The sequence below is a fragment of the Ruegeria sp. PrR005 genome, from assembly GCF_010500245.1.
Taxonomy (GTDB): Bacteria; Pseudomonadota; Alphaproteobacteria; order Rhodobacterales; family Rhodobacteraceae; genus Ruegeria_B; species Ruegeria_B marisflavi.
This window is the reverse complement of record NZ_JAAGOX010000013.1, coordinates 1-55,256: the sequence shown is the minus strand read 5'-3', so window position 1 is coordinate 55,256 and position 55,256 is coordinate 1. Positions and strand designations below refer to the sequence as shown.

59 protein-coding genes (1 of these 59 running past the window's edge) are annotated in these 55,256 nt (G+C 64.4%); 42 read left to right on the top strand and 17 right to left on the bottom strand.

Annotated elements, in window-relative coordinates; translation table 11 throughout:
- Together G0P99_RS10600 and G0P99_RS10595 are read right to left on the bottom strand one after the other, a co-directional pair.
- On the bottom strand, positions 1-47 hold the start of the coding sequence (locus G0P99_RS10600; protein ID WP_164129565.1) for an ImmA/IrrE family metallo-endopeptidase. 886 nt of this gene lie to the left of the window's left edge; the window shows 47 of its 933 coding nt (coding positions 1-47); it begins with the start codon at positions 45-47; the stop codon falls past the left edge of the window.
- Entirely contained in the window at positions 47-367 is a 321-nt protein-coding gene (locus G0P99_RS10595; protein ID WP_074743390.1) for a helix-turn-helix domain-containing protein, read from the bottom strand. Before G0P99_RS10595 ends, G0P99_RS10600 begins: the two co-directional genes overlap by 1 nt.
- A 136-nt stretch (positions 368-503) precedes the next feature.
- Between G0P99_RS10595 and G0P99_RS10590 the strand changes: the two genes are divergently transcribed.
- The 3 genes from G0P99_RS10590 to G0P99_RS10580 are packed head-to-tail and all read left to right on the top strand — an operon-like array spanning position 504 to position 2,902.
- Positions 504-743 carry a DUF2188 domain-containing protein gene (locus tag G0P99_RS10590; protein WP_164129563.1) on the top strand — a complete coding sequence of 80 codons (240 nt, stop codon included), beginning with the start codon at positions 504-506 and terminating at the stop codon, positions 741-743.
- A gap of 13 nt (positions 744-756) precedes the next feature.
- A complete protein-coding gene (locus tag G0P99_RS10585; protein WP_164129561.1) occupies positions 757-1,941 on the top strand; it encodes a hypothetical protein in 1,185 nt (394 codons plus the stop codon).
- Positions 1,916-2,902, top strand: a complete 987-nt coding sequence (locus tag G0P99_RS10580) for a hypothetical protein (protein WP_164129559.1) — start codon at positions 1,916-1,918, stop codon at positions 2,900-2,902. The genes G0P99_RS10585 and G0P99_RS10580 overlap by 26 nt, the downstream gene beginning before the upstream one ends.
- Positions 2,903-2,942: 40 nt before the next feature.
- Here G0P99_RS10580 and G0P99_RS10575 read toward each other — a convergent pair whose 3' ends face one another.
- Positions 2,943-3,530, bottom strand: a complete 588-nt coding sequence (locus G0P99_RS10575; protein ID WP_203583069.1) for a DUF6088 family protein — start codon at positions 3,528-3,530, stop codon at positions 2,943-2,945.
- A gap of 184 nt (positions 3,531-3,714) precedes the next feature.
- On the opposite strand from G0P99_RS10575, the gene G0P99_RS10570 reads away from it, so the two are divergent.
- The 16 genes from G0P99_RS10570 to G0P99_RS10495 all read left to right on the top strand — a co-directional run bounded on the left by G0P99_RS10570 (position 3,715) and on the right by G0P99_RS10495 (position 16,123).
- Entirely contained in the window at positions 3,715-3,924 is a 210-nt protein-coding gene (locus tag G0P99_RS10570; RefSeq protein ID WP_043869387.1) for an AlpA family transcriptional regulator, read from the top strand.
- Between the two features lie 11 nt (positions 3,925-3,935).
- Entirely contained in the window at positions 3,936-4,421 is a 486-nt protein-coding gene (locus tag G0P99_RS10565) for a hypothetical protein (protein ID WP_164129555.1), read from the top strand.
- Positions 4,421-5,167: an ATP-binding protein gene (locus tag G0P99_RS10560; RefSeq protein ID WP_164129552.1), complete on the top strand. Its 747-nt coding sequence runs from the start codon at positions 4,421-4,423 to the stop codon at positions 5,165-5,167. The genes G0P99_RS10565 and G0P99_RS10560 overlap by 1 nt, the downstream gene beginning before the upstream one ends.
- 19 nt (positions 5,168-5,186) lie before the next feature.
- On the top strand, positions 5,187-5,687 hold the full coding sequence (locus G0P99_RS10555) for a DUF669 domain-containing protein (protein WP_164129550.1): 501 nt from the start codon (positions 5,187-5,189) through the stop codon (positions 5,685-5,687).
- 64 nt (positions 5,688-5,751) lie between these two features.
- Positions 5,752-6,114 carry a hypothetical protein gene (locus tag G0P99_RS10550; RefSeq protein ID WP_203583068.1) on the top strand — a complete coding sequence of 121 codons (363 nt, stop codon included), beginning with the start codon at positions 5,752-5,754 and terminating at the stop codon, positions 6,112-6,114.
- Complete coding sequence (locus G0P99_RS10545; protein WP_164129548.1) at positions 6,114-7,058, top strand: PD-(D/E)XK nuclease family protein; 945 nt, start codon at positions 6,114-6,116, stop codon at positions 7,056-7,058. Before G0P99_RS10550 ends, G0P99_RS10545 begins: the two co-directional genes overlap by 1 nt.
- Positions 7,052-8,788: a DEAD/DEAH box helicase gene (locus tag G0P99_RS10540; protein WP_164129546.1), complete on the top strand. Its 1,737-nt coding sequence runs from the start codon at positions 7,052-7,054 to the stop codon at positions 8,786-8,788. Before G0P99_RS10545 ends, G0P99_RS10540 begins: the two co-directional genes overlap by 7 nt.
- The gene (locus G0P99_RS10535; protein WP_119896261.1) at positions 8,785-9,009 is read left to right on the top strand and encodes a DUF6511 domain-containing protein; all 225 of its coding nucleotides are present in this window, start codon (positions 8,785-8,787) and stop codon (positions 9,007-9,009) included. Before G0P99_RS10540 ends, G0P99_RS10535 begins: the two co-directional genes overlap by 4 nt.
- Entirely contained in the window at positions 9,009-11,282 is a 2,274-nt protein-coding gene (locus tag G0P99_RS10530) for a PriCT-2 domain-containing protein (RefSeq protein WP_164129544.1), read from the top strand. The genes G0P99_RS10535 and G0P99_RS10530 overlap by 1 nt, the downstream gene beginning before the upstream one ends.
- Before the next feature lie 390 nt (positions 11,283-11,672).
- Entirely contained in the window at positions 11,673-12,161 is a 489-nt protein-coding gene (locus tag G0P99_RS10525; protein WP_164129542.1) for a crossover junction endodeoxyribonuclease RuvC, read from the top strand.
- Positions 12,158-12,355: a hypothetical protein gene (locus tag G0P99_RS10520; protein WP_164129540.1), complete on the top strand. Its 198-nt coding sequence runs from the start codon at positions 12,158-12,160 to the stop codon at positions 12,353-12,355. Before G0P99_RS10525 ends, G0P99_RS10520 begins: the two co-directional genes overlap by 4 nt.
- A complete protein-coding gene (locus G0P99_RS10515; protein WP_164129538.1) occupies positions 12,348-12,734 on the top strand; it encodes a DUF6362 family protein in 387 nt (128 codons plus the stop codon). The genes G0P99_RS10520 and G0P99_RS10515 overlap by 8 nt, the downstream gene beginning before the upstream one ends.
- A 371-nt stretch (positions 12,735-13,105) precedes the next feature.
- On the top strand, positions 13,106-14,332 hold the full coding sequence (locus G0P99_RS10510) for a DNA modification methylase (protein WP_164129536.1): 1,227 nt from the start codon (positions 13,106-13,108) through the stop codon (positions 14,330-14,332).
- 3 nt (positions 14,333-14,335) lie between these two features.
- Entirely contained in the window at positions 14,336-15,517 is a 1,182-nt protein-coding gene (locus G0P99_RS10505) for a DNA cytosine methyltransferase (protein ID WP_164129534.1), read from the top strand.
- A gap of 9 nt (positions 15,518-15,526) precedes the next feature.
- Positions 15,527-15,742 carry a hypothetical protein gene (locus G0P99_RS10500; RefSeq protein WP_164129532.1) on the top strand — a complete coding sequence of 72 codons (216 nt, stop codon included), beginning with the start codon at positions 15,527-15,529 and terminating at the stop codon, positions 15,740-15,742.
- Between the two features lie 30 nt (positions 15,743-15,772).
- Positions 15,773-16,123: a hypothetical protein gene (locus tag G0P99_RS10495; RefSeq protein WP_164129530.1), complete on the top strand. Its 351-nt coding sequence runs from the start codon at positions 15,773-15,775 to the stop codon at positions 16,121-16,123.
- A 53-nt stretch (positions 16,124-16,176) separates the two neighbouring features.
- Here the strand turns inward: G0P99_RS10495 and G0P99_RS10490 are convergent, their stop codons facing one another.
- The 3 genes from G0P99_RS10490 to G0P99_RS10480 form a co-directional block, all read right to left on the bottom strand.
- Entirely contained in the window at positions 16,177-16,710 is a 534-nt protein-coding gene (locus tag G0P99_RS10490; protein ID WP_164129528.1) for a DUF3489 domain-containing protein, read from the bottom strand.
- 94 nt (positions 16,711-16,804) lie between these two features.
- Positions 16,805-17,056 (bottom strand): hypothetical protein, encoded by a 252-nt coding sequence (locus G0P99_RS10485; protein WP_164129526.1) that lies wholly within the window; start codon positions 17,054-17,056, stop codon positions 16,805-16,807.
- Positions 17,057-17,065: 9 nt separating this feature from the next.
- The gene (locus G0P99_RS10480; RefSeq protein WP_164129523.1) at positions 17,066-17,248 is read right to left on the bottom strand and encodes a hypothetical protein; all 183 of its coding nucleotides are present in this window, start codon (positions 17,246-17,248) and stop codon (positions 17,066-17,068) included.
- Positions 17,249-17,363: 115 nt separating this feature from the next.
- On the opposite strand from G0P99_RS10480, the gene G0P99_RS24735 reads away from it, so the two are divergent.
- The 8 genes from G0P99_RS24735 (at position 17,364) to G0P99_RS10445 (ending at position 24,910) form a co-directional block, all read left to right on the top strand.
- Positions 17,364-17,960, top strand: coding sequence for a terminase small subunit, Nu1 (locus G0P99_RS24735; RefSeq protein WP_239059765.1), 597 nt, complete (start codon positions 17,364-17,366; stop codon positions 17,958-17,960).
- A complete protein-coding gene (locus G0P99_RS10475) occupies positions 17,875-19,788 on the top strand; it encodes a phage terminase large subunit family protein (RefSeq protein ID WP_370462752.1) in 1,914 nt (637 codons plus the stop codon). The genes G0P99_RS24735 and G0P99_RS10475 overlap by 86 nt, the downstream gene beginning before the upstream one ends.
- A gap of 2 nt (positions 19,789-19,790) precedes the next feature.
- Positions 19,791-20,000 (top strand): phage head-tail joining protein, encoded by a 210-nt coding sequence (locus tag G0P99_RS10470; protein WP_146301978.1) that lies wholly within the window; start codon positions 19,791-19,793, stop codon positions 19,998-20,000.
- The gene (locus G0P99_RS10465; protein ID WP_164129521.1) at positions 20,000-21,520 is read left to right on the top strand and encodes a phage portal protein; all 1,521 of its coding nucleotides are present in this window, start codon (positions 20,000-20,002) and stop codon (positions 21,518-21,520) included. Before G0P99_RS10470 ends, G0P99_RS10465 begins: the two co-directional genes overlap by 1 nt.
- 4 nt (positions 21,521-21,524) lie before the next feature.
- A complete protein-coding gene (locus G0P99_RS10460) occupies positions 21,525-23,561 on the top strand; it encodes a prohead protease/major capsid protein fusion protein (RefSeq protein ID WP_164129519.1) in 2,037 nt (678 codons plus the stop codon).
- A 76-nt stretch (positions 23,562-23,637) separates the two neighbouring features.
- Positions 23,638-23,973: a DUF2190 family protein gene (locus G0P99_RS10455; protein ID WP_164129517.1), complete on the top strand. Its 336-nt coding sequence runs from the start codon at positions 23,638-23,640 to the stop codon at positions 23,971-23,973.
- Positions 23,973-24,284 (top strand): hypothetical protein, encoded by a 312-nt coding sequence (locus tag G0P99_RS10450; protein WP_164129515.1) that lies wholly within the window; start codon positions 23,973-23,975, stop codon positions 24,282-24,284. Before G0P99_RS10455 ends, G0P99_RS10450 begins: the two co-directional genes overlap by 1 nt.
- The gene (locus G0P99_RS10445; protein ID WP_164129514.1) at positions 24,281-24,910 is read left to right on the top strand and encodes a DUF6441 family protein; all 630 of its coding nucleotides are present in this window, start codon (positions 24,281-24,283) and stop codon (positions 24,908-24,910) included. The genes G0P99_RS10450 and G0P99_RS10445 overlap by 4 nt, the downstream gene beginning before the upstream one ends.
- Here G0P99_RS10445 and G0P99_RS10440 read toward each other — a convergent pair.
- Positions 24,907-25,389 carry a hypothetical protein gene (locus tag G0P99_RS10440; protein WP_164129512.1) on the bottom strand — a complete coding sequence of 161 codons (483 nt, stop codon included), beginning with the start codon at positions 25,387-25,389 and terminating at the stop codon, positions 24,907-24,909. The genes G0P99_RS10445 and G0P99_RS10440 overlap by 4 nt on opposite strands.
- 84 nt (positions 25,390-25,473) lie before the next feature.
- On the opposite strand from G0P99_RS10440, the gene G0P99_RS10435 reads away from it, so the two are divergent.
- The 15 genes from G0P99_RS10435 (at position 25,474) to G0P99_RS10370 (ending at position 39,618) form a co-directional block, all read left to right on the top strand.
- A complete protein-coding gene (locus tag G0P99_RS10435) occupies positions 25,474-25,893 on the top strand; it encodes an acyl-CoA transferase (protein ID WP_164129510.1) in 420 nt (139 codons plus the stop codon).
- A 24-nt stretch (positions 25,894-25,917) separates the two neighbouring features.
- Positions 25,918-26,856 carry a phage tail tube protein gene (locus G0P99_RS10430; protein WP_164129508.1) on the top strand — a complete coding sequence of 313 codons (939 nt, stop codon included), beginning with the start codon at positions 25,918-25,920 and terminating at the stop codon, positions 26,854-26,856.
- Positions 26,856-27,293: a hypothetical protein gene (locus G0P99_RS10425; protein ID WP_164129506.1), complete on the top strand. Its 438-nt coding sequence runs from the start codon at positions 26,856-26,858 to the stop codon at positions 27,291-27,293. Before G0P99_RS10430 ends, G0P99_RS10425 begins: the two co-directional genes overlap by 1 nt.
- A gap of 68 nt (positions 27,294-27,361) precedes the next feature.
- Entirely contained in the window at positions 27,362-27,520 is a 159-nt protein-coding gene (locus tag G0P99_RS10420; RefSeq protein WP_239059769.1) for a hypothetical protein, read from the top strand.
- Entirely contained in the window at positions 27,513-29,948 is a 2,436-nt protein-coding gene (locus G0P99_RS10415; RefSeq protein WP_164129504.1) for a phage tail tape measure C-terminal domain-containing protein, read from the top strand. Before G0P99_RS10420 ends, G0P99_RS10415 begins: the two co-directional genes overlap by 8 nt.
- Positions 29,949-29,951: 3 nt before the next feature.
- Positions 29,952-30,578 carry a DUF2460 domain-containing protein gene (locus G0P99_RS10410; protein ID WP_164129502.1) on the top strand — a complete coding sequence of 209 codons (627 nt, stop codon included), beginning with the start codon at positions 29,952-29,954 and terminating at the stop codon, positions 30,576-30,578.
- Positions 30,575-30,925 carry a hypothetical protein gene (locus tag G0P99_RS10405; RefSeq protein WP_164129500.1) on the top strand — a complete coding sequence of 117 codons (351 nt, stop codon included), beginning with the start codon at positions 30,575-30,577 and terminating at the stop codon, positions 30,923-30,925. Before G0P99_RS10410 ends, G0P99_RS10405 begins: the two co-directional genes overlap by 4 nt.
- The gene (locus tag G0P99_RS24940) at positions 30,918-31,049 is read left to right on the top strand and encodes a hypothetical protein (RefSeq protein ID WP_255453271.1); all 132 of its coding nucleotides are present in this window, start codon (positions 30,918-30,920) and stop codon (positions 31,047-31,049) included. Before G0P99_RS10405 ends, G0P99_RS24940 begins: the two co-directional genes overlap by 8 nt.
- A 5-nt stretch (positions 31,050-31,054) precedes the next feature.
- Complete coding sequence (locus G0P99_RS10400) at positions 31,055-31,714, top strand: lysozyme (RefSeq protein ID WP_164129498.1); 660 nt, start codon at positions 31,055-31,057, stop codon at positions 31,712-31,714.
- Positions 31,715-31,717: 3 nt separating this feature from the next.
- On the top strand, positions 31,718-31,948 hold the full coding sequence (locus tag G0P99_RS10395; RefSeq protein ID WP_164129497.1) for a hypothetical protein: 231 nt from the start codon (positions 31,718-31,720) through the stop codon (positions 31,946-31,948).
- Positions 31,949-32,034: 86 nt separating this feature from the next.
- Positions 32,035-32,265: a hypothetical protein gene (locus G0P99_RS10390; protein ID WP_164129495.1), complete on the top strand. Its 231-nt coding sequence runs from the start codon at positions 32,035-32,037 to the stop codon at positions 32,263-32,265.
- Between the two features lie 126 nt (positions 32,266-32,391).
- Complete coding sequence (locus G0P99_RS10385; RefSeq protein WP_164129492.1) at positions 32,392-33,276, top strand: DUF2163 domain-containing protein; 885 nt, start codon at positions 32,392-32,394, stop codon at positions 33,274-33,276.
- Complete coding sequence (locus tag G0P99_RS10380; RefSeq protein WP_164129490.1) at positions 33,273-33,707, top strand: NlpC/P60 family protein; 435 nt, start codon at positions 33,273-33,275, stop codon at positions 33,705-33,707. Before G0P99_RS10385 ends, G0P99_RS10380 begins: the two co-directional genes overlap by 4 nt.
- Before the next feature lie 9 nt (positions 33,708-33,716).
- Positions 33,717-37,682, top strand: a complete 3,966-nt coding sequence (locus G0P99_RS10375) for a glycoside hydrolase TIM-barrel-like domain-containing protein (RefSeq protein ID WP_164129489.1) — start codon at positions 33,717-33,719, stop codon at positions 37,680-37,682.
- A gap of 10 nt (positions 37,683-37,692) precedes the next feature.
- Complete coding sequence (locus tag G0P99_RS10370; RefSeq protein ID WP_164129487.1) at positions 37,693-39,618, top strand: DUF2793 domain-containing protein; 1,926 nt, start codon at positions 37,693-37,695, stop codon at positions 39,616-39,618.
- Positions 39,619-39,749: 131 nt separating this feature from the next.
- On the opposite strand, the gene mcrC is transcribed toward G0P99_RS10370, so the two are convergent.
- From mcrC to G0P99_RS24935, 10 genes are all read right to left on the bottom strand, one after another.
- Positions 39,750-40,856 (bottom strand): 5-methylcytosine-specific restriction endonuclease system specificity protein McrC, encoded by a 1,107-nt coding sequence (mcrC, locus tag G0P99_RS10365; protein WP_164129485.1) that lies wholly within the window; start codon positions 40,854-40,856, stop codon positions 39,750-39,752.
- Complete coding sequence (locus G0P99_RS10360) at positions 40,850-43,054, bottom strand: McrB family protein (RefSeq protein ID WP_164129483.1); 2,205 nt, start codon at positions 43,052-43,054, stop codon at positions 40,850-40,852. The genes mcrC and G0P99_RS10360 overlap by 7 nt, the downstream gene beginning before the upstream one ends.
- Before the next feature lie 46 nt (positions 43,055-43,100).
- Positions 43,101-44,078 carry a GIY-YIG nuclease family protein gene (locus G0P99_RS10355; RefSeq protein ID WP_164129481.1) on the bottom strand — a complete coding sequence of 326 codons (978 nt, stop codon included), beginning with the start codon at positions 44,076-44,078 and terminating at the stop codon, positions 43,101-43,103.
- Entirely contained in the window at positions 44,075-47,170 is a 3,096-nt protein-coding gene (locus G0P99_RS10350; protein ID WP_164129479.1) for a type III restriction-modification system endonuclease, read from the bottom strand. Before G0P99_RS10350 ends, G0P99_RS10355 begins: the two co-directional genes overlap by 4 nt.
- Before the next feature lie 8 nt (positions 47,171-47,178).
- The gene (locus G0P99_RS10345; protein ID WP_164129477.1) at positions 47,179-49,044 is read right to left on the bottom strand and encodes a site-specific DNA-methyltransferase; all 1,866 of its coding nucleotides are present in this window, start codon (positions 49,042-49,044) and stop codon (positions 47,179-47,181) included.
- Between the two features lie 10 nt (positions 49,045-49,054).
- On the bottom strand, positions 49,055-49,816 hold the full coding sequence (locus tag G0P99_RS10340) for a DUF4391 domain-containing protein (protein ID WP_164129475.1): 762 nt from the start codon (positions 49,814-49,816) through the stop codon (positions 49,055-49,057).
- Positions 49,813-53,085, bottom strand: coding sequence for a helicase-related protein (locus tag G0P99_RS10335; RefSeq protein WP_164129473.1), 3,273 nt, complete (start codon positions 53,083-53,085; stop codon positions 49,813-49,815). Before G0P99_RS10335 ends, G0P99_RS10340 begins: the two co-directional genes overlap by 4 nt.
- Complete coding sequence (locus G0P99_RS10330; RefSeq protein ID WP_164129471.1) at positions 53,072-53,929, bottom strand: WYL domain-containing protein; 858 nt, start codon at positions 53,927-53,929, stop codon at positions 53,072-53,074. Before G0P99_RS10330 ends, G0P99_RS10335 begins: the two co-directional genes overlap by 14 nt.
- Positions 53,930-54,181: 252 nt before the next feature.
- Positions 54,182-54,382: an AlpA family transcriptional regulator gene (locus G0P99_RS10325; protein WP_164129469.1), complete on the bottom strand. Its 201-nt coding sequence runs from the start codon at positions 54,380-54,382 to the stop codon at positions 54,182-54,184.
- Between the two features lie 103 nt (positions 54,383-54,485).
- Positions 54,486-54,686 carry an AlpA family transcriptional regulator gene (locus G0P99_RS24935; RefSeq protein ID WP_164129467.1) on the bottom strand — a complete coding sequence of 67 codons (201 nt, stop codon included), beginning with the start codon at positions 54,684-54,686 and terminating at the stop codon, positions 54,486-54,488.
- Positions 54,687-55,256 lie beyond the last annotated feature (570 nt).

Here is a 55,256-nt window from a genome sequence, read left to right as displayed (position 1 = left end):
AGCCGATTTGCCTCCTGCTGGGGCGATTTCTGCTTTCCGTTGGTCATCAATCGTCGTCCAAAGCATCCAGGATACGTCGCAGGCGTTCTTTCTCCGGCGCCGCCATCTTCTTGTATTTCCGGAAGAAAGCTATGTCCTCGGCGTTTTCCTCTTCTTTTTCACCGTCACCGGCCAATAAGTACTCGACTGTGGTATCGAGCGCGGTGGCGATCATGGCCAGCTTCTCGGCCGAGGGGCGAACGACTTCCTTGTTCTCTATTTCCCACATGTAGCTCTTGCTGGAGCCGACCCGCTCAGCGAGTCCCTCCAGGGTCAATCCGCGCTTTCGCCGCTGCTCGCGAACGCGCTCCCCTAGTGGTGTTGGCACGGCAATACCCTTTTCGTTGGCGGTTCGTTTTTACGAACTTCTAGTCCTTGACACGCCATACGCGCAATCCCTATCTTCTGCGCAGGTTCGCTATTACGAACTTAGATTCCCGTTAAAACAAGACCAGGAGGCCAGAATGGCTGTTGGAAAAAACCCGGGCACGCATCATGTCGTGCCGAATGCAGAAGGCGGCTGGGATGTCCGCCGCGGTGGTGCAGCGCGCTCGAGCGGGCACTTCGACACCAAGCAGGACGCCGTCCAGCGTGCGCGCGAAATCAGCCGCAATGCGGATACCGAACTGAAGATCCACAATCGTGACGGACGGATCGCGCAGTCGGATTCGCACGGCAACGACCCCCGCAAGATCAAGGGCTGAGGAGATGTAAGACATGGCGTCGGTGACCAACTTCATCCGCAATACCCCGCTCGCGTCGCTGCGCGACTATTTCACTGCGGCCGGGATCGAGTTTCCGACGCCCGTCAACTGGGATGCGCCTGAGCCGGAAGTCGTCCGGCCGCTGCTTCAGGCGGTCGATCAGATGGATGACGAAGCGCGCGGCCGCGTCATCAACGATGGTGAGCGCGTTGGCGCCATGGCCGATGTCGCGGGGCAGACGGCGCTCTACAGTGTTGTCGACGACCGGGAGGTCCTTGACGAGCTCGAAAATGGCCATGCCCGCGCCATGTGGCTGTTCATCAACGATCTGAACCGGTTTCGCCATGCGGAAGAGGTCCGTTTCACTGATGAGCGCCGCCGCGGGCGGAGCTGGGACGGCTTCATCTGCGAAGCGAACCTGAACCTCCGTCGCGACGAGATTGCGCTCAACGCGTTCAAGGCGGCCCTGCGCCAGAGGTTCGCGTCGCGGAATGTGCATGTGGACATTTTCGAACGCGTCCGTCCGACCTTCGAAGGTGAGGACTGCGATCTGGTTCAGATCACGGTTTACCGCGAGGGCCTGCCGGACGATCAGTTCGCTTTCGACGAGGGCGAACTGGTGCGCCGCGCCTATCGGCCCGTCTTCGAGGCCGCGATGACCTATGAGCCCGCCTCAGGCGTCATCGAAGTCGTTGCCAATGATCGGGAGAGCCGCGCCGAGATGGCGCAGTATCTGGCCCGTGACTTGCTCGGCGTGGAATTCCGGGACGAGAAGGTGCCCATGCGGCGCTATGATCTCACGGTGCTGCTTGCGCCCCATACGTTCCCGACTGACATCGAGGACGGGATCGAGCGGGTGGAAGTCCGGCAGCTCAGGCTCATGCCGATCGATGCCGTCGGCGAGCGCGTGACGCTGGAGGCGATGAGCAAAGCTGAACGCGACATCTGGACGATGGCGGAGGCTCGGCTTGGCCCCGACAACCCCCTCACCGGCGGCTGGGTGGCGACGCAGGCGAAGCTCGTGATCAAGTTCCAGCCCAAGCCCGGGGCTCGGCGTGGTCGCACGCTGCCCCTGACCATCACCATGCCGCATGGCTGCAATCTGAAGGATCAGACGGAAGAAGAGCAGCTGATCGGCGAAAAGTATCTGCGCCGGTGGGGAGTTGTGGTCGATGACCCGATCCTCATCGACGATTGACGAGCGGTCTGCTCGGCTTTTCGTCAGCATCGTCGAGACGAAAGGCGCGCGCATCGCCGGGGCCGTTCTTCATGACTATCACGCGGCCAGCGCCACTCCTTTGATCGGCGCTGGTCTCTTGGTGCCCGACGCTCCGGTCCCGGTTGCCACCTCTCTGGTTGACCATGGGGATGAGCCAGTAAATCTGGAATGGTCGCCAGAGCAGCGCGCCTACGGGTATTTCAGCCCGGCAGCGGGATGGGTAACCGTCGACAGCGAACGCCTTCAGGTTTTCCGCTTCGATGCCAACGCGTTCCTCGGTCGGCTGACATCTCGCCTTGACCTGCCGCGCTCTGCCCGCCCGGCAGAACGCATTCCGGGCCATCTATGGGAGTTGGGCGACGTCAGACTGCCCGGGCGTGGTGCCCGTGTCCCAATCTGGTATGCGAGACGGCTGACGGATCGCGAGACCTGGCAGCAGGTCGTCAACTACCTCGGGGGGCGTCCGCCCGCAGATTTCAGGGTGGTGGTGACCACCTCGGCGACCCGTGGTCTCGCTGAGGCTGACCTGTCCCGGCATCAGTTCATCGCGTTGGGGGATCTGGAAACTGGCGGTGCGGCGCTGGTCATCGAGCCAACCTATCTAGCCGCCCAGCTAAAGGCCGGCGCGGCGACCCATGCAGGCGATCCCGTGCGCCACGCCGCGGGGTTCCGTCATCTCTGGGTGGGAGAACGAGAATTCAAGTTTGGCGGCGACAAACAACGTCAGATCATCGAGTACCTCTTCAATGCCTGGGAATACGGTGAGAAAAACGTCAGCTCTCAGGTTATGCTCGCAGAGCTCGAGTTCGGCTTGAAAAGCAGGATCAGGGACATTTTCAAAGGCCACAAGGACTGGCAGGACTTGATCGAGGTGGCAGGCGGATCCTGTCGGTTGCGCATCAGGGAACTTCTGGAGGCCGATAGTCCTAACGCCGATTGATTGCGCTGTTCCCGATCTGCCCGAAAACGGCATCCTTCGTCTATTGCGCCTCCATAATGCTTTGCACGATAGGCACTGCCCAGCTCGGGAGGCCACTGCTGTTGTGAAGGAGATCCCTTTTCACTGCATCTGGCAGCTTGTGCTTCAGCGTGGTCACAACCCGAGTGTCCGACGCTGCTTTCGATCCGAGACAGAGCAGTGCCTGCGCGACGGGTGCAGAGGTCTTGCCTGTCCAAGCCATCACACTCGGACTCGCATGCCGCAGATGGATGGTGCGACTGCCAATTTTCACGTCTCGCGTCGGCCCGTCCGTCACATAGCTTGTCTTCGCTGGAACCGCGTTGGTCAGGCCCAGCTGGTTCGCTGCGACAATGCCATCGGGCATGATGCGGACACCGTCACGCCTCGCGATGGCGGCGACCGCCTTTTCAATATCGACTGGTGCAGGCCGCTTAAGGACGCCGCTGGTGCGGGGCAGATCATAAAGCCCTCGGCCGAGGCGACGGAGGTCACCGTTCTTTGTCAATCGCGACAACGCCTGATCGATGGCCGCACGGCTACCGAGGTCAAGAAAGTCCTTGGGGGTGCAAACCCATTTCCCGCGTCCCTTCGAAAGAAGGCGCTTCATGATTCTATCAGAAATACCAGTCATCTGAGCGGTCGCTTCAGGCCTTTTCTTGTCAGAAGAATGGAGGATTTTTCTGACAAACTCAATTCCTCCCCAAACGCCCCCTTTTCGCCTCCCTCAGCCCTCCCACGCCCTCCGCCATGTTGAACCCGCAAGTGTTCGCAGAAATCCCAAGGAGGTTCACATGGCGACCAGGCACCTTTCCCAGATCGAGCTGGCGGCTCGCTGGAACATTTCGCACCGCACGCTGGAGCGCTGGCGGTGGACTGGCGAAGGCCCGAAATTCATCAAGCTCGGCGGCCGGGTGATCTACCGGCTCGAGGATGTCGAGGCCTTCGAGGCCGAGCAGATCCGCGGCGTGGATCACGAACCCCATCGTCCGATGTCGGCGTGAGGGGGCGGAACATGACGATCTCCAACCACATCACCCTTGCCGATATCCACCGCATGTCGGTGGGCCGGATCGCGGCGCTGCCCGCCGATCAGCTCGCGCTGCTGAAAGGCGCAGCGGAGGAGCAGCTGACGCAGGCGAAGTCGGTCGCGGACTGGCTCGACGGTGCCATCTCCCTGAAATACGCGGACCGCGCCCAGGACACCCGCCAGGAGGCGGGTAAGGACACCGGCACGATCCGGTTCGAGGATGACGGCGTCACCGTGATCGCCGAACTGCCCAAGCGCATCGACTGGGATCAGGCGTTGCTGACGCAGATCGCCGAGAACATCGCCTCGGCGGGTGAGGACCCGGCGGAATTCATCGAGACCAAGCTCTCGGTCTCCGAGCGCAAATACAGCGCGCTGCCGGAAAGCTGGCGCAAGGGCTTCGAGCCCGCGCGCACGGTCCGCACCGGCAAGCCCAAGTTCCGCCTCGTGCTGAACGAGGAGGTGCGCTGATGGCCATTTCGCTCGCGTCCCTGCGCACGACCTCGGTGCTGACCCCGCCGCGCATCCTGATCCACGGCGTGGCCGGGGTGGGCAAATCGACCTTCGCGGCCGACGCTGACCGGCCCGTCTTCCTCATGACCGAGGATGGTCTGGGCAAGCTGCAGGTGCCGCATTTCCCGCTCGCGACCAGCTATGCGGAGGTGGCCGAGGCGCTTGATGCGCTGCTGAACGAGGACCACGATTTCGGCACGGTGGTCGTCGACAGCGTTGACTGGCTGGAACCGCTGATCTGGGCCGAGGCCTGCAAGCGCAACGGCTGGGCCTCGATCGAGGCGCCGGGGTTTGGCAAGGGCTATGCCGAGGCGCTGACCATATGGCGCGAATATCTCGACCGGCTCAACGCGCTGCGCGACCGCAAAGGCATGGTGGTCATCCAGATCGCCCATACCGACATCAAGCGTTTCGACAGCCCCGAGCACGAGCCCTACGACCGCTATGTGATCAAGCTGCAGACCCGCGCTTCGGCGCTGCTGCAGGAGCATTCGGATGTGGTGCTCTTCGCCAACTATCAGATCTCGGTCGCGAAATCCGATGTCGGCTTCAACAAGAAGGTGACCCGGGCGCTCGGGTCCGGTGCGCGCGTCATGCACACCGAAGAGCGCCCCGCCTTCCTTGCCAAGAACCGTTACGGCCTGCCGGACACCCTGGCGCTGATGTGGTCGGAGTTCCTCGCGGCCATGCCCCAATCCCAATGAACTGAACAAGGACAAGACCATGGCACGTTTCGACACGTCCTTCGACGCCACCAGCGTCGAGCCCACCACCGCCTACGAGCTGCTGCCCGCAGGCAAATACCGCGCCCAGATCGTCGAGAGCGAGATGCGCGTCACGAAGAACGGCATGGGCCAGTTCCTCTGGTTGATGCTCGACATCCTCGAGGGCGAACACAAGGGCCGGAAGATCTTCGACCAGCTGAACCTGGTGAACCCGAACCCGACCACGGTGGAGATCGCGCAGCGCACGCTCTCGGCGATCTGCCACGCCACGGGCCGGATGCATGTCAGCGACAGCGAAGAGCTGCACCTGATTCCGATGACGATCCAGGTGAAGATCCGGCCGCCGAAGAACGGCTACGGCGAGAGCAACGCGATTGCCTACCTGCCGCCCGAGCAGGGTTCGGCCCCCGCCGCCCGTCCTTTGAGGCCCGCGCCCGATCCGGCCGGCTCTTCGGTGCCGCCGAAAATGGCCTCCGCGCCCTGGAACAAGAAGGGCTGAGCCTTCGCGCTGCCCCGCGCCCTGACTGACGGGGCAGCGCACAACCCCATCCGAGGATACTCCCATGACTGACATGACCAACGCGGCCCCCGTGGCCGTGAACAGCCCCGGCTTGCCTGATGATCAGCGCCGATTGATCGAGCTCGACGATGCCATCGCCAAGATCCGCACGCAGATCGCGACGGCCGATCTGGCCCGCCAGCGCGGCCAGAAGCCGATCGATCCGGACTGGTTCCACCGGGCCCGCACGGCACTGCGCCACCTGTGCCGCGAGCGCGCGGAACTCTTGGCCCAAGGTACGGGCCGTCGTCGCCGCGAAAAGCTCAAGGACGCGCTGATCGGCATCCTGCGCGAACGCCATGATCCCGAGACCTGGGACGGCATTCTTGCCGAGGCGCAGGCCCGCAGCGAACGGGAGGGTCTGTGATGGCAGAACTTCCCGAAGCCCCCACGCCGACGCTGACGGCAATCTATGCGGACTATGAGGCCCGGCAGGGTGATGGATTCCGCGATCACCTCGGGGCGTCGATCATCGGCAAATCCTGTGCCCGGGCGCTATGGTATGATTTCCGCTGGATCACGCCCGCGCGCCATTCCGGCCGCCTGCTGCGCCTTTTTGAGACGGGCCAGCTGGAGGAGGACCGGCTCGTGCGCAACCTGCGCGCCACCGGAGCGACCGTGCTCGAAGTCGATCCCGAGACCGGCCGCCAGTTCCGGGTCGAGGCCCATGGCGGCCATTTCGGCGGCTCGCTCGACGGCGTAGCCCTCGGGCTTCTGGAGGCGCCGAAGACCTGGCATGTGCTGGAGTTCAAGACCCACTCAGTCAAGAGCTTCAATGAGTTGACCGCCAAGGGCGTCGTTCTGGCCAAGCCCCAGCACGCCGCGCAGATGCAGATCTACATGCACCTGACCGGCATCACGCGCGCCCTTTACGTAGCGGTCTGCAAGGACACCGACGCGCTGCATGTCGAGCGCATCGAGGCGGACCGCGCCATGGCCGAGCGCCTCTCGGAAAAGGCGGGGCGCATCATCTTCGCCCAGCATCCGCCCGCGCGGATCAGCGAGGACCCGGCCTGGTTCGAATGCCGGTTCTGCGATCACCATGCGGCCTGCCATGACGGCGGTGGGGGCGCGGTGACCTGCCGGTCCTGCCTGCATGCGACGCCGGTCGACGGTGGTTGGCATTGTGCCCGCCACGACCGGATGCTGGCCCCGGCAGAGCAACGCGCCGCCTGCGGCCGCCATCTCTTCATCCCCGATCTCATCCCCGGCGAGGTCATCGATGCGGGCGACGATCTCGTCACCTACCGCATGGCCGATGGCACGACCTGGACCAACGACGCCCGTTCCCCGGAGGCCGCGCCATGCTGACCCTGCGCCCCTATCAACAGGCCGCGATTACCGCGATCTACGGCTACTTCCACACCCACACCGGCAATCCGCTGGTGGTCATTCCGACCGCGGGCGGCAAGTCGCTCGTCATGGCCTCCTTCATCGAAGGCGTGCTGAAGGCCTGGCCCGATCAGCGCATCCTGATCGTGACCCATGTCCGCGAGCTGATCGCGCAGAACCACGCCGAGATGATCGGCATCTGGCCAGACGCCCCGGCGGGCATCTATTCGGCGGGCCTCGGCAAGCGCGAGGCGCAGGCGCGGATCCTTTTCGCGGGCATCCAGTCGATCCACCGCCGCGCGGCCGAGATCGGCCACACCGATCTGGTGTTGATCGACGAGGCGCATCTGATCCCCGGCAAGTCGAGCACCATGTATCGGCGCTTCCTCGATGCGCTGAAGGCGATCAACCCGGCGCTCAAGGTGATCGGGCTGACTGCCACGCCGTTCCGGCTCGACTGCGGGATGCTGCACGAGGGGCAGAACGCGCTCTTCACCGACATCGCCTATGAGGCCCCGGTCCGCGAGCTGATCGATGCGGGGTATCTGAGCCCTCTGGTCTCGAAACAGCCCGCAACCCGGCTCGATGTTTCGAAGGTGGGCACCCGCGCGGGCGACTTCATCGCGCGCGATCTGGCGGCGGCGGTCGATCAGGACGCCATCACCCGCGCGGCCGTCGCCGAGATCATCGCGCATGGCCGCGACCGGAAGTCCTGGCTGGCCTTCTGCTCGGGCGTCGAGCACGCGCGTCATGTGGCCGAGGAATTCGGCCGCCAGGGCATCAGTTGCCGCACGATCTTCGGTGACACGCCGAAGGACGAGCGCGATGCGATCCTTGCCGCCTTCAAGCGCGGCGAAATCCGGGCGCTCGCCTCGATGGGCGTGCTGACCACCGGCTTCAACGCGCCCGGAGTCGACCTGATCGCGCTGCTGCGCCCGACGCAATCGGCCGGGCTCTATGTGCAGATGGTCGGGCGCGGCACCCGTCTCGCGCCGGGCAAGGAAAACTGCCTGGTGCTGGACTTCGCCGGCAATGTCCGCCGCCACGGTCCGATCGACCTTGTGCGGCCAAAGCGCCCCGGTGATGGCGGCGGTGGCGAGGCGCCAACCAAGGTCTGCCCGGATTGCGACAGCATCGTCGCGCTCTCGGCTACGGAATGCCCGGATTGCGGCTATGTCTTCCCGGCGCGCGAGGTGAAGATCGCCCCCACGGCCGCCACGCTGCCGGTGCTTTCGCCAAAGCAGCAATGGCTCCCGGTCACGGGCGTTTCCTTCAGCCGCCACGACAAGGCGGGCGGCCGTCCGTCGCTCAAGGTGACCTATAGCTGCGGCCTCGCCACCTACAGCGAATGGGTCTGCCTCGAGCATCAGGGCTATGCCCGCCAGAAGGCGGCCGAGTGGTGGCGCAAGCGTGCGCCCGGCTGCCCCGTGCCGCTGAGCGTGGCCGAGGCTCTCGCGCAGACGAGCCGCCTTGCGCGCCCCAGCGAAATTTCGGTCCGCCCCTCGGGCCGCTATCTTGAGATCTCCGGCTACAGGTTCGCCCCATGCGCCCATCCGACCCCGGCCTCTGCGCCGTCTGCCACCGGGAACCTCGCGGCTTTGGCTGGTTCGAACCGGGGTTCCGCCGCACCGACCCGCGGCGTGACGCCAGCCGCAAGCGGCTCTGCAGCCGCGCCTGTCAGGACATCTGCCATGGGAGGAAGGGCATGATCGATCCGACCCCGAATGAGACCGAGGCCATGGCCAAGGGCGGCCAGATGGGCGGCGAATATCTGGAAGCCATCGGCAAGTCCGACCTCGCGACCCTGTCCGAGGAGGAATGGGCCCGGTTCCTCGATGCGGTCGTCACCGGCTATTGCGACCACCTGCGCGCGCTGGCGGCGAAGGATCGCAACCGGCTCGACGCGATGGCGCCGGAGGTGCCGTTCTGATGGCCGACACGTCCTGGATGGCGCGCTTCGGCGCGCGGCTCGTCACCAATGGCTATGCCATCCTGCCGATCGGCCCGGGCACCAAGAAACCCGGCCGGTTCCAGCGCGGCGGCTGGGCCGATTACCCGGAATGGAATCGCCATGCCGAACGCCCGACCACGGAGGTCGAGGTCGCGACCTGGGCTGCCTGGCCGGATTGCGGTATCGGCATCGTCGGAGGTGCGGTGGCGGCGGTCGATATCGACATCGCGGCGGACGCCGAACTGGCGTTGCAGATCGAGGCGCTGGCTCGGGCGCGCCTCGGCGACACGCCCGCATTGCGCATTGGCCGCGCCCCGAAGCGCATGCTGGTCTATCGCACAGCCGCACCGTTTCGGGGCATCAAACGCCATCCGCTCGAGGTGCTCTGCCTCGGGCAGCAGTTTCTGGCCTATGCCGACCATCCCGACACCGGTGCGCCCTATGTCTGGCCCGACGAGGGGTTGGCCGATCTCGATATCAGCGACCTTCCGGAAATCACGGCGGAAGCGGCGGCGGCCTTTCTCGACGAGGCCTATGCGATACTGCCCGAGGCCCTGCGTCAGCGTGGACTGGGTTCGGCATCACCGGCCACATACCTGCGAAACCACGGGCAGATCGGCACCTTGCCGGCTATCCGGTCGGCGCTTGACTGGCTGCCGAATGACGAGCTCGATTACGACAGCTGGATGCGCATTGGCATGGCGCTAAAAGGCGCGCTTGGCGATGCGGGCGGCGAGGTCTTTGCCACCTGGTCGGCCCAGGCGGCCAAGGATGTGCCCGCGACCACGGCCCGCGCCTGGGCGAGCTTCAGGCCCGACCGGATCGGCGCGGGCACGATCTACCACCTCGCCATGGAGCGTGGTTGGCAGCCCGACGCCGCCTTGCGCCTTGATGGCAGCCTCGATCCGGACGGCCCGCATCCGGCCGCCGATCTGCTGGCCCGGCTGGAGGGGAGCGCGCCGACCGTCGCCGATCCGGAAAACCCGATCTTCAGCCTGACCATCCCCGACGGTCTCGTCGGCGAGCTGACCGGCTATATGCTGGCCACCGCGCGCCGCCCGCAGCCGCTTCTGTCGCTCGGGGCCAGCCTCTGCGCCATCGGCGCGCTGATGGGGCGGCGGTATCGCACGACCAGCAACCTGCGCTCGAACCTCTATGTCGTGGGGATCGCGGACAGCGGATCGGGCAAGAACCACGCCCGCGAAATCATCAACGAGGTCTTCTTCGAGGCGGGGCTCGCCCACCATCTCGGCGGCAACAAGATCGCCTCCGGCGCGGGGCTACTGACGGCGCTTCATCGGCAGCCCGCGATCCTGTTCCAGATCGACGAATTTGGGATGTTCCTGTCGGCCGCTGCCGACCGCAAGCGCAGCCCGCGCCACATCACCGAGATCCTTGACAACATGACCGAGCTCTTCACGGCCGCAGGCGGGATCTTCCTCGGGGCAGAATACGCAAACCGCGACGGCACGAATGAGCGGCGCGACATCAACCAGCCCTGCCTTTGCGTCTATGGCACCACGACGCCGTTGCATTTCTGGGGCGCGCTGCAGGGGGCAAACGTGGTCGATGGCTCGCTGGCCCGTTTCCTGATCCTGCCGAGTGATGAGGACTATCCCGACGAAAACCTCGCCGTAGGCATCCGGCAGGCCCCGCCCGCGCTGATCCATGCGCTCCAGCTGGTCGCCAAAGGCGGCGGGGCCGTGAAGGGCAATCTGACCGGCAAGACCGCCGATCAGAACACCGCCGTGAACCCGATGAGCGTGCCGATGTCGGATGCAGCAAGGGTCCGGTTCGCCGATCTCAGCGACGCCCTGACCGAGGAGCTGCGAGCAGCGGCCGGGACGGCCTTCACTGCCATTCTCGCCCGGATCGGAGAGAACGCGCTGAAACTGGCGCTGATCGTGGCTGTCGGGCGCGACCCGGTGCGCCCCGAGATCGACATCACCGCAGCGGACTGGGCCATCGGCTTCGTGCGCCATTACGCGCGGCGCACCATGGAGGCGGTCGAGCGCCATGTGGCGGATACCGAGACCGAGGCGCATCTGAAGCGGCTCAAGGAGATCGTCCGCGCGGCCGGGCCCAAGGGTATCACCAAATCCGAGATCACCCGCGCCTCCCAATGGCTGAAATCGCGCGACCGCGACGAAATTCTGCTCACCCTGATCGAGAGCGGCGACATCACGACGGGCATGCGCGGCTCCTCGACCAAGCAGGCCATGGTCTACCGGATGGCGCGATGGGGCGGGTGACCGGAGATCCTTCAATCCGCCTGAAGTGGCCCTTGAAGCCGAAATGCCGACAAGCAGCAGAAACGAAAGGGAAAAACCGAATCCTTCAAATCCTTCAATCTTTCAAGAGGACCCCTTTCCCTTATACGCGTGCACGCGCGTTCTAAAAGAGAGAGACAGGTACCTATTGAAATATTGAATAATTGAAAGATTATATATTACACATACAGGACAACCACTTAGGGGCGGAAATCTTTCACGACGCCCCTCTGAAGGTTCTGAAGGATTTGCCGGGCGGCACACCCGCCCAGCCCATGAACTGACCAGACCACCCTTCGGGGCCTGGCGAGACCGCAGCCTTCACCGGCCAGCCCGCTCGCCTCGCTCACAAACACGAAGAGGAGGTCTCTCATGACCCAATCCCACGAACACCCGCGCTGCATCCTTGCGCTTGATCTCGGCACCAACACCGGCTGGGCCTTGCGCAGCCACGAGGGGCTCATCACCAGCGGCACCGCCAGCTTCCGGCCCGGGCGCTATGATGGCGGTGGCATGCGCTATCTGCGCCTCACCAACTGGCTTACCGAACTGGACCGGCTGTCTGGGCCCATCGCGGCTATCTGGTTCGAGGAGGTCCGCCGCCACGCCGGAACCGACGCGGCCCATGTCTATGGCGGGCTGATGGCCTCGCTCACCAGCTGGGGCGAGCTGCGGGGCGTCCCCTACGAGGGGGTGCCGGTGGGCACGATCAAGCGCCACGCCACCGGCAAGGGCAACGCGCCCAAGCAGGCCATGATCGAAGCGGCCCGCGCGAAGGGCTTCAGCCCCGAGGACGACAACGAGGCCGATGCCATCGCCATCCTGCTCTGGGCCCTCGACGCCCGTGGAGGTGCAGCATGAGGTTCCATCCCAAGGGCTATGGCGGCCAGCGCCGGTCGCCTGATGAGGTAAAGCGCGACGGCTGGCGCGAACAGGGCGTGCTGGCTGTCAGCGTTGACGATCAGCGCCTGACCTGGCCCGAGCGTGAACTCGTCGAGCAGCTGGGTACGCGGCTCTATGGTCCGCGTCCGGCCGAGGATCTGCGCCATGGCTGAGCACATCTGGACCGCCGAGGACGTCGCCGATCATTTCGAGGAGGCGTTCCGCACCCTCCGCAAGCTGCCGCCCGTGAAGGTGCAGGGCTATTTCAACGCCTGGCCGCAGGTCATCCGCACCGAGCGCGAGATCCTCGCCATGGAACCCGAACCGATGCGGGTCTGGCCCTCGGCCGCCGCGATCTCGCGGCTCGAGCAGACCTTTGATTGGGTGCTCTGGCTCGGCGAGAGTGAACGCCGCCTGATCTGGTGGCGTGCCGCCCGACGGCCGTGGAAGCAAATCACCTATGATCTGGGCGTCGACCGCAGCACCGCATGGCGCCAGCACAAGCTCGCGCTCACCAAGATCGCCGCGCGGCTCAATGCTGCGGCTGCATGAAGTGTTGCAACACTTTGATTTTCGACAGCTGCAACAGATCCATGCTATCTGAAGGATATGATGGGGAGAGTGCGTCGGAAGACGGCTCTCCCCGTTTCCATTCGCGCGGACCCGCGACAGCGGGGCCGCAGCGGAGCGCATTTCCCTGAAATAGGCGGGTCCTTCCCGGCGTCCAACCTATGCGGGCGGGCGAAGCGCGAGGGTTTCCCAGTGACACCCCTAAAAACACCCGTTTCGTTTCGCTTGGGCCCACGCGGCAACACGCGAAGGGCCTGACGGCCCGACACCCCATGCCTGAACCGAAACGGCCCTGCGGGGGCATTTCGGTTCACGCCCCTCATTTCGCCGCCCGGCACCCCAAGGACATTCCCATGGACGTCGTCGACCTGCCGCTCGAGCAGATCATTCCCTATGCGCGCAATCCCCGGCGCAACGAGCAGGCCATCGCCACGGTCGCGGCCTCGATCCAGGAGTTTGGCTGGCGTCAGCCCATCGTCGTGGACGAGGCGATGGTCGTGCTGGCCGGACACACCCGGCTGGAGGCGGCGCGCAAGCTCGGCTTCAAGACCGCGCCGGTGCATGTCGCCAAGGGGCTGACCGCGTCCCAGGCCCGCGCCTTCCGGATCATGGACAACCGTTCCGGCGAGAATGCCGAATGGGACAAGGACCTCTTGAACCTCGAACTGGCGGACCTGCTGGAGGCGGATTTCGACCTCGGCCTGACGGGCTTCACCGAGGACGAGGTGAACGCGCTGATGTCGAGCCTCGATGCGGGCACCGGTCCGCAGGAGGGCGAAGACGAGATCCCGGAAACCCCGGAAGATCCCGTCAGCCGCCCCGGCGATCTCTGGCTTCTGGGGCACCACCGGCTTCTCTGTGGTGACAGCACGGTCGCCACCGATGTCGAGCGGCTGCTCGGCCCGGTGAAGCCGCTGCTGATGGTCACCGATCCGCCTTACGGCGTGGAATACGACCCGGGCTGGCGCAACCAGGTCGGGGCGGCCAAAACCAAACGCACCGGCAAGGTGCTGAACGATGATCGGGCCGACTGGCGCGAGGCCTGGGCGCTGTTCCCGGGCGATGTCGCCTATGTTTGGCACGGCGCGCTGCACGCGGCGACCGTGGCCGAAAGCCTCGAGGTCGCGGGCTTCACGATCCGGTCCCAGATCATCTGGGCCAAGGAACGGCTGGTTCTGAGCCGGGGCGATTATCACTGGCAGCACGAGCCTGCCTGGTACGCGGTGCGCAAGTCCGGCAAGGGCCATTGGGCGGGCGACCGCAAACAGACGACGCTCTGGCACATCTCGGGCAAGGATCAGGACGAAAAGACCGTCCACGGCACCCAGAAGCCCGTGGAATGCATGCGCCGGCCGATCCTCAACAATTCGAGCCCGGGTCAGGCGATCTACGAGCCCTTCATGGGTTCGGGCACCACGCTGATCGCAGCCGAGACCACGGGCCGTGTCTGCCTCGGCATCGAACTTAACCCGGCTTACGTCGATGTAGCCGTCCAGCGCTGGCAGAAATTCACCGGGCAACAGGCCGTCCTCGACGGGGATGGAACGCCCTACGACGACCTCAAGACCGAAGACCGCTGAGGGATGGATGACCTGGCTTTACCTTCCGCAGGCCTGCCTGACGGAACAGGCGACGCATGCCTCTGCGGCCTCTCGCTCTGCTCCGGCGCCGGTGGCATCGACCTCGGGCTCACCATCGCCATCCCCGGATATCGAACTGTGGGCCATGTCGAACGGGAAACCTTCGCTGCAGCCACTCTCGTGGCGCGGATGGAAGACACGTCCTTGGATCACGCGCCTGTCTGGGACGACGTTGCCAGCTTCGATGGCCTCCCGTGGCGCGGCGCTGTGGACATCGTCACTGCGGGCTATCCGTGCCAGCCGTTTTCCGTTGCGGGCAAGCGCCGGGGCGCGGACGACCCGCGCCACCTCTGGCCGCATGTCGCCCGCATCATCGGCGAAATCAAACCGCCCTTCGTCTTTCTCGAGAATGTCGCCCATCATCTCCGCCTCGGCTTCCCCGAAGTCGCCAGCGGACTGGTCGGCATGGGCTACCGCCTTGCGGCAGGCCTCTTCACGGCGGCGGAAGTCGGCGCGCCCCACAAGCGCGAACGGCTCTTCATCCTCGCCATCCGCGAGGGTGACGAGCTGGCCGACCCCGCGCGCCTGCTCTGGAACCCGCTCGAGTGGCGGGAACCGGACGGAACTGCTGCGGCTCTGGCCGACGCCCCGGGCCAGCGCGAACGAGAACAGGCAGACGAAGCCCTCGCCGTCACAAGTGGCGGGTCAGCACGGGATGAATCTTGCGACGACGGCCGCGATGTGGCCGACGCCGCAGACCGACAGCTTTCGGAGCCGGGGCGGCGACCGGCGCGACGAGAAGGGTCTGGACCGGATGGCGCGGGACTGGCCGACGCCGATGGCGAACGACGGATGCAAGCCGAGCGCGGGCAACCGGCGGACTGCGGACCTGACCCACGCGGCCGGGATGTGGATGACGCCGACGGCGCGGGATCACAAGGACGGGGCGACGACGCTGGCGAACACGCCGGTGAACGGCCTGCTTGGCCGCCAGGTCCTGGTGACGCCGATGGCTGGGCGCGATACCTCCGAGCCGCGCCGGACCTTGAACCCGCTGTTCGTCGAGGCGCTGATGGGCTGGCCCACCGGGTGGACCGGCTTCGCCTCTGTGGCAACGGCGTGGTCCCCTTGGTTGCGGCGCATGCGCTGCGAACTCTGGCGGCTGAATTGTTGGCCCATGGATGAGGCAGCTGCATGAAACAGTCCCGCCTGATGTCGCTGGTCGAGTCCGTCGCCAACGTGTTCGTCGGCTACGGCGTTGCGGTCGTCACACAGATCCTGATCTTCCCGATCTTCGGGATGTACACGACGCTGGCGCAGAACCTGAAGATGGGCGTGGTGTTCACCGTGGTGAGCATAGCGCGGTCCTACGTCCTCCGGCGGTTGTTCGAGGCGATCCGATCAGTCTAATGTCCGTGTGTTCATGCTCGAAAGGCGAGCATGTCGCAGATAACGCACGAGGGCATATCGATAATGAATTTTGACAAGGCGATCATCGAGGGTCTTAAGAACCAGTTGGAGCTTGAAGGTTACGCGAACGATGGGCAGGAGTTCGGCGTAGGACATGGAAGCCTGGGTTCAACTGCCTTTGAGCATCGAGAAGCCGATATTTTGGCAGACCTTCGGGCGATTGGATACAACGGTAGCCTTGAAAGTGCCGGGCGATATTTTGATGGCTACGGAGCGATCTATTGGATTTTTGATCCTGAGATCATGGATCGGGAGGAGGCTGAGGCGCAGTCCAAATTGTGGGTGCAGAGCTCGTTGAAACAGTCGGAAAGTCAACTGTAAGCTTAGTGCAGAACCCAAGTTGCTGACCGCCGCCCCCGAAGGACGGCGGTCATTCATTTCTTGGGTAGGTGGCCACAAGCGGCGGGGAGTTTGTAAACGCGTCCGCGCCCCTCGACCTTCTCCGAGGTAACTTCGAGTCCGAGCCTCTTCTTCAGCGCCCCTGCCATCGCGCCGCGCACCGTGTGCGACTGCCAGCCCGTCGCGGCCATGATCTCCTCGATAGTCGCGCCGCCCGGCGCGCGCAGCATGGCGATCAGCGTGGCCTGCTTGGTGCCCTCGCGCGGCGTGCGCGTCTTGGGCGCGGGTTCGGGGGCAGCGGCGGTGTCCGGTTCGATGCCGATGGCGGCAAGGCCTGCGTCGGTGGCAACCAGCGTGACGCCGTGCCCGTCGCCAGTCTCGCGCCAGACGAGCTCGCCCTTGCGCATGTCCGCCTCGACCTCTTCGAGGAAGCCCTTGGCAAGCATCGCACCGACCACCTTGGCGGCGGCGCCGCCCCGCAGGCTCTCGGGCAGCGGCAGGGCGATGTGCTCGGGCCGCTGGGCGGCGGCGCTCAGGATCAAGGCTTGGGTATCAGAAAGCTGGGTCATGGGCTCGTCTCCGGATCTGGGTCGCGGTCGTCGCGATCCCTTCTACGACCCCAAGCCGCGCCCGCGCGCGGCAGAGGTCCGGAGATGCCGAAGGTCAGTCTGCGAATTCGCCTTCGCCGAACGCGCTGTCGGTGATGCGCTTCATCAGGCTCGCGTAGTGTTCGAGGGTGCCGACGTGGCCCCAATTGATCTCGTCGGGGTGGGCGTCGAAGTGGTCATCGCTCAGCCCCTGCAGGCGGGCGAGCATCGCGTCGATCTCGGCCTTCTTTTCAATGAAGGCCGCCAGTGCGGCTTCTTGGTTCCGGCGGGCCTTTTCGGCGCGGAGTTGGTGGCGTTCGGTCATCATCCTGCACCCTCAGTTCTTCTGCGCGATCATCGCGAGGATCGCGCAGGCCATGCCGCCCAGAAACTCGCCGCGCCGGAAGACGATCTCGTCGATCTCGGTCGCGCGGGTGATTGCGGGATCGACCTGAAGGTCGGCGGCCATGTGCGGAAGCAGGCGGGCGGCTTCGAGGTTGTAGCGTTCGGCGAGGGTCATGGCAGGATCCGTGGGGTGCATCGTTTTCGTAGGATCATCTTCGCTCTGCCGGGGCACATCATCCAGTATAATCGCAGCAATTACATGGCTTTAATCGGAGCGCGCGGATCATCTCATGTCGTCAGCCACGCAACCCATCGGCGTGATCGCGCGGCTCCTCGATCTCTCTGAACGCCGGGTTCAGCAGCTGAGCCGCGAGGGCGTGATCCCGAAGGCCGAGCGCGGCCAATACGACCTGATCGGCTCGGTGCGCGGCTATGTCCGCTACCTGCGCGAACAGGCATCGAAGGCGCAGGCCGGTGCGCCAGATTACGCGGCCGAGCGGGCGCGCTTCATTCGGGCGCGGGCTGATCTCGCCGAGATGGAGGCCGAGGAAAAGCGTGGCGCGCTGATTGCGGCCGAAGAGATCGAAGCCGCCTGGATCGCCGTTCTGGCGCTTCTGCGCACTCGCTTGCTCGCGCTGCCGGACCGGCTGGCGCCGCAGGTTTTTGAACAATCAACCGTCGGAGACACCCGGAACCTGATCCGAATGACCATCCGCGAGGTGCTCGATGATCTCGCGCAGCCAGATGTCCAACTCGAAGCCAGCGCTGACATTGACGGGCTCGCCGATCCTGAAGCGGAAGGTGGAGACAGCGCTGAAGGTGCTGCGCCCGCCGCCGGAACTGACGATCAGCGATTGGGCGGACCAGAACCGACGGCTGAGCTCTGAGGCCAGCGCCGAACCCGGGCAATGGCGCACGAGCCGGGCCGAATATCAGCGCGGGATCATGGAGGCGATCTCGGACGCCTCGACCGAGACGGTGGTCATCATGTCCTCCGCCCAGGTCGGCAAGACCGAGGTGCTGAACAACGCCTGCGGCTATCACATCGATCAGGATCCCGCGCCGATCATGATGGTGATGCCGACCGAGCGCGACGCGGAAACCTGGTCGAAGGACCGCTTCTCGCCGATGGCCCGCGACACGCCCTGCCTGCAGGGCAAGATCGCCGATCCGCGTTCGCGCGACGGCAACAACAAGATCCTGCACAAGCGGTTTCCGGGCGGGCATCTGACCATCGTGGGTGCGAACGCGCCCTCGGGTCTGGCCAGCCGCCCGATCCGCCTGCTGCTATGCGACGAGGTGGACCGCTACCCGTTCAGCGCGGGCGCCGAGGGTGATCCGGTCAACCTCGCCAGGAAACGCACGGTGACTTTCTGGAACCGCAAGATCGTGCTGGTCTCGACGCCGACGAACAAGGGCACCAGCCGGATCGAGGCAGCCTTCGAGGAAAGCGATCAGCGCCGGTTCTGGGTGCCATGCCCGGACTGCGGGGCAGAACAGGTGCTGACCTGGACACAGGTGCGCTGGAGCAAGGGGCCCGACGGCGACCACCGGCCCGAAACGGCGCGCTACCACTGCGCGGAATGCGATGCGGCGTGGCGGGACGAGACCCGCTGGGCGGCCGTATCGAAAGGGCATTGGGTGGCGGGGCAGACATTCGCGGGCGTGGCGGGCTTCCATTTGAACGAGATCTACTCGCCTTGGGTCAGACTGGAGGCGATGGTGCGGGCCTTTCTCTCGGCCCGCTCCGGCGGGGACGAGACGATGAAGACCTTCGTCAATACGTCGCTCGGTGAGACTTGGGTCGAGACAGGGGAAGCCCCCGATTGGCAACGGCTCTACGACCGCCGCGAAGCTTGGAAGCCGGGCATCGTGCCTGCGGGCGGGCTGTTCCTGACCGCTGGGGCCGACGTGCAGAAGGACCGGATCGAGGTCGATGTCTGGGCCTGGGGGCGCGGGCTCGAAAGCTGGCTCGTCGATCACGTCGTGATCGAGGGTGGGCCGGATCGGCATGACGCGTGGTCGGAACTGACCGCGCTGCTTGACCGGTCCTGGCCTCACGAACGCGGCGCGCATCTCAGGATCGCGCGGCTCGCCATCGACACGGGCTACGAGGCCCCGGCCGTTTATTCCTGGTCGCGGGCGCAAGGCTTCGCGCAGGTGTCGCCGGTAAAGGGTGTCGAGGGGTTCAACCGCTCCAGTCCCGTGTCGGGCCCGACCTTCGTCGACGCGACCGAGGGCGGCAAACGGCTGCGGCGCGGGGCGCGGCTCTGGACCGTGGCAGTTTCGACCTTCAAGGCCGAGACCTACCGGTTTCTGCGGCTGGAACGGCCGACTGAAGAAGAACGCGCCGAGGGCGCGGGCTTTGCGCCCGGCACGATCCATCTGCCGACATGGGTCGAAAGCGAGTGGCTGAAGCAGGTCGTTGCCGAGCAACTGGTGACCGTCCGCACGAAACGCGGCTTCGCCAAGCTCGAATGGCAGAAACTCCGCGAACGCAACGAGGCGCTGGATTGCCGCGTCTACGCCCGCGCCGCCGCCTGGATCGCGGGCGCGGACCGTTGGCCCGACGAGAAATGGCGCGACCTCGAGGATCAGCTCGGGGCCGCGCCTCATGGTGACACCGATCCCGCCGGTCAAATTCACCGGCCGGGACAGGCTCCACAGGGCAAGCGCCGCTCCGACTGGCTTGGACGGCGGGAGGGATGGTTTTGAACATGACGGACTGGACGGAAACCGAGCTCTCGGCGCTGCGCCGCGCTTATGCCAGCGGCACGACGCGGGTGAGCTACGACGGCAAGTCCGTCGACTACGGTTCGGCCGAGGATCTGCTCGCCCGCATCCGGACCATCGAGCGCGCCATCGCGGGCGTCAGCCAACCGCTGCCGATCGCTGGGTTCGCGGGCTTCTCGCGCGGAGACCGGTGATGTCGGCCAACTGGTTCGACAGGGCCATTGCCTCCGTCGCCCCTCGGGCCGCCGCCAGGCGCGTGCTGGCCCGTCAGGCCTTCGAGACCCTGACGCGCGGCTATGACGGGGCCGCGAAAGGGCGACGGACGGACGGCTGGCGCGCGCCGGGATCCTCGGCCGACACCGAGATCGGCGTGGCCGGGGCGCTCTTGCGCGACCGGATGCGTGATCTGGTGCGCAACAACCCGCATGCGGCGAAAGCCGTCGCGGTGCTGGTCAACAACATCATCGGCGCGGGGATCATGCCGCGCGCCGCGAGTGGCGATGACAAGCTGGACCGCAAGGTCGACGCGCTCTTCGAGCGTTGGACAGCGGATTGTGACGCCGACGGCCAGCTCGACTTCTACGGGCTGCAGACGCTGATCTGCCGCGAGATGGTCGAGGCGGGCGAGGTCCTTGTGCGCCGACGTCTCCGTCGTGCGAGCGACGGTCTGCCGGTGCCGCTGCAATTGCAGGTGCTGGAGGCTGACTTCCTCGACGCCACGAAATCCGGAACCCTCGGCGCGGGTCGGCTGGTCCAGGGGATCGAGTTCGAACCGGTCGGCAAACGCCGAGCCTACTGGCTCCATGCCGAACATCCGGGTGACGCCTATGGCGCCTTGCAGAACGGGTTGCAGAGCCGCCCCGTCCCGGCGAGCGAGATCGCCCATGTCTACGAGAAGCAGCGCACGCAGGCGCGCGGCGTCCCTTGGGGCGCGCCGGTGATCCGCAGCTTGCGCGATCTCGATGACTATGAAGTGGCCGAACTGGTCCGCAAGAAGACCGAGGCCTGCGTCACCGCCATCGTCTTCGGCGACGACGAGGCGCAGCAGGGCATCGCGCCCTCGGTGGTCGATGCCGACGGCAATCGGGTCGAGCAGTTCGAGCCGGGGCTGATCGCCTATGCGCGTGGTGGCAAGGACATCCGCTTCAACCAGCCCGCCGCCACCGGTGGCTACGGCGAATACAAGCGGGCGAGCCTCCACACGATCTCGGCCGGGTTCCGGGTGCCCTACGAGCTGCTGACCGGGGACCTGTCCCAGGTGAACTATTCCTCGATCCGGGCGGGCCTCGTCGAGTTCCGCCGGATGATCGACGCCGTCCAATGGCAGCTCTTCATTCCGATGTTCTGCGCGCCAGTGTGGCGCTGGTTCACGGAAGCCGCTTGGGCGGCGGGCCAGATCCCGTCGCCGGATGTCCCGGTCGAATGGCAACCGCCGAAGTTCGAGGCGGTCGATCCGCAGAAGGATGCGATGGCGGACCTGCTGGCGATCCGCTCCGGCACCATGACCCTCGCGCAGGCCATCGCCCGGCAGGGGCGCAACCCCGACGCCGTGCTGGCCGAGATCGCCGCGACAAACGCCAAACTCGACGATCTCGGCCTCGTGCTCGACAGCGACCCGCGCCGCGTCACCAAAACCGGCAGCGCGCAGGCGGGCGACCCGACAGCCCCCGCCGACACGGAAACCACACCGGCGCAGGCCGACCAACAGGACTGACCCCATGGACACAATGATCGAACTGCCGGCCCTGCGCCGGTCGGCGGAGCTTGCGCCAAACAGCGTCGACAACGACGCGCGCACCGTCGAGGTGATCTGGTCGGCGGGCGCCCGCGTTCGTCGCGCCAGCTTCTTCGGCGAGCCCTATGACGAGGAACTGAGCCTCGACCCGGCCCATGTGAGGCTCGAACGGCTGAACGCGGGCGCGCCGTTCCTGAAGGTGCACGAGATCGACACGCTCGACGCCGTCATCGGCTCGGTCGTGCCCGGCTCAGTGCGGATCGAGAACGGGCGCGGCGTCGCGCAGGTCCGGATCAGTGAGCGCGCCGACGTCGAGCCGATCTGGCGCGACATCCAGGCCGGGCACATCCGGGCGGTCTCGATCGGCTACCAGGTCCACCGCTTCGACATCTCGAAACCCGATGGCGGGCGCGAGCTTTGGCGGGCGGTCGATTGGACCCCGTTCGAGATTTCGGCCGTGCCGGTCGGCGCCGACCCCGCCGCGGGCTTCCGTTCCAAGGGCGAACACCACGACTGCGTCCTCCATCGCCGGGACGCCGAAACCAGCGAAGGAGCATCCCCGATGACCGACAAGACGACCCCGGCCGCCCCGGCCGACGACACAACCGATACGGCAGCGACCGAGGAGATCACCATGCCCGACGACAAGACCGGCGCGGCCGAGGCGCAAACGCGCGCGGCAGAGACGCGCAGCCAGCCCAAGGCCCCCAAGCCCGAGGCTCCCGACATCGAGGCCATCGCGACCCGTGCCCGCGAGGTCGAGCGCGACCGCGTCTCTACGATTTACGATCTGGCCGGGCGGCTGAACCTTGAGCGCAGCTTCGCCGAGGATCTGGTGAAACGCGGGATCAGCGTGGACGAGTCCCGCCGCCTGATCCTGGACCAGGTCGCCGCGAAGTCCGACGAGACCCGAACCTTCCCGCATGTCTCCGTCCCCCTCGGCGGCCGGGACGAGCGCATCACCCGCCGCGACGCGGTGGCGAACGCGCTCTTGCACCGCTACAGCCCTACGCTGTTCCCGCTGGAGGATGCCGCGCGCCAGTACCGCGGCATGACGCTCTTGGAACTGGCCCGCGAAAGCCTCGGCAATGCCGGGGTGAACACGCGCGGTCTCTCGCGCGACGAGGTGGCGACGCGCGCGCTGCACTCGACCTCGGACTTCCCCGAGATCCTGTCGGCCGTCACCAACAAGACCCTGCGGCAGGCCTATGACGCCTATCCCCGCACCTTCGCGCTCTTCTGCCGCCAGGTGCTGGCCACCGACTTCAAGGCGATGCACCGGGTCCAGCTCGGCGAAGCGCCGCAACTGCTCGAAGTTGGCGAGAGCGGCGAGTTCAAGCGCGGGACGCTGGGCGAGAGCAAGGAGAGCTACAAGGTCAAGACCTATGGGCGCGTGGTCGCGATCACCCGGCAGGTGCTGATCAATGACGATCTCGATGCCTTCACGCGTATCCCGGCGATGTACGGCAATTCCATCGCCCAGCTGGAAAGCGATGTCGTCTGGGGGATCATCACCGCGAACCCGGCGATGGCCGATGGCACGGCGCTGTTCCACGCCAACCACAAGAACCTCGCGGGCACTGGCGCAGCGCTGGCCGTCGATGCGGTGGGCGCGGCCCGTGCGGCGATGGCGCTGCAGACGGGCCTCGACAAGAAGACGGTGCTGAACATCCGCCCCGCCTTCCTGATCGTGCCCGCCGCGCTGGAGCTGAAGGCCGAGCAGCTGGTCGCGCAGAACCTCGTGCCTGCCGCCACCTCCAGCGTGGTGCCGCAATCGATCCGCACGCTCTCGCCGATCAGCGAGCCGCGCCTCGATGCCGCCAGCGCCACCGCCTGGTATCTGGCGGCGAGCCCGAACCAGATCGACACCATCGAATACGCCTATCTCGAGGGCCAGCAGGGCGCCTATATCGAGACCCGCAACGGCTTCGATGTCGACGGCGTCGAAATCAAGTGCCGCCTCGACTTCGGCGCCAAGGCCATCGACTGGCGCGGCCTCTACAAGAACCCGGGCGCGTAAGGCGCACCCATCCTGAACCCTGACACGCGGGCGGTCCTGATGGGCCGCCCTTCGTCTTTCCACGAGGATCACCCCCATGAAAAACTTCGTCCAGCCCGGCGACACCATCACCCTGATCGCCCCCTACGCCGTCGCCTCCGGCGATGGCCTGCTCGTCGGTTCCATCTTCGGCGTAGCGGCAGGCACTGCCGCCCTCGGCGAAACCGTCGAGGCCGCGCTCACCGGCGTCTTCGACATCACCAAGATCGGCTCGCAGGCCTGGACGGCCGGCGCGAAAATCTATTGGGACGACACCAACAAGCGCACCACCAACGTGGCCACCTCGAACACGCTGATCGGCGTCGCCATTGAGGCAGTCGCGGGTGGGGCCGGTGATACCATCGGCCGGGTGCGGCTCAACGGCAGCTTCTGATGATTGCCTTCGCCGCTGCCGTGGACGCGCTTTTTGCCGATCCGAATATTGGCAGGGATGCTATCTACATGCCCGAGGGCGGCGCGCCCGTTCTGGTGCGCGTCGTCGCCCGGCGCGCGGATGCCATCACCGACTTCGGCGATGCGCGGCTCTGGTCCGAGACCACGAGGATCGACCTGCGAGTGGCCGAGGTTGCGAACCCGCGTCCCGGTGATCGTATCGAGATCGAGGGCGAAGCCTTCCTCATCCAGGGCGAGCCCGTCCGCGACCGCGAGCGGCTGGTCTGGACCGTGGATCTGAGGCCCACATGAAACTGAAGCTCGACATCGATCCTGACATCGTCGCGATGATGCAGGCGGAGGTGGCAGCGGGGGAGCACGCGGTGACCGCTGCGATGCGCGAGGCCGGGACTGGGCTGAAGGCCGCTTGGCGCTTGCAGGTCACCGGCGCAGGGCTCGGCACACGCCTTGCCAACACGATCCGCAGCCAGACGTTTCCGAAGTCGGGCGAAAGCCTCGACGCCGCCGCGTTGGTATGGTCGCAAGCACCGGTAATCGTTGGCGCGCATGACACCGGCCCGTTGATCCGCTCGAAAAACGGGTTCTGGCTCGCCATCCCGCTAGCTGCCGCGGGCAAGTCCCTGCGCGGTGGCAGAATCACGCCCGGCGAATGGGAACGGCGACGCGGCCTGCGTCTGCGCTTCGTCTATCGCCGGACAGGCCCGAGCCTGCTGGTAGCGGAAGGACGCCTGAACACGAAAGGTCAGGCGGTGGTGTCGCGCTCAAAGACCGGGCGCGGCAAGGTCACCGCGCCGATCTTCCTTCTGGTGCCGCAGGTGAAGCTGCCGAAGCGGCTGGACCTCGCGCGGGATGCAGACCGGGCGTTGGACAGCGTGTCAGGGCTGATCGTCGTGAACTGGGTGGATCAGCGGTTCTAACACAACCCCTGCATTACAGATTCGCATGCAGCCCGAATGTTCTTTGCACCAGCAACTGACGACCAATCAGCCCAGCTGATGTGAGCCAACCCGGATGACTGCCTCTTCTTCTCGTAGAGTCCCTGAGCGACAAGCTTGGGCAGCATGACAGCGTCGTAGAGAGTATAATTGCGGTCCCATCGTATAGCCGCGAACCACTGCGCCTTGTCGAGATTGTGCTGCTTCAGCGAAACGCGGGGATAAGGGCCATCTGTGCCAAGGATCCGAGATTTTACCTCAATGAGACCAAATTGCGGAGAGCGAACATCCGATCCGCGGTTGTTGCCACCAATGACCTCGCCGCCCGTTGCGATCGCGACCAGGATTTCAGCTAGGATTTCGTGGCTGATCTTGTCATAGCGGGCCATGCATTTTGCTGTCTGAAGAATGTTCCAGATCTCTCGCGCGTCTTCTGCCGCATGGTTTTGTTTTTCTGACAAAAGATGATCTCCAATACTCCTGGTTGAAACTTCTGAATAGGCGGAGCGCGAAGAGCTCGCAACGCATCTCCAAGGGTTTTCCGCATGCCCACGCCTCGCGAAACCATCCTCTCCGCGCTGCACGCGCGGCTATCGGCGCTGCCCGCCACCGCCCTTCGCGGCGAGGTGCTGCCCGAGCGTGTCCCGGCCGAGGGCCTGCTGATCCTGCGCGATGGCGAGCCGGGGGAGCCCGAGGTCACGTTGTCGCCTCTGGCCTACCACTACCAGCACCGGGCGGAGATCGAGGCGGTTGTGCAGGGCGCCGCCCGCGACGCCGCCTTCGACACGCTGACCGCCAGCATCGGCACGGCGCTCGCGGCCGACCGCACGCTTGGCGGCCTCTGCGACTGGCTCGAGGCGGAAGCGCCGAAGCCAGTCGATCTGCCGGTCGACGGCGCGGCCAGCCTGAAGGCGGCCGTGATCTCGGTCGCCCTTCACTACACCACGGCCGACCCGCTCGGCTGACCCCGACAACCCGAGGAGAACACCATGGCACGAGCCCAAGGGGCGCGGGCGCAGATGGCGCTTGCGTTCGAGACCGTCTATGGCACGCCGCCCGCAGGCGGCTTCACCAAGATGCCCTTCGCCAGCACCACGCTCGGCGCAGAGCAGCCGCTCTTGAACTCCGAGCTTCTCGGCTACGGCCGCGATCCGCTGGCGCCGATCAAGGACGCGGTGACGGCGGACGGCGATGTCGTCGTGCCGCTCGACGCGGAGGCCTTTGGCTTCTGGTTTAAGGCGGCCTTCGGCGCGCCGACTACCACCGGCACCGGCCCCTGGACGCATGAGTTCCAGTCGGGTGCCTGGACGCTGCCGAGCCTTTCCATCGAGACCGGCATGCCCGAGGTGCCGCGCTACGCCATGTATTCGGGCTGTGTGCTCGACCAGATCACCTGGCAGATGCAGCGGTCTGGCCTGCTGACCGCGACCGCCCGGCTGGTGGCGCAGGGCGAGACGGTGGGAACAACCACAAGTGCCGGGACACCCGCCGCGCTGGAGCTGAAACGCTTCGGGCATTTCAACGGGGCGATCACCCGCAATGGCACTTCCCTCGGCAACGTCGTTTCGGCCGACATCACCTATGCCAACAACCTCGACCGGATCGAAACCATTCGTTCGGACGGCCGCATCGATGGCGCGGACCCGTCCATCGCCGCGTTGACGGGATCCATCGAGGTTCGGTTCGCCGACAGCACGCTGGTGACGCAGGCGATCAATGGCGATCCCTGCGAGTTGGAATTCGCCTACGTCCTGCCGTCGGGCGAGAGCTTCACCTTCACCGTGCATGCCGTCTACCTGCCGCGCCCGCGTATCGAGATTTCTGGGCCGCAGGGCGTGCAGGCCACCTTCGACTGGCAGGCCGCCCGCGACAGCACCGTCGGCCGGATGTGCACCGCAACCCTCGTGAACGATGTGGAGACGTATTGATGCTGACGCTCGACCTGACCAATGCGCCCCGCTGGCATGACCTCGCCCCTGGCGTCCGCGTGCAGCTGCGCCCGCTGACCACCGCGCTCATGGTGGCGACCCGCGGCGACCCCGCCGTTGAGGCGGTGCCGGACGAGGCTTCCGACGAGGAACGCGCAGTGGCCTTCGCCAAGGCGCTTGCGCGGCGGGCGGTGCTCGCTTGGGAGGGCATCGGCGATGCGGACGGCAAGCCGATCGATCCCAGCCCTGACGCCATTGACGCGCTGCTCGATGTCTGGCCGATCTTCGAGGCCTTCCAGATGACCTACGTCTCGAAGGGCTTGCTGCTGGAGCAGGAAAAAAACGCCTCCGCGCTCTCGCCGACTGGTCCTTCGGTGGGGGCGACCGATACTGCGACGCCTGCGCGAAAGCCTGCCCGGACTGCCCGGCGCGGCTGAACCGGCCCCTGACGCATGAAGGCTGGCAAGTCTGGGACCTCGTCAGCCGTCTCGGCGGCCAGCTTAGGGTGCTGCCCGGCGCGGTGATCGGCTGGGACATGTCGGCCGCGCTGGCGCTCGGTGACGCGCTCGGCGTGCCGCCTGCCGTAGCGGCCGAACTGCTACCCGTCATCGAAGCGGTGATGGTGGCCAAACTCAACGAACAGATGGAACGCCCCAATGGCTGAAAAACGCGTCAGCGTCCGCCTTGCGGCGGTCGGTGGTCGGCAGGTGCGCGCCGAACTGGAAGGCGTTGGTGAAGCCGGATCGCGCGGCTTCGGACGGCTGAGCCGGGAGATGGAAGCGGCCAACACCCGGCTCGCGGCCTTCTCGCGCCGGGTTCGCGTGGCCGCCGCTGCCGCCGTCGCCGCTGCCACCGCCGCGGGCGTGGCGATGATCCACTCGGGCCTCCAGACCGTCGATGCGCAGGCCAAGCTCGCGCAGTCGCTGGGCACCACCGTCGCTTCCATCCAGACCCTCGAGCGGGCTGGCGAGCTGGCAGGCGTGTCGATGTCCGGAATCGAGCAGGCCACCAAGGATCTGACGCGCCGTCTCAGCCAGGCGGCCGCCGGGACCGGTCCCGCGGCCGATGCGCTGGACCGGCTGGGGCTCTCGGCCAACGAGCTGATCGCATTGCCGCTAGACCAGCGCGTGGGTGCGATCAACGCGGCCATCGAGAACTTCGTGCCCGCCGCCGAACGCGCGGCCGTCGCGGGCCAGCTGTTCGGCGAGGAAGGCTCCATCGCCATGAGCCGGATCGACACCGCGACGCTGCGCCAGGCGACGGAGGACGTGCTTGCTTTCGGTGTCGTGGTCTCCGAGCAGGAGGCCGACCAGATCGAGCGGACGAACGATGCGATCTCCCGGCTCGGACTGATCTGGCGCGGGCTCTCCAACCAGCTGGCCGTCGCCGCAGCCCCGGCGCTGGAAGCGGTCGCGAACGCCATGGCTGCTGTCGCCAGCCGCACCGGGCCGCTCGGCATCGCGATCCGCGGCCTCTTCGATAACATCGGCCGCCTGACCACCTATGCCGTGACCTTCGCCACCTTCCTCGCGGGCCGCTGGGTCGCTGGTTTGGCCGCTGCCGCGCTCTCGGTCCGTGGGTTCGCCACCGCGCTCGTCGTGCTGCGCGGGGCGCTGATCCGCACCGGCGTCGGCGCACTGATCGTCGGCGTGGGCGAACTCATCTATCAGCTGTCCCAATTCGTCGCCCGCGTGGGTGGTGTTGGCGAAGCCTTCCGGCTGCTCTCCGATCTGGCTTCCGAGGTCTGGTCGCGGGTCGGGCTCGCGCTCGACGCCGCGCTGGCCCGAATGGCCGCTGGATGGGAGGGGCTGAAGGCTACCGCACTCGCGGCGCTTGACGGCACCGTCGCGGGCGTTGTGGGCTTCGGGGACCGCACCGTCGCGATCTTCCAGGGGGCCTATGACGGCGCCGCGGCGATCTGGGGCAGCCTGCCGGGTGCCATCGGCGATTTCGCCTACCAGGCCGCGAACGGGCTTATCGGCGGGGTGGAGGCGATGCTGAACGGCGTCGTCACGCGCATCAACAGCTTCATCGAGACCCTGAACGCCGCGCTGGCCCTGCTGCCCGAATGGGCGACCGGCGAAGGCGGGGTGCGGATCGGCACGCTCGATCCGGTCGACCTGAGCCGGATCGAAAATCCCTTTGAGGGCGCAGCAACGGCGGCGGGTACCGCAGCAGCCGATGCGTTCTCGGCGGCGCTCTCCCGGACCTACATCGCACCGCCCGATCTCGGTCTCGGCGCCATGGCGGAGGACGCGCGCGCGCGTGCTGATGCCTATCGCGAGGCCGCTGGCATGCTGACCGATGCCGCGACCCGGCCGCTTGCCGCCTGGCAAGCGCTGAAAGCTGCCGTGACCGGGTCCGGCACCGAGGCCGAAACCGCGCTGACGGATGCCGCAACCTCCGCCGATGCACTCGCGGCCGGGCTCGACAACACCGCAACTGCGGCCAACGGCGTCGGAGGTGCTGCCCGCGATGCCGGAACCGTCGCAGGCGAAGGGGCGGAGCGTGCGCGGACCGGATGGCAGGCCGTGACGGCGGCGCTCTCGGACTATGCCAGCCGGGCGCGGGAGATCGGCGGCGATATCGGCCAGAGCCTCGTCAGCGCCTTCCAGTCGGCCGAGGACGCGGTCGGGGAGTTTGTCAAAACCGGCAAGCTGAACTTCCGCGATCTGGTGACCTCTCTTATCGCCGATCTGGCGAAGCTCGCGGCGCGCCGCTTCATCCTTGGCCCAATCGCCAACGCGCTCTCGGGCGTGCTCGGCGGCGCGGGCGGGATCTTCGCCAACATCCTGCACGCGGGCGGCACGGTCGGCTCGTCGGGGCCCTCGCGCATGGTCCCGGCCATGGCCTTCGCCGCCGCGCCCCGGATGCATTCGGGCGGCGCTGTCGGCCTTCGGCACGACGAGGTTCCGGCGATCCTGCAACGAGGCGAGCGCGTGCTCTCGCGCCGCGAGGCCCAAAGCTACGGCACGGGCGGCGGGATCAACGTCACCATCATGGCCCGCGACGCCGAGAGTTTCCGGCAATCCCGGACGCAGGTCGCGGCCGACATCGCCCGGGCGGTCTCGCTCGGGCGGAGGGGCATGTAAGCCATGGCGTTCCATGAGGTCCGGTTCCCGGACAACATCAGCCGAGGCGCGCGCGGCGGGCCCGAGCGGCGCACGCAAATCGTCGAGCTGGCATCGGGCGACGAGGAGCGCAACGCCAGCTGGGCGAACTCGCGCCGCCGCTATGATGTGGCCTACGGCATTCGCCGGGCCGACGATCTGGCGGCGGTGGTCGCCTTCTTTGAGGCGCGGAACGGCCGCCTGCATGGTTTCCGGTTCAAGGATTGGGGAGACCACAAATCCTGCCTGCCGTCGGGGACGCCAGCGCCGACCGACCAGGCGATCGGCACCGGCGACGGCACGACAACCGCCTTCCAGTTCGTGAAGCGCTACGCCTCAGGCAGCCAGACATGGGTGCGGACCATCACCAAGCCGGTCGCGGACACCGTGCGCATCGCGCTCGGAGGGGTGGAACAGCCCTCCGGCTGGTCCGTCGATACCACGACCGGCGTCATCACCTTTGCCACCGCGCCGGGCCTCGGCGTCACGATTACCGCGGGCTTCGAGTTCGATGTCCCGGTCCGCTTCGACACCGACGTGCTCGACGTGACGCTCGACCTCGAGCGGCTTGGCTCGATCACCTCCATCCCGCTTCTGGAGATCCGAAGATGAACGATGAAACCGGATTTCTGGCGGCGGCGCTGAAGGAACTGATCGCTTCCACGGCGGTGATCCTCGCCGCCTGGGGCGCGCTCGGGGGCGCGACCAACGCGCTGACGACGAAAATGCGGCTGCGCGACGCGCTGCGCCACATCCTGCTCGGCGGTCTGATCGCGGCCGGGATGGGAAGCCTGTCGATGGCGGTCATCACCCGCTGGCTCGGCCTGCCGCCTGAAGCGATCCCGGCCGGGGGCGCAGCGGGATCGGCCGCCTATCTGGTTGGCGTCTTCGGGCCGGCCTTCATCGAGGTGCTGCTCGCCCGCCTGCGCCATGCCGGGAAAGGCGATGGCGATGCATGACCTTCTCCGCCTCGCGCGCTCGCTGCGCTGCGACCCGGCCGATCCCGGCCAGGCCTTCCGCCACCGGCTGGGCGTCGGCATCGCCATCGCCGCGCTGATCCTGATCCTCTCGCTTCTGGGGTGACTTCCATGCATATGACCGACCGGGGGCTTCTGGCCCTCGTCCGGCACGAAGGAACCGTGCCCGGACCCTACACGGATGTGAAACAGGTCTGGACCTTCGGCATCGGCCACACCGCCGCAGCCGGGGCACCCGATCCCGCCACGATGCCGCGCGGCATGCCCGCCAATCTCGACGCAGGGATCAGCGAAGCCTTCCGGGTCTTCCGGTCCGACCTCGCGGCCTACGAAGCCGAAGTGCTGCGCGCGGTAAGGGTGCCGCTGGAACCGCACGAATTCGATGCGCTGGTTTCCTTCCACTACAACACCGGCGGCATCGCCAAGGCCGCGCTGACACGGCACCTGAACGCGGGGGACCGGGCTTCAGCGGCAGCGGCCTTCATGGGTTGGCTCAAACCCGCCGCGATCCGGCCGCGCCGCGAGGCCGAGCGCGCTCTCTTCGTCACGGGCCGCTATCCCGCCGGCACCATCCCGGTCTGGTCGGTGGATCGCAACGGCCGGGTCGATTTCTCGCGACCGATCCGGCGTCTGACCGAGAACGAGGCGCTGGCGCTACTTCGACCATCGACTGCACCGGGATCATCCGCTCTCGCCGCCACACCTGAACCGGCAAACAGCTGGCTTGCCCGGCTGACCGCTTTCTTCTCCACCCTGATCCGGAGGGCCTGACCCATGCGTTACATCCGTCCGAACTCGCTCACCTGGTGGGCGGGGTGCCTCGCCATGCTCACAGGTATTGCCTCGCTCGCGCTGCCCGCCACCGGGCCGCTCGGGGAACTCTCCCGCTTTGTCGCGTTGCTCGCAGGTTCAGGCGACGCCTCGCCTGCGGGGCTGATGTTCCTCGGACTGGGCCTGATCGGTCTGCGTGACCGGATCGAGCGCGAGTTCCGCGGCGATGCTTGAGTTCCTCGCAGGGATCATCCTGGGCGGGGGTCTCGGCGTTTTCGTCGTCGCCCTCTGCGTCGCTGCCGCGCGCGGGGATCACGACGATGGCTGAGTTCCTGATCTGGCTGGTTGCAGGTCTCGGCGCGATCGGAGGCGTCGTCCTCGGCCGGGTCTGGGGCCGCGCGGAAGGCGAACGCCAAGGCAAACGGGAGGCGGAACGCGATGCCATGGAAGACAAGAGCAAGCGTCTCGAGCGTGGGCGGGATGCGGTCCGTGACGGTCGCGGTGCTGGCGATCCTGCTGACCGGCTGCGCCGCAACGATGGGCGCTGGTGATGCGGGCTGCGCCTCCTACGCCGAAGCGCGGCTGGCCCGGCCGCCAGCCTCTGCCGTCTCCCGCGTGCCCCCGGAATGGGCGACCTGGATCGCCGATCTCGACGACCGAATGACAGGAACCTGCCGATGAAATCCCTCTTGCCCGAGCTTCAGGCCCATCTCGACGAGGGCACGACGACGCTCGGCTGGTGCTGGCGGATCGCCCGGGCCGACGGCGTCACCTTCGGCTTCACCGATCACGACCGCACGCTCAGCTTCGATGGCACGGACTTCGAACCCGAGAGCGGGCTGACGGCGTCCGAGGTTCGCTCGGGCTCGGACCTGTCGGTCGATGCGCAGGACGCGGATGGCGTGCTGACCTCCGACCGCATCACCGAGACCGACATCCTCGATGGCCGCTGGGACAACGCGGCGGTCGAGGTCTGGCGCGTGAACTGGGCCGACACCGGACAGCGCGTGCTGATGCGGCGCGGAGCCATCGGTCAGATCCGGCGCGGGCGGCTTGCCTTCGTCGCGGAGGTGCGCTCGCTGGCCCATGTGCTGGGCCAGACGGTCGGGCGGACTTTCCAGGCGACCTGCGATGCCGCGCTCGGCGATGCGCGCTGCGGCGTCGATCTGGCGAATCCGGCCTTCAAGGGAACCGGCGCCGTCATCGATCTGCTGCGCGACCGCGCCTTCACTGCCTCCGGCCTTGGCGCCTTCGAGGTCGGCTGGTTCATCTTCGGCACAATTGAATGGACCTCTGGCGCAAACGCTGGCCGGCGCACCGAAGTGCTGGGCCATGACGTCACGGACGGCATCGCTGTGCTGACCTTGCTCGAAGCGCCGGTGCGGGCCATCGCCGAGGGCGACGCCTTCACCATCCGCGCGGGCTGCGACAAGCGGATCGAGACCTGCGGGGCGAAGTTTGCCAACACCGCCAGTTTCCGGGGCTTTCCGCATATTCCCGGTCAGGATGCCGTTCTGCGCTATGCCACCAAGGACGGTGGTCACGACGGAGGCGTGCTGTGAACACCGCCCATCCCGACAAGGTTATCGCGGCAGCGCGTTCGTGGCTCGGCACGCCGTATCACGATCAGGCCAGCCTTCAGGGCGTCGGATGCGATTGCCTCGGGCTCGCCCGGGGTGTCTGGCGCAACGTCGTCGGCCCCGAGCCATTTTTGATCCCGCCTTACAGCCGGGACTGGGGCGAAACCGGCCCGCGCGAGGTGCTGGCCGAGGGCGCGCGGCGCATGATGCCGGAACTTGATCCATCCGAGGCCGGGCCCGGTGCGTTGATCCTGTTCCGGATGATGCCGCGCGCCATCGCCAAGCATGTCGGGATCGTCACTGACCCCGACACCTTCCTCCACGCCTACGAGCGACTCGGCGTGATCGAGGAGCCGCTCACGGCAGCATGGCGGCGGCGCATCGCCTTCGCCTTTCTTTTTCCGCAACGCTGAGACCCCGACATGGCCACCCTCATTCTCGGTGCCGCCGGAGCCGCCATCGGCGGCTCGATCGGTGGCGCGATCCTCGGCGTCAGCGCCGCGACCATCGGCGGCTTCATCGGTTCCACCATCGGCTCTGTCGTCGACAGCTGGATCGTGTCCTCGCTCGCGCCGACGCAACGGATCGAAGGGGCGCGGCTCGACAACTTGCGCATCACGTCCTCGACTGAGGGAGCCGTGATCCCACGCCTCTACGGCCGGATGCGGATCGGCGGCAACATCATCTGGGCCACCGATTTCCGCGAAGAGACGAAGACCACCACGCAGGGTGGCGGCAAGGGCGGCGGGGGCGGCAAGGTCAAGACGACCGAATATCTGTACTATGCAAGCTTTGCCGTGGCGCTCTGCGAGGGGCCGATCACCGGGATCGGGCGCATCTGGGCCGACGGAAAGCCGATGGACCTCGCGGGCGTCACCTGGCGCTGGTATCCCGGCGACGAGGCGCAGGCGGCCGATCCGTTCATCGCGGCGAAGATGGGCGCGGCCAACACTCCGGCCTATCGCAGCACGGCCTATGTCGTTTTCGAGGAACTGCCGCTGTCGAGCTACGGCAACCGCCTGCCGCAGCTGTCCTTCGAGGTCTTCCGACCGCTCGCCGACCCCGACACAGCCGAGGGGCTGACCCGCGCTGTCACCCTGATCCCGGCCTCGGGCGAGTTCACCTATGCCACCCAGGCCATCCGCAAATCCTCCGGCGGCGCGACGCAGGCCGAAAACCTGAACGCGCTACCCGACACCGCCGACATGGTGGTCGCGCTCGACCGCCTGCAGGCCATGGCGCCGGCCGTCGAGAGCGTCAGCCTCGTCGTCGCCTGGTTCGGCGACGACCTGCGCGCGGGTTCCTGCAATCTGCGCCCGGGCGTCGAGGTCACGGCGAAATCCACGGCGCCGGTCGGCTGGTCGGTCAATGGCGTCAGCCGCGCCAATGCCATCCTCGTCAGCAGCGACGCTGAAGACCGCCCTGTCTATGGCGGCACGCCCGCTGATTTTGCCGTGGTACAGGCGATCCGGGAGATGAAAGCGCGTGGGCTGCGTGTGACCTTCTATCCGTTCACACTGATGGACGTCCCGCCCGGCAACACGCTGCCGAACCCGTATTCCGACAACGCCGCCGAGATGGGACAGCCGACATTCCCCTGGCGCGGCCGGATCACCTGTTCGCCCGCGGCAGGCTATGCCGGGAGCGTGGACAAGACAGCCACGGCGTCGAACCAGGTCGCAGCCTTTTTCGGCAGCGCGGCCCCCTCTGACTTCGCGATCTCGGGCGACACCGTCTCCTGGACCGGCCCGTCCGGGGACTGGGGCCTGCGCCGCATGATGCTGCACTACGCCCATCTCTGCGCGGCGGCGGGCGGGGTCGATGCCTTCCTGATCGGCTCGGAGATGCGCGGGCTGACCACCATCCGCTCGGGTGCCAGCAGCTATCCGGCCGTCACCGCATTCAAGGCACTCGCCGCCGATGTCCGTGCCATTCTCGGCGCGGGCACGGAGATCGGCTATGCAGCCGACTGGTCGGAATACTTCGGGCATCACCCGGGCGACGGCTCGGGCGATGTGTTCTTCCACCTCGATCCGCTCTGGGCCGATCCGGAGATCGATTTCGTCGGTATCGACAATTACATGCCGCTCTCCGACTGGCGCGACGGCTTCGAGCATGCCGACGCGGCCGAGGGCTGGCCCGCGATCTACGACCGGGCCTATCTGCAGGCGAACATCGCGGCCCGTGAGGGATTCGACTGGTTCTATGACAGTGCCGCCGACCGCTCTGCGCAAGTCCGGACCCCGATCACGGATGGCGCAGCCGGCAAGCCATGGGTCTTCCGCTACAAGGATCTGCGCGGCTGGTGGTCGAACCCGCATTACAATCGCCCAGGCGGGGCGGAGAGCGGCACGCCGACAGCATGGGTGCCGGAATCGAAGCCCATCCGCTTCACCGAACTCGGCTGCCCGGCCATCGACCGGGGCACCAACCAACCCAACGTCTTCTTCGACCCGAAATCGTCGGAGAGCTTCACGCCGTATTTCTCGCGGGGCTGGCGCGACGACACCATCCAGCGCGGCTATCTCGAGGCGACCTACCTGTTCTGGGGTGAGGCAGCGAACAACCCGCTGTCCTCGGTCTACGGCGGCCGGATGGTCCAAGTGCCGGAATGCGCGGCTTGGACCTGGGACGCGCGGCCGTACCCGTTCTTCCCCGAACTGACCGATGTCTGGACCGACGGACCGAACTGGCGGCTCGGCCATTGGCTGACCGGCCGCCTCGGGGCGGTGTCGCTCGCCGCGCTTGTGCGGCAACTCTGCCTGCGCGCGGGATTGTCCGAGGATCGCATCGACGTCACCGGCCTCTGGGGCGCGGTCGAGGGCTATGCCATCGGCGCGCTGGAAAGCCCGCGGGCCTCGATCACCACGCTGGCGCGGCATTTCGGCTTCGACGCCGTGGAGACCGAAGGCGTGATCCGCTTCGTCATGCGTGGGCGGGCGGCGGCGGCGAGCGTCGCACCGGACGATCTGGTAGCCGCCCGCGAGGGCGACGTGTTGGAGCTGACGCGCGGCCAGGAGACCGAGCTGCCGCAGGCCCTGAAATGGCAAGTCGCGCGGGCGGACGAGGATTACGACGCCGCGCAAGTCGAGGCCCGGCGCATCACCGTCGACACCACACGCATCGCCTCCGAAAGCTTTCCCATGGCGGTGCCGCCGGAGGAGGCCGAGCGCCGTTGCCGCCGCGCGCTGATGGAAGCGTGGACCGGCCGTGAAAGCGCGGCTTTCCGGCTGCCGCCCTCTCGGCTGGCACTCGACCCGGCCGATGTGGTTATGCTCGCCCATGACGGCCGGTCCATCCCGCTGCGGCTCATCTCGATTGCCGACGCCGACGCGCGCGGCATCGAGGCCGTCCGCCAGGACCGGGAGGCCTACGACCTCCCGCCCGGCGCGCCGCGACCCTCGACGCTGTCGCAGGCCGTGGTGTTCGGCGCGCCCGAGGCGGTCCTCCTCGACCTGCCGCAGCTCACCGAGGACCAGGCCGCGCATCGGCCATTCGCGGCGGCGCATGCCGTGCCTTGGCCGGGCGAGATGGCGGTGTTCCGCAGCCCCTCTTCGGACGGGTTCGACCTGCTGACCACGTTTGGCAGCCGCTCCCGGATCGGCACGCTGGTCTCGGACTTCTACGCCGGGCCGACGTCGCGCTTCGACCTTGGCAACGTGCTGGTCGTCGATCTGCTGACCGGCACGCTGGAAAGCGTCACCGACCTGACCCTCTTCGGCGGTGCCAATGCCATCGCCATCGAGAGCGCGCCCGGTGTCTGGGAGATCGTGCAGGCGGGCGCGGCCGAACTGATCGACACCAGCCGGTATCGCCTGACCCGACTCCTTCGCGGCCAGCGCGGGACCGAGGGTGCCATGGGCAACCCGGCGCCCGCCGGCGCGCGGGTCGTGGTGCTCGACGCAGCGTTGACATCACTGCCTATCGCCGAGGCCAATCTCGGATTGCCGTGGAACTGGCGCATCGGCCCGGCAAGCCGCCCGGTCAGCGACGAGACGTATGTCGCGCAGTCCTTCACGCCCGCAGGCGTGGGGCTGCGACCATTCTCCGTCGCGCATGTCGAACAGCCATGGCGCAGACCGCGAGCGCCGGGCGATCTGACGATCCGCTGGACGCGCCGGTCCCGCGCGCTCGCGGCCGACAGCTGGGGCGGGCTCGAGGTTCCGCTGGCCGAGGAGCTGGAGGCCTATGAGGTCGAGATCCTCATAGGCGCGACCGTGAAGCGGGTGCTGAGCACGACCACAACCAGCGCCATCTACACCGCCGCCCAGCAGACCGTCGACTGGGGCGCGCTGCTCGGCCCGGGCGACACGCTCGACATTCGCATCTACCAGCTCTCCGCCCTCGTGGGGCGGGGCGCGCCGAAACCCGTCACGCTGACTTTCTGAAGGCCATCCCATGTCCGACACGACGACCCATCTCCTACTGCCCTACATCCTGGCGGCGCAGGCCCAGAAGCACGTCACCCATAACGAGGCGCTGCGGATCCTCGACGGGCTCGTCCAGCTTTCCGTTATTGACCGGGACCTGACGGCGCCGCCGAGTTCTCCCGCCGATGGCGACCGTTACATCGTCGCTTCCGGCGCCACCGGCGATTGGGCGGGGTGGGACCTGAATATCGCCCTCTGGTCCGACGGCGCCTGGCTACGCCTGCCGCCGCGCATCGGCTGGCGGACATGGGTCGAGGACGAGGCCGTGCTGCTCGTCTGGACAGGTGCCGCCTGGGAGGTCATGGGCGAGCCGAGCGACATCTCTGACGCCGTCTTCAGCCTCGTGAACGACGCCGATCCCACCAAGAAGGCGGTCTTCTCGCTCGCCGGTATCAGCACCGGCACGACCCGCAGCTACACGCTGCCCAACACCTCCTCGGAACTGGCGATCCTCGCGGGCACGCAGACCTTCACCGGCAACAAGACCTTCTCGGGCACGCTGACAGCCTCTGGCACCGTCACGGTCTCGGGCGCGACGGCCACCATTGGCACGGCGTCGGGTACCGCGACCTACGGCATGGGCACGGGGGCGACGACCAGTGGTCTCACCAAGACTGTGAACCTCGGCACCGGCGGCGCGTCGGGGTCGACCACGGTCGTCAACATCGGCCCCGCGAACTTGGGCGCGAACGGCACGACGGTGGTCAACACTCCGACCGTCACCTTCGCCAATGCCGTGACGCAGGTCGGCATGCCCCAGGCGAACCTGACCGCGCAGTTGCTGGGCCTCGGCGGAGCGACGGCCGACAGCTACAACCGGCTCTCGGTCAACACGCCCGCGGTACTCCTGAACAACGCAGGCGCCGGGATCGAGGCGACGGTCAACAAGGCCGCGCCTGCCAACGATGCGAGCTTCGCCTTCAAGACCAACTGGTCGGCCCGGGCTCTGATCGGCCTTCTCGGCTGCGACGATTTCAGCTTCAAGGTCAGCCCGGACGGCTCGGCCTTCTACGAGGCGCTCCGGATCGACCGCAGCAATGGCCGGGTCGAGATGCCCGAGCCTGTGCTGCTGCCGGCGGTGAGCGCCGTACCCGCACCGCCGCCGACCGGCAAGATCGCCCTCTATGCCCGCGACCGCGCCGGAGCCGGTTGGCTCGACGTCCAGCGCCCCTCGGGCCGGTTCTTTCCGCTGCAGCCGCATTTCGGGGTGAACCGGATCGCGACCTGGGCGCCCTCCACCGGCACGACCGTCAATACCAACGGCATGCCGCGCACCGCTGTCGGCACCGTGTCCACGCCGACGCTCGCTACCACGAACCTCTCGACCTCGATGCGCCGCTGGCGCGTGACCAGCGCGGCCACCGCCGATGCGGCGGCCGAGGAACGCTCGGCCGGATGGGTCTGCTGGCGCGGCAATGCGGATGGGCTGGGCGGCTTCACCTATGTGAACCGGCTCTCGCTGGTGACGCTGCAGGCGACCGGTATGGGCTTCTTCGGCCTCTACGGGTCGACGGCAGCGCTGGCCACGACCCTGACGCTCTCGGCCGTAGTGAATTGCATCGGCATCGGCTTCCAGCGCGGCACCCACACGAACTGGCAGTTGGTGCAGAACGATGCCTCCGGCGCGCCGACGCTTACCGATCTCGGGGCGAATTTCCCGGTCGCGAGCACGACGAACGTCCTGACCCTCACGCTCCTCGCCGCCCCGAACAGCAGCGAGATCGGCGTCCGGGTGGTCGAGGAGGTCAGCGGGGCGGTGGTCGAGGTGATACTCAACAGTGACATCCCTGCCGCCACGCAACTCCTGAGCCCGCGCAACTTCACGAACAATGGCGCTACGGCGGCGGCAGTCGCCTACGATTGCTCGGGGGTGTATGTCGAGACTGACTACTGAGCTGGGCGTCTGCGGAAGTGATGATTGCAGGGGATCATCCCCCCCGATGAGTTTCCCTCCCCTTGGGGGGAAGTCGATAAGTGCACCCGGCGCTGAGCTTATTAGACCGTAGCGAAACCGGCTGTACCCTATCACTTGATCGAAAGGCCCAAAAGTTGCGCGCGGATCGCGGCGCTATCCGCAGCGAGATCCACTGTGGCGAACCGGATGCAATGACCCTGCACAAGGATTGCCTCGTCGACCGTTTCGCCGATGGCGGGGTGCAGTAGCAGGCCCTCGGCAACGTCGGCCAGCGAGTCACCACGCCCGGTCTGCGACCGTAGATAGGCGTAGATCTGATAAAGGTATCCGCTGCGCAGCGTGGTTTCGCGCCGCCAACCGGCCGTGACGATCCCGGTGAACTTTGTATCAATCACGATGCGTCGGTCCGCCACCAGATCGTCGAGTACGACGTCGGTCCGCATGCCAGGCAGGATGTCCCGGGCGCCGTCGCTGCACCAGTCGACCGGCCAATCAAGTGGACGGCCCGTTCGCACATCCCAGCGGCTAGACGGCAACACCGCGCGGTAAAAGCCGCCCACAGCCCGCTCGAAGAGCCGTCGTGCCCATTGTTCCTCCCGATCCGGCATCGGCAGGGGTCTGGGGCCCGCCAACTCCGTGGGCAGGACGAGGTCTACGGCCAGCTTAGCGGCCGCCAGCATCTCGCGATCCGCCGCGTCGTGTCGCCCGATGCGGTCGGCACTGAGCTCGCTCCGCGACGGCATCGCACCCGAGACCCCCAAAGCCTGCATGTCCGCGGCGAGGCGACGGCAGCGATGGCGCAGATCCGGGTGTGACACCAATCGCGCCACCGCTTCCAACGCACCGCGAACAAAGCGGTTGCGCGGCGTGTCGACGCTGAGTTCGACGAAACGACAGGCCACCGCGCCGCGCGCGAGCAGCTGGCGACGCTCGGTGCGCAAGACGTCGATCCGGCCCCGCACGCGCGAGAGGTCCGCGCTGCGCGGCCGATAGCCGAGACTCAGCTGCCGGCGCTGTCGCTCCTCCACAGCCTGTGCCAGCAGTCGCGCGACGAGGTCGGCGATCTCATCCGGGTTGCGTTCCGCGTCGACCAGCGCGCGCTCTGACGTTTTCAGCAGATCCGACGCGTAGAGCATCAGCAGCCAGATGTTGCGCACGGGGATGCGCCCGATGAAGCCCGCAGCCTCGTGCGACAGATTTGTCGCGGCGGTCACCATCCCTGCAGCAGCTTCTCGACGGCATCGCGCGCTGATTTTGGGGCATCGAACCAGTATTCATCGAGAAGTGGTCCGATTTCCGTTTCGGCAACCTGTCTGAACCACTCGCGCGTAGCGGCAGGTTCGAGTCTTGCCGTCGGCGTCACGTAGCTATGCCCGATCTCGAACTGGCGGCCAAATGCCTCACCGATCTGCGCATTCAGCGCCACGATACGCCGTTCGATGTCGTCGACGAGGGCGGGGTCGACGCCGCCTTTTTCGGTTACCCACCGCCGCCAGGCTTCACCCAGCCTCGGCTCAAGACCGACGAAGGCGAAGCGCCTCCGGAACGCGAGGTCGACCAGCGCCAGCGAACGGTCTGCGATGTTCATCGTACCAATGACAAAGAGATTCTCGGGCACATGAACCGGGCGGCGTTTGCCGTCAGCATCGGGATAGCAGAGTTCAAGCGCCTCGCGCGGCGTGCGTTTTCCAGCCTCGAGCAGGGTAAGCAGTTCGCCGAAAATCTGTGCGGGGTTACCGCGGTTGATCTCCTCGATGATAACGACGAAGCGGGCTTCTGGCCTGCCAAGCGCCGCTCGGATCGCTTCCATGAAAACGCCGTCGGCAAGGGTCAATTTGCCATCACCGCTTGGACGCCATCCACGCACGAAATCCTCGTAGGAGAGGTTGGGGTGGAACTGGACGGCGCGAACTCGCGCCTCGTCGCGCTCTCCCATCAGCGCGAAAGCAAGACGCTTGGCCATCCAAGTCTTTCCTGTCCCCGGTGGCCCCTGCAGGATCAAATTCTTCCGGGTGCGGAGCCGCTCCAGAAGGCGCTCGATTTCGTTGCGGTCTAGGAAGGAACCGTCCCGGAGGATATCGTCGACCGAATAAGGCTCCATCGGTGCGGGTACTTGGACGGTCTCAACTGCAGACTCGCCTTCATCCTCCGTGCCAACCGGTTTAGCTAGGTCTGGTTCTGCGGACGGGTCATCAGGCGCCTTGTAGTGCCAGGATGCCAGCGAAAGCTCAGGGAAGCTGTGCACGGGGTAGCTATCCTCGCCAAAGCGAGCCTTTAGGTCATCGACGAGCTTCAGATAGGTTGCACCGCTGCAAGGCTTTTGTGGCCCAATAACAGGGATCCGCATCTGTAAGCGACCAGTCATGTACGCGCGCGAGTTGCTGTCGAGCGTCGGAAACTCCCAGGGATGCGACCAGTATAGACCCGTCGAGAGGTTCCACGAGGCTCCCCAGACTTCCACGGCAGCGTCATAGGCCTGCACGAAATCCGCGCGCAATTCTTGCTGGTCCGAATCCAATAGGGCCGCTGCAGCCGCAAATAACTCCCACAACCGATCGATATCATCCGCGCCACGCTTGTCAGCGTAGCTGAAGAACCAAGACCGCTGGTTATTCAGAACTGGTATTCCCTCGAATGAATCGGGAGGGGCTTCCTCTACACCTAGCAGTTTTCCCAGAGCACCTGCGATTAGATGACGATTGGCATCCGTCATCGACCGGTTGAACATGCCCATTGTGGTGAAAGGGCAGATATCCTGGAGTGGCCCTCGTTCACCGCTCGGATAGCGATCATTTAGATAGATGCCGAGACCGGGGAGGTCTCCAGAAATCGACTGAATCCCGTCGACAAGAGGCCGGCGGTCATTTCGATAGTCTAGCAACCGGGTGGCGACCGCGCTGTAGAAAGTTGTCCAGCGGAACCGCTGTTCGCCGTTCAGGTCGCCGAACCGCTCGCGCCAAAATGGCTCGTTCCGGAAGCGGTCAATGTCTTGGGGGCGACCATCAAAAGCGAACGAAAGAAGCCCGTCCTCCATCCATTCACCGGGAGCAACACGCCAGATCGTCGAACGATTGGTGTAGAAGTACCACTCGCGCGGGGGCGCAGATGGAGCCCAATCGACCTTTACCTGCTTGCCGTCGTCTGGGTTCGCAGTGATCGTGCCTGTCGCCTTAATAGCCATCACAGAAACGGTTGCGCCGCGATTGTCGAACGGTAGATCGCGCTTGCGCGTGTAGGATGACTTGATTGCTATCTTGTCTCCAGGGCGCATCGAGCGCACGAGATCACCGTATTTTCCGTCCTCGTATCCGTTTTCCCAGATGCCGTCGGCAAGAAATCTGGGTGTTTGGTCTTCTGTGCGGTTATAGGCGGCACCGACAAACCAGGATGGCCGTGTGCCCAGGTCCTCTGACATAAATCTTTCTCCTAGACGTCGGCGATCAAATACATTCTGAGGCTTTTCATTCGACTACGCTCTGAGTTCGTCCGAGCAGTTCGGTGGATGCCCCGTCCGCAGTTTTCGTGCCGTCTTGGTTGGCTTCCCAATCCGAGTAAGTCCTCCCATCCGGAAGCTTCCACAGTATCCGTCCGTTCGCGCTGGCCCCGATCACCGTGGCTGCGGCAGCGGATGCAGACGTGAAGCTGTAGTCGCTGGTGAAGAGCAAGAAATTTCCGTCTTCCCGTAGCACGCCTGTTTCCAGAAGGGTCTGACGCATCGCAGTCGTACCCCGTGGGATGGTAGTTGTCGTCTTGATCCGCGCCTTTGATCCAGCCAAGACTACAAAATCCCCAGACGAACCGAGCTGCATTTCGGCGGCGAAGCCCTCGCCCCGAAAGAAGAACTTCAGCTCTTGTGAGCTAACGGGTTGAAAAGCCTCCTTTGTCGATTCGACAGGGCGGCCCCGCATTTCGCGGAATAGGTCCCATCCGAGTGCACCGACCAAGGTTTTCGTCTGATCGACAAACTCATCCATGGCAGCTCGGTCTGGAAGGGGGAGTTTTCCCGCATCCTCGGATGGCCGCTTCATATTTGGGATTGTCCAGCGTGGATTGCTTCCGACACCTCTGATCAGGCAGGCCTCCACGTATCGCGCATGGCTTTTCGTGAGGTTCTCGTCCTTGCTGATCAGGACGACTGTGTCCGTCCAGAAGACTTTTGCATCCCGACCAGTCTCGTTGGAATTGTGATAGGACAAGCGTGCACCAACACCCTCTGACTCGCCGATGTAGGCAAGTTGGCGGTCAGGTTCGTTCTCGTCTCCGCCGATCAGCACATAGACACCCGGCCTCTCGATCTCAGGGAATGCGTTGCAGACCCGTTTCAGCTGATTTCGCCGGAAGGCAATCGCCTGGATCGTCGACATCGAGATTTGCGCTACTCGAATACCATTCGGGTCGCCGTCTAGCAGGAAAATGTTGATCGAGCGGGGTTTTGTCATGCCGTCGGCCCGACCAAGTCCATCAGCTTGCCGAAATCCGTAACCACGTCGTATTTGACACGATCCTGCGCGACTTTCTGACCGATTTCAGAAAAAAACTTTCGCGCACACTCAATCTTGGTCTTCTCAATTTCCCGCAGTTTCATCGATGACATCGTGCCCTTAGTCTCGGCTACGAAGTAAATGTGCCGCACGCTGCCAGCTTTGAAGGATATTGCCCAATCGGGGTTGTAATCCCCGACAGGAGTTGGGATCAGGAAGCCACGCGGCAGCTTCGCGTAAACTACGACTTCGCTGCTTGTATCGAGTTCCTGCACGAACGCTCTTTCCACGTCCGAGTCCGTGATCGCGTAGTCATAGACATGGTTCTTGAGCTTCGCCGTTGCCCGCGAGAAATCCTGGCCGGTCTGGTTGGCAGTGAAAATATCCACGTCGTACCGCTCGTCGACTTCATCATAGGCTAGGCGCTCGATCACCATCGCGGCCTTCTGTTCAGCAACGATACGCGACGCTTCGGCGATGAAATGTTCGGGGTTCTTGGTGAATTGCTCGAAAACCGCCGGTGTGATTTGGCCCAGAATGGACGCTGCAGTGTCTCGGGTCAGCTGAGCGTTCTCGGCTACTTTGCCCACGAGGTCGTACTTCACCAGGGAGTGGACAGAACCGCCATGACTGGTGGTCGTGTTCGTGACCTTGAAGCCGTCGCCGCTACGCAGTTGGCCATCGGTCAATCCGTCGTTCTGCACGCCGATTTGAACCGTGTACTGCAACGGAGTAACCCGCAACTGGCTATCCAGCGCGCTGACGCATTTGCGGATCAGCTCAACTGAGTCGAACTCGACCCGGTAGACCGCCTTCCGGTTGATGCGTGCCCAAAGCTCTTGGAACTCTTTCTTCTCGAAATTCGCATTCAGAGGATTGGTCTTGGGTTTACGGCCGTCATCGACTTTGGGCAATTGCGCGTCGCTGAAGACGCTATCGATGAGCTGGAACACCTGTTCCGCATGCGGCTTCAAGTCGTCGGGAAGGTCGGCCAGTTTTCCCTCGGCCTTTGCTTCGTGATAGGCGGCAGAGATCTGGTCCGTATCGTCGGTGTAATCATTCTTCACCAGATAGCGGTAGATTTGCTTCGCCATCGCTGCAGTGACTTCAACGCTACCCTGCTCGGTGGAGAGCGTCTTTCCGGTGAAATACTCCTCGGTTGCCTGCCTCGGGCGCGACGAGAGGGTCTCCGCGATCTCCTGCTGGAGCCCGGCCACGAAGTCCTTGTAGCTCTCGCTTGCGACCACAGTCAGCACGTTGATGTCATGCACCACGGCTGGGTGATCCATCCTGTCGCCGTGTTGGTCGACGCTCAGCCGTAGGCCACGCCCCACTTCCTGGCGCCGGGATATGGTGTTATCGCTGTGCTTCAGCATGCACATGACAAAAACGTTCGGGTTGTCCCAGCCTTCACGCAGCGCCGAGTGCGAGAAGATGAATCGAGTGGGTTCGGCGAAGGAAAGAAGGCGTTCCTTGTCCTTGAGGATCAGGTCGTATGCATCCACATCGTCGGAATCGACAGAGCGGGCACCAACAGCAGGATCTTTGAGGCGGTTCGTCTTCTTGTCGATCGAGAAGTACCCGTTGTGGGTTTTGGCCGAAGCGATGCCCTCGAGATATTTCCGGTACGCCTCGTTGTCGATTGCGAGCTCCGACAGATACTCGGCCTTCAGCAGCTCGTACTCTTCCTCGAAGACCCGAGCATATTCGCCTTTCTCGTCGGCCTGGTCGTAGTCACGGTACTTCAACACCTCGTCGATGAAGAACAGAGACAGGACCTTGATGCCCTGCGCGAACAGCTGCTTTTCCTTGTCCAGATGCGCTTTGATCGTCTCACGGATCTGGATGCGGCGAATGTCGCGCTCTGAGACGTCACCGTTCGCCTCTCCAGCCCTCAACACTTCCCCGTTGGTGAATTCGACGGTGTCGTTCACAGCATCGATTTGGCTGATCGTGAATCCGCGGTATTGGTCCAGCTCGCCAGACTCCACGAACAAGTCGTCGCGGAACTCGAGCCGCCGCAGCTGACGCTTGATTTCGCCCGATTTCAGCTTCACCTCCAACTCGATCCGCGCCACGGGGGCTTTTTTCGAGATGTCGATGCCTTCTAGGTAGAGGTAGGCATTGGTGCCGGCCAGACCTCGTGTCTGGATGCCGCGGACCGCGATCTTCTTCACCAGTTTCTGGTTATAGGCGTCCAGCGCGTCCAGGCGGTGAACGCGATTGTGCTGGGTCCGGTGGGTCGCCGAATAGCGCATGATGAACAGCGGCTTGAACTTCGGCAGCGCCTCCATCGTCGCCTTGCCTTCCATCTTCTGCGGCTCGTCCAGGATCAGGATCGGCCGGTTCGAGGCGATCACGTCGATGGGCTTGCGCGTCTGGAAATCGTCCAGCTCCTCGTAGATGCGCCGGTTGTCCTTGCCGCTGGCGTTGAACGCCTGGATGTTGATCACCATCACGTTGATGCCGGCGTCGGACGAAAAGCTCTCCAACTCGTGCAGGCGCTTGGAGTTGTAGATGAAGAACCGCGCCTTCTTCCCGTAGCTTTCGGTGAAATGGTCCGCCGTGATCTGCAGCGACTTGTACACCCCTTCGCGGATCGCGATCGACGGCACCATGATGATGAACTTCGACCAGCCGTAGCGCTTGTTCATCTCGAAGATGGTCTTGATGTAGCAGTAGGTCTTGCCCGTGCCGGTCTCCATCTCGATGTCGAGGTGAACGCGGGTCGCGGCCAGCGCGTCGCGTTTGTAGGTCGCGGCCACGGGGCCACGTTCGCTCCGCGCATTCAGGGTCGTGAATTCCGTCAGGGACTGCGTGACGGGCAGGTTCTGGCGTTGCTGAACCTTCTGGATGTTCTCCAAGATCTGCGCGTCGGTCAGCGCGAAGTCGGCGTTCTTAAAACCTTCCTCGAAGGCGCTGGTCTGCGCCGTGCGGCCGGGGTCGATGCGGTAGGTCAGGCCAGAGGTCATGGGCTGGCCGGTGAAGCAGTCGACCACGTCATTAACGGCATTGGTCTGATAGGGCTGAACCTTGAACTTGAGTTTCATGGTCGGCCTCAGATCGCTTTGACTTCGGTGCTGGGCGAAAGCTGGCGGAAGATCTGGGTCACGTTGATCTTCACCGCGTCAGAGACGAATCCGTTGTCGCGGAAGACAACGCGCAGCGGCTCATGGCCTGCCAGCTCTTTCACCAGATCCTCGGTGATGCCGCGGTCGAAGCAGGCGATGAGGGCGTTGTCGTCGACGAAGAACACGGTCTTGCCCTGCACCGTTTCGCGGCGGATGGGCAACGTCAGGTCCACGCCCCAATCGACCAGCACCTGGAACAGCAGATCCTCGGCCGTGCGGCCCTCCTTCACGTTGTCCACCATGTCGAGCAGGTCGGACTGTTTCAGCTCGTCCGGGCGGTAGTAGACGTCCTTCATGTTCGAGGTGTCGACCTTGAGCACCCGGAAGCCCTTTACATCTTCACCTTCGGCCTTCAGCTCGTTCACAACATTAACAAGGCGCATCCGCCCCATATCAAAAATGGTCTTCATCTTGGTTTCTGGAATGCGCAGAGGTTCAGCGATTTGAACGCCAATGAAACGCCGGTTCCCTCCGTCGACACGGTTTTGCGCTAGCACAGCATGGGCAGTGGGTGCACTTCCGCTAAAGAAGTCCATAACGATGTCTCTTTTGTTCGGCGTGGTAGCGAGTTGAACAATGCGCTGCAGAAGCTCAACAGGCTTAACCGAATTCAACACATTCTCGGTGTTCTCAAATTGCACGTACTTCAGAAGAGTTTTTTTGGCGTCTTGGGTGTGCCCCACGTCGCCGTAGAACCACAGAGTTTGAGGCGTCTTGCCGGATGACACTTCAGATAGAAACTTCTTTACTGCTGGTACGTTACTTCCATCCTTTCCCCACCAGATTCTGTTGTCGGCGTCTAGCTTTTTAAAGTTTTCCTCACTAATTGCCCAATAGCGCCCCGTCGGCGGCCCATCAATTTTTCGGCCCGATGGTGACACGACGGGATACACTCCCGCATCGTAAGCATTGCGAGCAGTCATATCAGCTGCCTTCCATGGCCCTCGCGGGTCATCGTCGAGATTTTTGTAGCGTGCCTCCATTTCGTCCGTTCGTGGGAGCTGGTTTGGAAACCAGCTTTCTTTGTTTTTGGCAAAAACTAGAATGAAATCGTGGTCTTCAGAAAACCACTTCGCAGAATTCTTAGGCGCATAGACTTTTTGCCAGACAATCGTGGCCACAAAGTTCGCTTCGCCAAATACGGCATTACCAAGCTTGCGAAGGTTATCTACTTCGTTGTCATCAATAGATATGAAGACTACACCGTCATCCGCCAAAAGATTTTTGGCAAGGTGAAGTCTCGGGTAAAGCATGGAGAGCCAATCGGAATGGAAACGCCCGTTCGCCTCCGTGTTGGCAACCAGACGCTTTCCCTCATCATCCGTTTGCCCAGATGCCCCAAGGTAATCCTTCGCATCTTGCGAGAAATCATCGTCGTAAATAAAGTCTCGACCAGTGTTATAGGGCGGATCAATGTAAATTAATTTCACCTCTCCCAAGAATGATTCCTGCAAGACTTTGAGTGCCTCAAGGTTATCGCCTTCGATATAGAGGTTGTCGGATGAGTCGAAATCTACACTTTCCTCGCGACAAGGACGCAATGTCTTGGCGATAGGTGCGTTGGCCAGCACCAAGGCCTCGCGTTTCCCCGGCCAGTCCAGCCGGTACCGCTCCTGCGGCCCCTCCACGATGTGGTCGCTCAACTCCTGACGCAGTTGGTCAAAATCAACCGCCAGACGCACCGCCCCCGTCGCCTCGTCCTGCGCTTCCGTCACGCAACCCGGGAACAGGTCGCGGATTTTCGCGATGTTGTCCTGGCTCAGGTCGGGGCTGTGCATCTTCAGCTTGTCCATGCTCTTCCTCTCAATCATTCGTCACGGCGGTTCCGGGGTGTGCCCCGGTCAACCGCTCAAGTTCTTGTTTCGCCGCGCGCAGCTCGGCATTGATCGCCACGCGCTTGTTGAATTGTTTTTCGCGTCCCAGACGCGCCGTGATCCGCTCGACCTCACGCGTCTGCGTCTTAATCGCCTCAGCCTGCGCGATGCGTTCTTCCAGCGACAGGGGGCGCTCCGCCTCGGAAGGGGTGAGGGATGCCTGAGGCGCCTCGCCAAACCCTGATGCGGCCCTGGGGATCAACCGTGCCGTCTGACCCGCCACCAGCGGCTCGAGCAACCGCTCGTACAGCGCGCCCATGTTCAGCGCCACAGGTAGCGGGGCGCGCGGTGCGTCCTCGGGCAGCCAGTCTCCCTGAAAATAGTCGCCCACAACCCAGCGGGTGCTGTCGGCCTCGCTCTGCCGCTTGTAGGCGGCCGTCAGCCTGACGCGGCCGCCATGTGCCACCTCGAAGATCAGCGGAGAGGGAATGGCCTTGTCGATGGCGCGCAGCACGCTCGTGTCCAGCGTCGCAGTGCGCGCAGTGATGCGGAAGACCTGTATCTCGGCCACCTGCTTGGTCGCCGCCAGATTGACCGTCTCGGGCGCCAGCTTATGTGACCAGATGATCTGATCCACCTCGCGCACGAAGAGGTCCTTTAGGCCCGTGTTCGCCCCGGCATGTTCGTAGATCTTGTTCTTGGGGATCACGCGCCCGAAGGCGCTTGCGCGGGGCCAGTCGTAGAGGGTCATGAGCCGCCCCCTTCGATGACCAGGAAGGCGATCAGCTCGAAGTCGTCCAGCCCCTTGATGGTGTGGGTCAGCGCCGTGGTTCGACCGCCGCTGAACAGGCTGTCGATGTCCTTCTCTTCCTTCACCTCGATCATCGAGCGGATCGCGCTGGAGAGCAGGTCGGAATAGCGGCCCATCTTGCGCCCGTCTTCGGTGCGTTCGTTGAAGATGCGACAGACATCGCGCATGGGCTCGATCCGCCCCTTGCAGCTGGATCGGATCAGGTCAAGCAGGCGCTTGACCTCGGTGTGGTCGGCGACGATTTGGCCGTCGTCGTCGATGTAGACCAGGTAGAAGGGGTGCAGCCGGTTTTGCTGGTTGACGTTCACGCTGTCGTGGATGTTCTTCAGGGCGAAGATGACACCGGGCTGCAATCCCAGCTCTGGCTGCGCCGGGACGACGGCGTGCATGCCGAAGGGCACGTTGTCGAGCTCGCCATGCGCCTTGACGTAGTTGAGCAGGTCCATTCGGAAGTCGTTCAGCCCGAGATCGGTGATCGAGATTCCGGCCTTCACGTCCTCGAGCTCGATGACCTCGTCCTGGAGCCGCTTGAGCTGTTCCTTGCGGTAGGCGATGTCACTCGACTTCGCCGTGAGCACGTTGTCGTCGCCAGTGGCGGTGATGTCGGTGATCACCATCCGGTTTTCGACGCGCTCCTTGAGGTTGATGTATTCGTCGAGCGTGATGTCGGGCCAGTAGTTGACCAGCTGGATCTGGCTGTTTGGGGAACCGATCCGGTCGATCCGACCGAAACGCTGAATGATGCGCACCGGGTTCCAGTGGATATCGTAGTTGATCAGGAAGTCGCAGTCCTGCAGGTTCTGACCTTCCGAGATGCAGTCGGTGCCGATGAGAATGTCCAGCTCAGCCGGATCGTTTGGCAGGACAATGGCTTTCTCTTTCGAGCGCGGAGAAAACAAGGTCAGGACGCTCTGGAAGTCGTATGACTTCTTGAGCGTGGTTTTGGGGGCGTCCGACCCGGTGACCTTGCCGACATGCAGTCCGAGCTGGTGTGCGAAGGGCGCCAGGTTGTCGTAAAGATAATTTGCGGTGTCAGCGAACGCGGTGAAGATCAGCACTTTCCTGTTCCCAGGATTCAGCGGCTCATCAACCTTCTGTCTGATAAGGGCAAGCAGATGCTGGAGCTTGGCGTCGTCCGCCGGTTTGACCTTTTCCATTGATGCGATCAGGTCTTCGATCAGGACAAGGTCGGCAGCTAGGTCGTGCTTCCAGGAGGGCAGGTCCATGTCTGCGAGACTGATCTGCACCTTCTTTCCGACCGTGAATTCATCGAGGCCCGAAAGATCATCATCTTCCGGGTCGAAGTCACTCATCTCCGCAAGGTGGTCACTTACGCTCCCGCTGCGCCCCGTCTTTTCGAATTCTTCGATGGCATCGAGCGTGCGAGAAACATTCGCACCTAGGGACCGAAGCGTGAGACGAAACGCTGCAACCGAGCTCTCCAAGCGTTTCAGCAGGTTGGTCGTCATGAGGGCCTGAAGGCTGCGCTCGCGATCGGCCTGCCTCAGTTTGCCCCGACCGCCCTCGGTCTGCGTGTCATAGATTTCCTCATACTTCCGCAGTCGGCTCGGCAGGATGTAGCTGATAGGCGCATAGACTGCCAGCTTGAGCACCGAAAGCTGCGAGAAGATATCGTTGAAACCCATCACGTCGGTTCGCTCGGTAATTGGCCGATGATGTGAAAGAGGTTTGCGTCTCTGGGGAAACTTTCCGATGTCTTTTGTGTCGTAGAAAGTTTCGATGTGCTTCCGCGAACGGGCAATCGTGACGGCATCGAGAAGCTCGAAAAAGTCAAAGTCCAGTGACTTCAATATCGATGCGGCGGTCCTTTCCTCCGAAGGCAGAGCGGACCATTCGTTGAATGCAGTCTGAGCCCGTCGGAAGATCTCCTCAATGGTGGCCTGACTCTTCAGGCTTTTGCTGAGCGCCTCCGACTGCCCCTCGTATGCCAGTGCCAACTGGTTGCGGAGATCGGTGAACTTGTTATTCACCGGCGTCGCGGAAAGCATCAGGACCTTAGTCTTCACGCCCGCGCGGATGACCTTGTTCATGAGCTTTTGGTACCGCGTTTCCCGGTCTTTGTAGACATCATTGTTCCGGAAATTGTGGGACTCGTCGATCACGACGAGATCGTAATTTCCCCAGTTCACGCGATTGAGGGGGATGCCAAAGGACTCGCCGGAAGTCCGTGAGAGATCGGTATGGCACAGCACATCGTAGTTGAACCTGTCCTTGGCAAAAATGTTTGTGGTCAGGTTCGAGTTATAGTTGCGCCAATTATCTGCGAGCTTTTTGGGGCAAAGGACCAAGACCGAGCGATTGCGCAACTCGTAGTATTTGACCACCGCCAAGGCGGTGAACGTCTTCCCAAGGCCGACCGAGTCCGCGAGGATACAGCCGTTGTACGTCTCGAGCTTGTTGATGATGCCGGTCGCTGCATCTTTCTGATAGTTGAACAGCTTGTTCCACACGAGGCTGTCCTGATAACCCGTGAGATCGTTCGGCAGAACATCTTCGTCGACTTCATCAAGGAAGTCTTGGAAAATGCTATATAGCATCGCAAAATAGATGCGCTCAGGAGAGTTCTCCTGATAGACGGACTCAATATGCTCGCAAATGGCAGAGGTAACGTCCTTCACCTTGTCCGGGTCCGACCAGATCTGGTCGAAAAGCTGAAGGTACATCTTCGCATGAGCAGGGTCGTCAAAACGTGTGACGAAGTTTGAGACCGCATCACCTTTTTGGTAGCCCAAATCCACGGCGGTGAAGCCGCTGATTGGCATATAGCCCACCTCTCCGTCAGAGCCTGCAACGTGCATGAACTGCTGCATCGGCGCCTTGCTCGTGTTGGAGCGGAACCTGGCCTTCTTGCGGATCCAATCTGCGCATTCTCGGGCTACAGCGCGCTGCGTTAGCTTATTGCGAAGCTGGATCTCGAATTCCGTACCATAAAGGCCGCTTTCGCGCCGAGCCTTCGGTATGAAGAATTCTCGACGCTCTTTCCGAAGCCGATCCGTAACTTCCGTTGGAACGAAGGTCGGGGCCGTAAAAATGAACTGCAAACTGTCGATCTTCGAGAGTTCAGCTTTCAGCTCCTCGAATGCATAAATCGAAAAACACGATGCCGCGATCCGCAAACGTGACCCGCGTTCAATGGAGGCCTTCAGGTCATCCCCAAGCAGTCGCGATGTGTTATCAATAATTTGCATCGACGACCTCTCGGTTCAGAAGAACAATCTGCTGATCCTGCGGTTTCCTGGCGGATGGATCCGTGTCCAGCCCAAGGCGCTTGAGGGTGTAATAGAGAAGTGCGCGGCGAACCTTGATCTCGGCTTTGCCGTCCTGCATGCCGTAGTCGAGCGCGATCACCTTGGCCTGTGTCTCGGACAGTTCCGGGTGGGGCCCCACCTCCAGCGTGACCTCCGAATGCCAATCGGCATCTTCGGCGGCAGTGGTTACAGCCTCAGCGGTCCCGCGCACTTCCAGCATCCGCGACAGCAGGAAGTCCTTGAAGCAATCGTCCGTCATACAGAAGGCTCGCGCATGCCAACGAAACCCATCGAAAGCGATGGCGTGGGGCGCAATCCAGCGCCAACGCGGCTCGGGATTGGACAAGGATTGGTAGTTGATCTCTATCGCCTCAGTCCGGCGAATGGCGCCAACAACCGCGCGCAAGGTTTCAGGATGAACGCCGCGTGCAGGAGTTGGCGTCGAGCCAAAGGCCGGTAGGTCAGTGGTCCAGCAGTCATCGCGGTCGAGGAGCCCTTCCTCGAGGGAGCGTAGCTGGGCCAGGTATCGGCCAGCGTCCAGCTTCCCGAACACAGACTTGAACCCCGGGCCGCGCACGTAGGTGCGTGCGCTCTTGTCGTAGGTCATGTTGTCCGGGGCGAAGCTGATGTAGCGGTTCAGGTCGGATGAAGCCTGGTTCACCGACAGCCCGAACTGCTCCATGACATCGCTTCGGTTCACATGCCCCTCCCAAAACAGGCGAAACTCGATGAACTCGAGCCGCTGCTCGACGCCCCAGCGAAGTTCCGACCTGTCGTTTTCCACTACGCGCTCCCGCCTTGGTCGATGCGCACGATTACTATGCGCGCCCAATTATTGGGTTCTAGGAGACGCTATCCGACGGGGTGAGCGCGCGCAATCGGAATTGCGCGTAAAGCGATTGATATTGCTGGGGGTTGCGGGTGGGGTGTAGCTCGATCAGGGACCGCACAGTCGCGGATCAGGAATTGATGGCGGCCTTACCCGTGCGGCTCGCCGAGACGCGCAGCACAGGAGATGGCAGGCAATCGGTATGGTTCAGCCCCCGGCCTCGTCCGGTGCGATCTCGCTGAGCTCTCGGTCTTCGAATGCCACGACATCCTCCATCCGATAGATGACGCGGCGTCCGATCTTGATGAAGCGCGGCCCGTCGCCTGTGGAGCGCCAGTATTCGAGGGTCCTGTGGCTGATCCTCCATCGTGCTGCCAGCTCAATTTGGGTCAGACGTGTGTCGAACATCTTTCGTTTCCTTTCGTGCAACCTCAAAGGCCGAAATGCAAACTCCCTGCGCGTCCAACACGATGCTTCGCGCAGGGTTTTGCTGACGATGCCCGCGCGGGATTCAGCGCCCGGCCTTTATCTCCTCTAGGTCGCGCAATTCTTGATTTTCGAACGCAAGGACATCTTCGAGGCGGTAGATCACGCGCCCGCCGAGCTTCATGAAGCTCGGTCCTTCGCCAGTCCAACGCCACCGCTCAAGTGTCCTCGGGCTAATTCTCCATCGGGCAGCCAGATCGATTTGACTGAGGCAAATTTCTCGCATCTTCGTTTCCTTTCGAACGACCACTTTGGTCGCAGGACAACGAATGCGTAGAAAGAAAACGTATTCAAGTCAGTGTGTTGCGGGAATCTGCGCGTTGCGGGCGGGGCGCTTCGGACGGTCGGCGCAGCAGCGAGTTTCTGGCCAAGGCCATGTCAGATCACGCAATTTCCGTCAGAACATCTTAAGACACGTAATCCTGCCGGAGCTCCCTCAGGGGTCACAGGAGACGGTCCAGTTGGAAGGGCACTTCCTCCGCCACTTGCCTTTGAGAACTGTTTCTCCACGCCCTGCGTCGGCGGGATTTTTCCGTTGTTTTCGAGGGTTATGCAGGAGGGGCTGAGCACCGAACCCGGCGCCAGGTGGCCCGGAAGCGGTCTCTCAGGGCCGATATTCTCCGGACCTGATGACTGCGCCGATTTGGTGCTTAGCCTCTAGGTGTCTGAAATGAGATGATTTTCTTGGAAAACGGGCTGAACACTTCGATGCCTGCTGCTCCCCCACTGAAGTGGTCCTCCGCTATGTTTAGGAAAACGTAGGAAACACATGGCCAACAAGCGACCGAAGCCCGAA

What these genes read in the sequence shown, in the direction of transcription:
- G0P99_RS10590 (WP_164129563.1), top strand. Translation starts at nt 504, where the DNA reads ATGGCTGTTGGAAAAAACCCGGGCACGCATCATGTCGTGCCGAATGCA.
- G0P99_RS10585 (WP_164129561.1), top strand. Translation starts at nt 757, where the DNA reads ATGGCGTCGGTGACCAACTTCATCCGCAATACCCCGCTCGCGTCGCTG.
- G0P99_RS10580 (WP_164129559.1), top strand. Translation starts at nt 1,916, where the DNA reads ATGACCCGATCCTCATCGACGATTGACGAGCGGTCTGCTCGGCTTTTC.
- G0P99_RS10575 (WP_203583069.1), bottom strand. Translation starts at nt 3,530, where the DNA reads ATGAAGCGCCTTCTTTCGAAGGGACGCGGGAAATGGGTTTGCACCCCC.
- G0P99_RS10570 (WP_043869387.1), top strand. Translation starts at nt 3,715, where the DNA reads ATGGCGACCAGGCACCTTTCCCAGATCGAGCTGGCGGCTCGCTGGAAC.
- G0P99_RS10565 (WP_164129555.1), top strand. Translation starts at nt 3,936, where the DNA reads ATGACGATCTCCAACCACATCACCCTTGCCGATATCCACCGCATGTCG.
- G0P99_RS10560 (WP_164129552.1), top strand. Translation starts at nt 4,421, where the DNA reads ATGGCCATTTCGCTCGCGTCCCTGCGCACGACCTCGGTGCTGACCCCG.
- G0P99_RS10555 (WP_164129550.1), top strand. Translation starts at nt 5,187, where the DNA reads ATGGCACGTTTCGACACGTCCTTCGACGCCACCAGCGTCGAGCCCACC.
- G0P99_RS10550 (WP_203583068.1), top strand. Translation starts at nt 5,752, where the DNA reads ATGACTGACATGACCAACGCGGCCCCCGTGGCCGTGAACAGCCCCGGC.
- G0P99_RS10545 (WP_164129548.1), top strand. Translation starts at nt 6,114, where the DNA reads ATGGCAGAACTTCCCGAAGCCCCCACGCCGACGCTGACGGCAATCTAT.
- G0P99_RS10540 (WP_164129546.1), top strand. Translation starts at nt 7,052, where the DNA reads ATGCTGACCCTGCGCCCCTATCAACAGGCCGCGATTACCGCGATCTAC.
- G0P99_RS10535 (WP_119896261.1), top strand. Translation starts at nt 8,785, where the DNA reads ATGATCGATCCGACCCCGAATGAGACCGAGGCCATGGCCAAGGGCGGC.
- G0P99_RS10530 (WP_164129544.1), top strand. Translation starts at nt 9,009, where the DNA reads ATGGCCGACACGTCCTGGATGGCGCGCTTCGGCGCGCGGCTCGTCACC.
- G0P99_RS10525 (WP_164129542.1), top strand. Translation starts at nt 11,673, where the DNA reads ATGACCCAATCCCACGAACACCCGCGCTGCATCCTTGCGCTTGATCTC.
- G0P99_RS10520 (WP_164129540.1), top strand. Translation starts at nt 12,158, where the DNA reads ATGAGGTTCCATCCCAAGGGCTATGGCGGCCAGCGCCGGTCGCCTGAT.
- G0P99_RS10515 (WP_164129538.1), top strand. Translation starts at nt 12,348, where the DNA reads ATGGCTGAGCACATCTGGACCGCCGAGGACGTCGCCGATCATTTCGAG.
- G0P99_RS10510 (WP_164129536.1), top strand. Translation starts at nt 13,106, where the DNA reads ATGGACGTCGTCGACCTGCCGCTCGAGCAGATCATTCCCTATGCGCGC.
- G0P99_RS10505 (WP_164129534.1), top strand. Translation starts at nt 14,336, where the DNA reads ATGGATGACCTGGCTTTACCTTCCGCAGGCCTGCCTGACGGAACAGGC.
- G0P99_RS10500 (WP_164129532.1), top strand. Translation starts at nt 15,527, where the DNA reads ATGAAACAGTCCCGCCTGATGTCGCTGGTCGAGTCCGTCGCCAACGTG.
- G0P99_RS10495 (WP_164129530.1), top strand. Translation starts at nt 15,773, where the DNA reads ATGTCGCAGATAACGCACGAGGGCATATCGATAATGAATTTTGACAAG.
- G0P99_RS10490 (WP_164129528.1), bottom strand. Translation starts at nt 16,710, where the DNA reads ATGACCCAGCTTTCTGATACCCAAGCCTTGATCCTGAGCGCCGCCGCC.
- G0P99_RS10485 (WP_164129526.1), bottom strand. Translation starts at nt 17,056, where the DNA reads ATGATGACCGAACGCCACCAACTCCGCGCCGAAAAGGCCCGCCGGAAC.
- G0P99_RS10480 (WP_164129523.1), bottom strand. Translation starts at nt 17,248, where the DNA reads ATGACCCTCGCCGAACGCTACAACCTCGAAGCCGCCCGCCTGCTTCCG.
- G0P99_RS24735 (WP_239059765.1), top strand. Translation starts at nt 17,364, where the DNA reads ATGTCGTCAGCCACGCAACCCATCGGCGTGATCGCGCGGCTCCTCGAT.
- G0P99_RS10470 (WP_146301978.1), top strand. Translation starts at nt 19,791, where the DNA reads ATGACGGACTGGACGGAAACCGAGCTCTCGGCGCTGCGCCGCGCTTAT.
- G0P99_RS10465 (WP_164129521.1), top strand. Translation starts at nt 20,000, where the DNA reads ATGTCGGCCAACTGGTTCGACAGGGCCATTGCCTCCGTCGCCCCTCGG.
- G0P99_RS10460 (WP_164129519.1), top strand. Translation starts at nt 21,525, where the DNA reads ATGGACACAATGATCGAACTGCCGGCCCTGCGCCGGTCGGCGGAGCTT.
- G0P99_RS10455 (WP_164129517.1), top strand. Translation starts at nt 23,638, where the DNA reads ATGAAAAACTTCGTCCAGCCCGGCGACACCATCACCCTGATCGCCCCC.
- G0P99_RS10450 (WP_164129515.1), top strand. Translation starts at nt 23,973, where the DNA reads ATGATTGCCTTCGCCGCTGCCGTGGACGCGCTTTTTGCCGATCCGAAT.
- G0P99_RS10445 (WP_164129514.1), top strand. Translation starts at nt 24,281, where the DNA reads ATGAAACTGAAGCTCGACATCGATCCTGACATCGTCGCGATGATGCAG.
- G0P99_RS10435 (WP_164129510.1), top strand. Translation starts at nt 25,474, where the DNA reads ATGCCCACGCCTCGCGAAACCATCCTCTCCGCGCTGCACGCGCGGCTA.
- G0P99_RS10430 (WP_164129508.1), top strand. Translation starts at nt 25,918, where the DNA reads ATGGCACGAGCCCAAGGGGCGCGGGCGCAGATGGCGCTTGCGTTCGAG.
- G0P99_RS10425 (WP_164129506.1), top strand. Translation starts at nt 26,856, where the DNA reads ATGCTGACGCTCGACCTGACCAATGCGCCCCGCTGGCATGACCTCGCC.
- G0P99_RS10415 (WP_164129504.1), top strand. Translation starts at nt 27,513, where the DNA reads ATGGCTGAAAAACGCGTCAGCGTCCGCCTTGCGGCGGTCGGTGGTCGG.
- G0P99_RS10410 (WP_164129502.1), top strand. Translation starts at nt 29,952, where the DNA reads ATGGCGTTCCATGAGGTCCGGTTCCCGGACAACATCAGCCGAGGCGCG.
- G0P99_RS10405 (WP_164129500.1), top strand. Translation starts at nt 30,575, where the DNA reads ATGAACGATGAAACCGGATTTCTGGCGGCGGCGCTGAAGGAACTGATC.
- G0P99_RS24940 (WP_255453271.1), top strand. Translation starts at nt 30,918, where the DNA reads ATGCATGACCTTCTCCGCCTCGCGCGCTCGCTGCGCTGCGACCCGGCC.
- G0P99_RS10400 (WP_164129498.1), top strand. Translation starts at nt 31,055, where the DNA reads ATGCATATGACCGACCGGGGGCTTCTGGCCCTCGTCCGGCACGAAGGA.
- G0P99_RS10395 (WP_164129497.1), top strand. Translation starts at nt 31,718, where the DNA reads ATGCGTTACATCCGTCCGAACTCGCTCACCTGGTGGGCGGGGTGCCTC.
- G0P99_RS10390 (WP_164129495.1), top strand. Translation starts at nt 32,035, where the DNA reads ATGGCTGAGTTCCTGATCTGGCTGGTTGCAGGTCTCGGCGCGATCGGA.
- G0P99_RS10385 (WP_164129492.1), top strand. Translation starts at nt 32,392, where the DNA reads ATGAAATCCCTCTTGCCCGAGCTTCAGGCCCATCTCGACGAGGGCACG.
- G0P99_RS10375 (WP_164129489.1), top strand. Translation starts at nt 33,717, where the DNA reads ATGGCCACCCTCATTCTCGGTGCCGCCGGAGCCGCCATCGGCGGCTCG.
- G0P99_RS10370 (WP_164129487.1), top strand. Translation starts at nt 37,693, where the DNA reads ATGTCCGACACGACGACCCATCTCCTACTGCCCTACATCCTGGCGGCG.
- mcrC (WP_164129485.1), bottom strand. Translation starts at nt 40,856, where the DNA reads ATGGTGACCGCCGCGACAAATCTGTCGCACGAGGCTGCGGGCTTCATC.
- G0P99_RS10360 (WP_164129483.1), bottom strand. Translation starts at nt 43,054, where the DNA reads ATGTCAGAGGACCTGGGCACACGGCCATCCTGGTTTGTCGGTGCCGCC.
- G0P99_RS10355 (WP_164129481.1), bottom strand. Translation starts at nt 44,078, where the DNA reads ATGACAAAACCCCGCTCGATCAACATTTTCCTGCTAGACGGCGACCCG.
- G0P99_RS10350 (WP_164129479.1), bottom strand. Translation starts at nt 47,170, where the DNA reads ATGAAACTCAAGTTCAAGGTTCAGCCCTATCAGACCAATGCCGTTAAT.
- G0P99_RS10345 (WP_164129477.1), bottom strand. Translation starts at nt 49,044, where the DNA reads ATGGACAAGCTGAAGATGCACAGCCCCGACCTGAGCCAGGACAACATC.
- G0P99_RS10340 (WP_164129475.1), bottom strand. Translation starts at nt 49,816, where the DNA reads ATGACCCTCTACGACTGGCCCCGCGCAAGCGCCTTCGGGCGCGTGATC.
- G0P99_RS10335 (WP_164129473.1), bottom strand. Translation starts at nt 53,085, where the DNA reads ATGCAAATTATTGATAACACATCGCGACTGCTTGGGGATGACCTGAAG.
- G0P99_RS10325 (WP_164129469.1), bottom strand. Translation starts at nt 54,382, where the DNA reads ATGTTCGACACACGTCTGACCCAAATTGAGCTGGCAGCACGATGGAGG.
- G0P99_RS24935 (WP_164129467.1), bottom strand. Translation starts at nt 54,686, where the DNA reads ATGCGAGAAATTTGCCTCAGTCAAATCGATCTGGCTGCCCGATGGAGA.